The following is a 56852-nucleotide window of genomic DNA, read 5'->3' on the forward strand; positions in this document are numbered from 1 at the left end:
AGTGGTACTCGAGGGTCTCCTTCGAGTACTCGGGTGCCAGTGCGTCGAGGGCGTACGGCAGGGGTGGGAGCACATGTTCCATGGTTTTTTTCTCGTGGGTTGGTTGTGGGGAATCGATGATTCTAGAAAGGAAACGTGGCGCTCACGTCGGACGCGTTCCCGTCGCGCCGCGTGACGCGACGGTCAGATCGACGGAGCCATCGGACAGGCGGGCAACGACGGCATCGCCGGGTGCGAGCGCCTTCGCGCTGACGACGGCGCGGCCGTCGGCGTCGGTGATCCAGGCATAGCCGCGCTGCAGCACGAGCGCCGGATCGAGCAGCCTCAGCCGCAGCGCGACGCGCTCCAGGCGCTCGCGGCGCTGCACCAGCGCACGGTCGAACTTCGCGGGGAAATCGTCGGCCAGCCTCTGGGCCGCTTGCGATTGCCGCTGCGTCCTCGACAGCACCGCATAGTGCAGGCGCTGTGCGTGATGCGCGAGCCGCAGCTGTTGCCGCGCCACCAGCGTCGAGGGACGGCCCAGCCGGCCGGCGGCCTGGTCGAGCCGCTGGCCCAGCGCATCGAGCCGCGCGCCGATGGCGTCGTCGAGGCGCTCCTCGAGCAGCGCGAGGGCATCGAGCCACAGCGCCCGCGGCGCGCTCACCAGCTCCGCCGCGGCGGTGGGCGTGGGAGCGCGCAGGTCGGCGCAGAAATCGGCGATGGTGAAGTCGGTCTCGTGGCCCACGCCGCTGATGAGCGGCACCGGGCTCTGCACGATGGTGCGCGCCAGGCTCTCGTCGTTGAAGGCCCACAGGTCCTCGATCGAGCCGCCGCCGCGCACCAGCAGGATGACGTCGACCGCGGGCTGCAGCGCATAGAGCGACTGCAGCGCGCGCACCAGTTCGCCGGGCGCACCGGCGCCCTGCACCGCGGCGGGCGCCACCGTCACGGGAATATGGGGCACGCGCCGGCGCAGCGCGGTCACCACGTCGTGGAGCGCCGCGGCGCCCAGCGAGGTGACCACGCCGATGGCGCGCGGCATCACCGGCAGCGCGCGCTTGCGCGCCGGGTCGAACAGGCCCTCGGCCTCGAGGCGCGCCTTGCGCTGGAGGAACTGCTCGAACAGGGCGCCCTGCCCGGCCCGGCGCAGGCTCTCGACGACGAGTTGCAGGTCGCCGCGCGGCTCGTAGACCGCGAGGCGACCGCGCACCTCGACCTGGTCGCCGTCGCGCGGCGAGAAATCGAGCAGGCCGGCCGCGCGGCGGAACATGGCGCAGCGCAGCTGGCCCGACTCGTCCTTGAGCGAGAAGTAACAATGTCCACTCGACGCGCGCGAGAAACCGGAGATTTCGCCGCGCACGGAAACCGGATTGAAGCGGGCATCGAGCGCATCGGCGACCGCGCGGCACAACGCGCCGACGGCCCATACGCGGGGCCCGGCGGGCGGATTCGGGTCACGCAAGTTCACAGAACCGCCGAATCGTGATTTGGCACTCTTCCACAACGGGTGCCGCGGGCGGGGCGCCGCGCCCCCGGGGTCGGACAATTGCACGGTTTCTCGTGCAAGTTGTTGATTTCATTAAAAAAAGCGGTGCCCAAAATTCAATCGATCTAATGGAAAGCCCAGTTGGCGCGGCTCGCGGCGACTTGCGCAGCAGGTTAATCACAAAGTTATCCACAGAATCTGTGCGTCTTGGCCGACACGCAAACAAGCGCCGTGGCGATGGTGGGCTCGGTGGATAATCGCCGCGCATTGACAGCCTACGGGGCCGGAGGATTCCTTGTTTTCCATCATAGTTGCTGCAGGTTGGCCCATCTGGCCGCTGCTCGCTTGCTCGGTGATCGCACTCGCGCTTGTTATAGAACGTTTCACAAGTCTCAAGACGGTGAAAGTGCTGCCGCCCAAGCTGCTCGAAGAAACCATCACGGTGTCGCACAACGCGGTGCCGGGGCCCGACGTGGTGACCAAGCTGGAAAACAACTCGATGCTCGGCCAAGTGCTGGCCGCCGGCCTGCGAGCGCTGAACGCCAATCCGCGCTGCACCGAGGACGACCTGCGCGCCGCCATGGAGGCCTCGGGCCGCACCGTGGCGCACCGGCTGGAGCGCTACCTGCCCGCCCTCGCCACCATCGCCTCGGCCGCCCCGCTGCTCGGGCTGCTGGGCACGGTGATCGGCATGATCGAGATCTTCGGCTCGCAGTCGCCCACCAGCGGCGCGGTGGGCTCGGGCAATCCGGCGCAGCTCGCGCACGGCATCTCGATCGCGCTCTACAACACCGCCTTCGGCCTGATCGTCGCGATCCCGACACTGATCTTCTGGCGCTATTTCCGCAGCCGCGTCGACGAGTACCTGCTGAACCTGGAACTCTCGGGCGAGCGCTTCGCGCGCCATCTCAACGCGCTGCGCAAATGAGCGCGCCCACCGCCGCCATGGCCGCCGCCGGGAGCGCCCGATGAGCCGCGGCCGCATGCAGTTTCGCCACGGCGCTCGCGACGAGCCCGAGATCAACCTGATCCCGTTCATCGACGTGCTGCTGGTGGTGCTGATCTTCCTGATGCTGTCGACCACCTACAGCAAGTTCACCGAGATGCAGCTGCGGCTGCCGACGGCGGACGTGGACGCGCAGCGTGACTATCCCAAGGAAGTGATCGTCGGCGTCTCGGCCGATGGGCGCTACTCGATCAACAAGACGCAGTTGCCCGACCGCGCCGTGGACACCGTGGCGGCGGCGCTCGCCGCGGCCGCCACCGGCGGCAAGGACAGCGTGGTGATCATCAGCGCCGATGCCAGCAGCCCGCACCAGGCCGTGGTCACGGTGATGGAAGCGGCGCGCCGCGCGGGCCTGATGCAGATCACCTTCGCCGCCCAGTCGACGGCGCAAGCCGGGCACTGAGTTGCCGTCGCAGGGGCGCAACGGCACCGACACCGGCGCAACCGCCTCGCGGCTTCGGCACGCCTGGCTGCGGCGCGGACCTCTCGCGCTGCTGCTGTGGCCCTTGTCCCTGCTCTTTCGCACCCTGGTGGCGCTGCGCGCGCTGCTCTATCGCCTCGGTTGGCTGCGGGCCGAACGCATGCCGGTGCCGGTGGTGATCGTCGGCAACGTGATCGCGGGTGGCGCAGGCAAGACGCCGGTGGTGATGGCCGTGGCGCGGCATCTTCGTGCGCGGGGTTGGCGGGTGGGCGTGGTGTCGCGCGGCTACGGCCGGCATACGGACGACTGCCGCGAAGTCTTGCCCGACAGCGATCCGCGCGAGGTCGGCGACGAGCCGGCGCTGATCCGGCGCAGCACGGGCGTGCCGGTGTTCGTGGCGCGCCGCCGCGCCGAGGCGGCGCGCGCGCTGCTCGCGGCCCATCCCGCCACGCAGGTCATCGTCTGCGACGACGGCCTGCAGCACCTGGCGCTGGCGCGCGACATCGAGATCTGCGTGTTCGACGACCGCGGCATCGGCAATGGCTGGCTGCTGCCGGCCGGCCCCTTGCGCGAACCCTGGCCGCGCGATTGCGACCTGGTGCTGCACAGCGGCGAGCACCCAGCCTTCGCCGGCGGCTTCACCGCCACGCGCCAGCTGGCGACCTACGCGGTGGCGAACGACGGCACCCGGACGCCGCTGGCCTCGCTGGCTGCGCGCCCCATCACGGCGCTGGCGGCGATCGCGCGGCCCGAGGCCTTCTTCGAGATGCTGCGCGCGCAAGGCATCGAACCCGAACGAACCATCGCCCTGCCCGATCACCACGATTTCGTCGACTGGCAGGACGACCTGCCGGCCGACCACCTGCTGCTGTGCACCGAGAAGGACGCGGTCAAGCTCTGGCGCAAGAAGCCCGATGCGCTGGCCGTGCCGCTGCTGTTCGAACCCTCCGACGCCTTCCTCGCGGCACTCGACGCAAAGCTATCATCGACCGATGGACACCAAGCTGCTTGAACTGCTCGTCTGCCCCGTCACCAAGGGCCCCCTGACCTGGAATCCCGAAAAGCAGGAACTCTGTTCGCGCAGCGCGCGCCTGGCCTATCCGGTGCGCGACGGCATCCCGGTGCTGCTCGAAAACGAGGCCCGCACCCTGTCCGACGACGAGCTCGGGCTGTGAGCTTCACGGTTCTGGTGCCGGCCCGGCTGGCGTCGACGCGGCTGCCCGACAAGCCGCTGGCCGACATCGCCGGCGTGCCGATGGTGGCGCGCGTGGCGCAGCGCGCGGCGCAATCCGGCGCGGCGCGCGTGGTGGTGGCGGCGGACCATGCCTCGATCCTCGCGGCCTGCCAGGCCCATGGGGTGGAGGCGATCCTCACGCGCCAGGACCATCCGAGCGGCAGCGACCGCCTCGCCGAGGCCTGCGAGCAGCTCGGTCTCGACGGCGACGCGGTGGTGGTCAACGTGCAGGGCGACGAGCCGCTGATCGACCCGGCGCTGATCGACGCCGTGGCCGCGGCGCTGCTCTCGCGGCCCGATGCCGCGATGAGCACCGCGGTGCATGCCATCGATTCGGTGGCCGACTACCTCAATCCCAACGTCGTGAAGGCCGTGCTCGACGCGCAGGGCAACGCGCTCTATTTCAGCCGTGCGCCGATCCCGTGGTGGCGCGACGGCGCCGCGCCCGGCGTGCCGCCTGCGCGGCTGCCCTCGCCGGCGCCGCTGCGCCACATCGGCATCTACGGCTACCGCGCGGGCTTCGTGCGCCAATTTCCCTCGCTGCCGCCCTCGCCGCTCGAAGGCATCGAGGCGCTCGAGCAGTTGCGCGCGTTGTGGCATGGGCACCGCATCGCGGTGCATGTGAGCGACGCGGCGCCGGGGCCGGGCGTGGATACGCCGGAAGACCTGGCGCGGGTGCGGGCGCTGTTCGCCGCTACGACTTGAGCATCACCTGCCACAGCCGACCGGCCGGATCGGTCACGCGGACGTCGTAGAACCTCGGGTGCTCCCAGGTTTCGAACGGCAGTCCGATCCGCTCGAGGGTCTCGAAGAAGGCATCGGGGTCGGCCTGGCTCGACACCGAGACGAAGATCTCGGTGCTCGCGGAAGGCTTGGACGGCGCCTCGGTGAAGTAGAACTCGAAGCCTTGATGGCCGGGCGCCACGTAGGAACGCCCGTCCTGGCTCGCAAACCCCAGCAAGGCCAGGAAGCGCTCCATGCGGGGCTTGTCGTTCGATCCGAGGATCACGGAAATCATGGCGTCGGCGCTTTCGGTGTCAGTCGCATTGCAGCTTCTTGTACTTCATTCGCGGCCGGCAGTTGCACTTGGCCCGCATCTCGTCGATGGTTCTGAACACGCCGTCCGAATCCTTGACCTTCTTGACCACCGTCGCCTTGTGCCCGAGCTTGGAGAGTTCCTCGAGCTCCGCGGCGTAATAGGGACTGTTGGAACCCTGCACGCCGATGGTCTGGAAGGTGTAGCCCTCGGCGGCGCGGTCGCGGATCCACTGCCGGTTGAAATCCACCGCCTCGCACATCCGGCGCCGCCACTCCTCGGGATCGGTCACGCCCTTGAGATTGGGGAAATTGTCGGGCCAGTCGTTCTTGATGGTCCGGGCGCCGAGCCTCGACGCAACGGCCTCGACGGCATCCTGCCCTTCGCCCAGCAGGATGACGCCCGCCAGGCCGTACGGGTCGATCCAGCCGATGGGGTTGGGCGCATAGGCAAAGAAGTTCTCGCCGCCGGCCAGTCCGATCGGGTCCTCGCTCACGAAGCGCCCGACATCGGGGTCGTAGTAGCGGAAGCGGCTGTAGTGCAGCCCGCTTTCGGCGTCGAAGTACTGGCCCTGGAACCGCAGGTTCTGCTCGACGGGCTGCGTCCCGGCGCGCGGCGCGCTTGAAGGCACCTCCACCTTGAGCGTGTTGCCCCAGGCCTTGTAGCTCGCGCTCCAGACGATCTCGCCATCCTCGCTGCTGAGCTCGCGTGGCGTGCCGAGGTGGTCGGTGTGGTAGTAGCGGATGCGCCAGGCATCGAGATCCACCACCGAGGCGCCGACGGCGGCCTCGTCCCGCGCCGGCGCGGCGGATGCTGCCTCGCCCTCGCCCCGGCTGCGCGCCTGGATCTGGCGTGCGGTGGCCAGCATCCGGTCGACGAAGGCGGTGCGGGACCGGCGAGGCTGCCAGTCCTGCTCTTCGTCGTCCTCTCGCGCCTCGCCCGCCGGCTCGCCCCGGAACACTTCGGCCTGGACCTGCGCGACCGGCACGAAGCCAAGCCCCTGGTAGAGATACAGCGTCTGCAGCGCGCCGCGCTGCTCGCTCAGCAGCCGGTTGCCGTCCCATTCGAACAGCGTGCGTCCGAGCCGATCGCTTTTCTCGATGCGGCGCCCGAATGCGTCGTAGCGGTAGCGCGTGGTCTGCGTCGTGGTGCTGCCGCCCTGGCCCTGCCGCACCACGGTGACGCTCTGGAGCTGGTGCTCCACGTCCCACTCGAACTGCATGCGCGTGTGCCGGCCGATCCTCTTCTCGACCAGGTTGCCGTGGCTGTCGTAGTGGTAGCGCTTGTCCTCGAACACCTCGACGCGGTTGTCCTTGATCGCCCCCGCCGAAGGGGCGGCACCGCCGCCGGCGTCCGCGCCGGGCAGCAGGTTGTGGGCCGGATCGAACGCGAACTGCTCCTGCGACATCGGCTGCAATGCCGACAGCAGCCGGCCGATGCGGTCGTAGCCATAGCGCGCGCGGCCATGCCGGCGATCGACCAGTTCGAGCAGGTTGCCGCCAGGGTCGTAGACATACTGGCGCGCCAGCACGAAGCGCTCGTCCCATCCCGGCACGGCATCGGTGCCGGCACCGGGATCGACCCGCGCCTCGTCCGGCCGCGGGCGCGCGGTGGCCTGGGCCAGCAGGCGGCCGACCGGGTCGTAGCGATAGCGGCTCTCCAGCGCGCCCTGGCTGCGCGCGACCTCCCGATGCAGCGCATCGCGCTCGATGTCGCAGACCACCCGGCCGTCGAGGTTGATCTGGTGCAGATGGCCCGAACCGTAGTGGAGCCAGCGGATCTCGCGCCCGTCGGGCAGCACGGTGGCCAGCCGGTTGCCGAGCGCGTCGTAGCGATGGCGCTGCGTCGTGCGCAGCCCCTGGCCGACGCGGGTCTCCTCGAGCAACTGGCCCATGGCGTCGTAGCCCAGCGAGATCCGGCCGCCGTTGTCGTTGGCGGCCTCGACCAGCCGGCCCGCGGCATCGTGGCGATAGTGCGTGGACTTGTGCTGCGCGACGCGCCGCCCCCGCGCGTCGAGCACGTGGCCGGCCACGAGCTTGTGCACCAGCCGCCCGCCCGCGTCGCGCTCGTAGCGGGTCACGATCGCCTGGCCGGCGGCGCTCGCCGCGGCAGCCGTCACCTCGTCCGTCAGGCCGAAGCCCCAGGGATCCTCGAAGGTCGGCGCGGTGCGCCTCGGCGGCAGGGCCTGCGGCGTGCCCGGCTGGCGCGATTGCTCGCGCGCCAGCCGCTGGTCGAGCCGCTGGCGCAGGGTCAGGCAGCCGAGCTCGATCTTCGCGAGCAGCAAGCCCGCGGGATCCCGCACGTAGCGCGTGTGGCGACCGTCGAAGCCGGTCTCCTCGACCAGCCGGCCCAGCGCGTCGTAGCCGAAGTCGTAGCGCACGGCGTTCTCGTTGTAGAGCGCCACCAGGCGGCGGGCGCCGTCGTACTCGTAGCGCAGTTCGCCGCCGGCCGCATTGCGCCGCACCAGCGGCAGTCCATCGAGCGCGAGCAGGTATTCGGTGCGGGCACCCAGCGGACTCACATGCGCCGTGAGGCGGCCCGCCGCGTCGTACTCGAAGCGTTCGACCGTGCCGTCGGCGCCGACGAGCGAGCGCAGCCGTCCGAGCTCGTCGCGCTGGTAGCGGGTGGTGTGGCCCAGCGCATCGGTCACGCTCTCGAGCCGGCCCCACTCGTCGTAGCCGTAGCCCGTGGGCTGCCCCGAGCAATCGACCTGCCGCACGACCTGTCCCGCCGCGTTGTAGCTCAGGTGGCGCGTCTTGCCGAGCGCGTCGACGATGGCGACCGGCAGGCCGCGGTCGTCGTACCGGTAGCGCGTGGGCTGCCCCAGCGCGTCGATCACCTCGACCAGGTTGCCGCGCGCGTCGTAGCGGTACCCGGTGGTGGCGCCGAGCGCATCGGCCAGGCTCGCGGGCTGGCCCGTCGCCGTGTCGTAGCGCACGGTGGTCACCACGAACTCGGTGTCGGTGGCCCCCGGAACCTGCACGCGCACCGGCCGGCCGCGTTCGTCATAACCGTAGCGCGTGGTCCGCCCGGCCGGATCGGTCAGCGCGAGCAGGCGGCCGAAGGCATCGAGCTGCCGCACGGTGCGCCCGCCCATCGCGTCGACCGTGGCGGTCCATTCGCGGTCGGCGTTGAATTCGTAGACCTCGACACGGCCCAGCTGGTCGGTCACGCGGGTCGCTCGCGCCAGGTACTCGAAGTCGTAGCGCTCGCCGTTCGAGATCTCGCTGCAACGCACCCGGCCGTGCGGCGCCTCCACGTCGTAGGCGTAGGAGGCGCGCAGGCCGCCGGGCTCGGTGTGCGCCACCAGCACGTGGTTGCGGTACTCGAATTCGCGCCGCATGCCGCCGAGCCGGTCGGTCACGCGGACCAGGTCGCCCGCGCGGTCGTACTCGTAGCCCACCAGCGGCGTGCGACGCCCGCCGTCGGCCGACAGCAGCTCGACCTTGCGCAGCCGCAGCGGCTCGCGCGCGCCGGGCACGACGTGCTCGAAGCCGAGCAGCAGCACCCGCCCCGCGCTGTCGACGACGCGCTCGGGCAGCGCCGAGGGGCCGTGTTCGATGTCGATCCGGTTGTCGTTGCGGTCCACGATCGACGCCAGCAGGTAGCGGGCGCTCCGCCCCGCGCCGCCGGGGAAGCGCCGGAAGACGAAGCGCTGCTCGCCATCCAGGCCTTCCAGCTGCAGCCGCTGCGCATCGAGCGCCCTGAGCGTGAAGCGTTCGAACTCGTTGTAGTGGCTGGCACCGGGCTTGAGCGCGGGAAAGACGATGTCGCGGCCGGATTCGTCGACCAGCACGAGCTTCGCGCGCCCCTGGATGCGACGCTCCTCGACGACGAGGCCCAGCGGCAGGGTCCAGCCCTGCCCCAGCCAGCCGACGCGCGCATTGCGCGAGACGTAGGTCCGCTGCCACGGCAGCGGCAGCGGTGCTGGCAGGTCGAAGTCGAGCTCGAGCCCGCCGCCCAGCACCTTGCAGCCGAGCACCGGGTTCACGGGCTTGCCCACCACCGGGCACATCGGGCAGACATCGGGCTTGCGATCCCCCGGCGTGCTCGAATCCTCCCCGTCCGCCAGCCTGCGCGGATGCGGCTCGCCGCCCTCGTGCGGCCGCTCCTTGTGCTTCTTCTTGAACTCCTTGAGCTTGCGGATCGCCGCCGCGATGTCGTCGCCCTTGGTGATGCCGGCCTTGGCCATCAGTTGCGCGGCCTTGGTCGCGCCGCCCGCCGCCGCGCCAACGCCGGCCGTCGCCAGCGAGACGGCCACGGCCTCCGCGGTCTGGCCGAGGATCACGCCCACGGCCTCGCAGCCCTTGCCCTGCTTGACCATCTCCTCGACCTGCGCGGCGATCTCGCAGAGCTGGTCCTGCAGCATGTCGGCCGCGAAGTCGAGCAGGTCGTCCATGGTGATGGAGCCGTCGCGCAGGCCGTTGATCACGCCCACCACCTGCTTGCCCGCCTCCACCGCCTGGGCACCGAACTTCTGCAGCCCGTCGACCGCGCTGCTCATCGAGCCCAGCGGATCGGAGAAGAAGGCCTTGATGCCGCCCCACACGCTGCCGAGCATGTCGCCCACCGCGGCCACGTCGCCGGTGATGGTGTTCCAGGCGCCCGAGAGCACGTCCTTGCCGCAGCCCGCGGGGTCCGCGAACATGCGGTCCTTGCTGGCCACGCCGAGGGCGGCCATGTTGGTCTTCATCTGCTCCCAGCAGGCCTTGTCGGCGATCGCCTGCTCGGGGTTGATGCTGGTGTAGACCTTGGCCGGCGCATTCCCCTTGTTGATGGTGCCCATGTGGCCGTTGAACACGGCCAGGCCGCCGTCGATGTGCAGCGTCTGCGACCACTCCTTGGGCTCGAACTCGTCCATGTACGTGCCCGACATGACGCCCTTGCCCTTGCCGGCCTCGCCGCCGCGGCTGACCGGCACGCGCGAGCGGTCGAGGAAGTACTCGTTGGTGCGGCCGTCGGAACGGCTGGCGGTCTGCACCGATTCGTCGAAGTACGAGATCGTCCAGTAGGGAACCGGCACGCCCTTGTCGGGCTTGAGCGGCGTGTACTTCCAGTCGGGCGCCTTGGCCAGCGCGAAGTGTTCGTGGCGTTTCTCCGCCTGCTCGGGCGCGGCCATGCGTTCAGCGCTCCATGATGCTGAGGCTGGCCTGCGACCAGTCCTGCGCGCCGGTGGTCAGCCGCCAGACCAGCGCCAGCGTGCCCAGGTCGAGGTCGATGTGGACGGTCGACAGGTCCATGTCCAGCGGCACCACGATGCCGTCGTGGTCCGCCATCAGCGCGGTGGCCTTGAGCGCCGGCAGGCGAAAGCCGCGCACGGCCTCGAACAGGCCCTCGAGCTCCACGTCCTCGTCGCCGCGCAGATAGCCGTTGGTCTGCTGGTCGTCGGGCGCGCAGTTGAAGTAGCGCAGGTCGAAGTCGCGCGGCAGGTGCGGCGCGACCTGCGTGCGCCAGGCCTCGTCGGTGGTGCCGATGCGCGAGACGCGTGGCTGCCAGTCGCCGGGCACGGGCGCGAAGTTGAGGGTGCGGTAGTGGCGCCCAGGGGCGGCGGCCAGCGTCTCGTCGGGCGACAGCAGCTGCGGCGCCGGCCATTCGCGGTCGCGCTCCCAGCGCTCGCCGCGTTCGCCCCGGTGCCGGCCGCCGAAGCCGACGCCGACCGGGTTGGCGAGCCAGGCATCGCGCGGCTCGTCGTCGCCGCTCGGATGCTCGCCGCCGAAGGCATGCTCGTAGAGCAGCGGCACGCCGCGCACCGGCGCGGGATGCGACAGCTCCCAGCCCCCCATGGCGCGGTAGCGCCAGTGGCGCGGCCCGGTGAGCTGCAGCGACTTGCGCAGCGCGCCCACCTGCACGTGCGCGAGCCAGCCATGGGCCGGTTCGCCGCCCGGCGCCCTGGCCTCGCCGGTCACCAGCACGTCGGTGCGTTCGCGAAACGGGATCAGGTCGCTGGGCTGCAGCAGGCTCGACGCACCCGGCTCTCCCGCGTAGCGGTCGGCCATGTTCAGCGGCGGCTGCTCCTCGAGCGGCGACAGGCCCTGGGCCGTGATCGCGAAGGTCGCCTTGGCGGCGAGGCTGTGGTATTCCTTTTCGTCGTACAGCTCGGTGTCGAATCCAAAGGCGGGGTACGGGGTCTCGTTGATCAGGGCGATGGCCATCGTCAGTTCATGTGGATGTGCTGGCCGTCCATGTCGACGACGGTGGCGCCGTTGACCTGGATGCGGTCGCCGCGGATGGCGATGGTTCCGTCCGACTTGAGCGTGATCGACGAGGCACCGCACACCAGCGTGAGCTCGTCGCCGGCCTGGTGCACCATGGTGCTGCCGGCGTTCACGCTGACCGTCTTGCCCGAGCTCAGCGAATAGCTGGTGCCAACCGTGGTCGCGTAGCGGGTGCCGACGTTATGCGTGTGCAGGAAGCCCACGTTGCTCATCCACATCGCGCCCACGTTGAGGTTGTAGGCGGCGCCGATGTTGGTCATCTGCGCGATGCCCACGTTCTTCAGGCTGGTCAGGCCGATGGTCTCCTGCTTGTTGGAGCCCACCGTGAGGTTCTGGTTGACGCCGATCTTCACCTTCTCGTTGTTGCCCACCGTCTCCGTGCGGTTGACGCCGATCTTGATGGTCTCGTTGAGGCCGACGTCCTCCTTGCGGTTCTCGCCGATCGAGATCGTCTCGTTCTGGTCCACGCGCTCGCCGCGGTTCTTGTGGATGGTGATGCGCTCGTTGCCGTCGACGGTCTCGGTGCGGTCGTTGTGCACCGTGATGGTCTCGTCGTGGTCCACGGTCTCGGTACGGTCGTGGCCCACGTGCACCGTCTCGTCGTGATCGATGGTCTTGGCGCGGTCGTGGCCCACCCAATGGGTCTCGTCGTGCTCGACCTCGATGTCCTGGTTGCGCTCGGCATGCAGCCACACCTGCTCGGCGCCCTTCTTGTCCTCGAAGCGCAAGGCATTGGCGTTGGCGTCGGTCGCGCCCTCGGAGCTGCGCGTGAGCAGCCCGCTCTGCGTGGCATTGGCCGGCAGCTCCCACGGCGGCATGTTGTCGGCGTTGTAGACCCGGCCCGTGACGATCGGCCGGTCGGGATCGCCGTTCTCGAAATCGACGATCACCTCCTGGCCGATGCGCGGGATCTGGATGCCGCCGAAGTTGGTGCCGGCCCAGGGCGAGGAGACGCGGACCCAGCACGAGCTGTTCTCGTCCTTGGTGCAGTAGCGGTTCCAGTGGAAGCTCAGCTTCACGCGGCCGTACCGGTCGGTCCAGAGCTCGCGCCCGGCCGGGCCGGTGACGATCGCGGTCTGCGGTCCCGTGGTGCGCGGGCGCGGCACCGTGGGCGCGTCGGCGCGGTAGACCTTGCTGGTCGGGATCACCTCGAAGTCGACGCGGCACTCGAAGCCCTGCTGGTCGCTCGCGTCGCCCACGTCCTGCAGGTGCAGCCGCGCGTCGGTCACGAGGTACTGCCGGTTGGCCTCGTCCTGCGGATGGCGCTCGAGTTCGAGCAGGCAGCCCGGCACCACGGCGCGCAGGTTGCCCGAGCCGCTGGCACGCTCGCCGCCGACGCCGGCCTCCTGCATGCGCACGCGCGCCAGCTGCTCGCCCTCCGACTCGACCACGTAGTCGCCGGGCCAGCCGTAGCGCTCGCGGTCGCTCTGCGCGGTCTTGCGCGGCATCGCGCTGACCTGCTGCAGCCGCGCCTTCGGCCGCTGGAAATCGAAGTCGTCGGTGACCCAGCGCCCGCTCTGCAGGCATTCGGCGGCCTGGAAGCTGTCGCAATGCTCCTCGGCGATGGTCTCGTCGGCACCGCGGAACGGCACCTTGCGGTAGGCGGCGTTGGCGTAGGGCTGGTGCGAGGACATGTCGTCCACGATCACCAGCTTGTGCGAATCCTCGGCGTGCTCGAAGTAGTAGTACAGGCCCCACTCGTGCAGCAGCCGCGCCACGAAGTCGTGGTCGCTCTCGCCGTACTGCACCTGGAACTCGCGCGGCGGATAGCTCTGCGTGGCGCGCAGCTCGAACGCGAAGCCGTAGCTGCCGAGCACCTCCTGCACGATCTCGAGCACGCTCTTGTTCTGGAAGATGCGGTAGTCGCTGGTGCGCACCGCCAGCGTCAGCCAGGGCTCGATCACCGCCTCGTAGAGCGCGCGGCGGTTCTCCAGGCGCAGGAAGCGCATGCGCGTCACCAGCCCGGAAATGTGCCGCTTGCTGCCACCCGCGCCTGGGCGGCCGTCCAGCACGATGTGGGCCGTGAGCGTTTCGCCCACCATCGGCTTGATGTCGACGTTGGCCGCCTGGCGCGGGCTGTGGCCCGGGGTTTCGGGGGTCGCGAGCACCAGGCTGTAGCGGAAGAGCCGGCTCAACCCCTCCTCGCCGTCGATGGACACCGGCTGGAGGGCCGGCCGCCCCCCGAGCATGGGCATGGCCGCACAGCTGGCGTCGAGGATGCAGCCGGCCTGCGAGGAAGCAATGGGCATGAAGTTGGATGTGTCCCGTGATGCGATGAGGCGCCGGATCGTGGACACGATGGCGTCATCTTTGTTTCTTCTTTTAACTTTCCGGATCAGTCTACGAAGAGCCGCCTTTGGGGGTCAAGAAGTCCTAAGTACTGCTTTCCCGCCATCGGCGCCCTCGATGTCCGGCGAAATTGTTCACGGGGCCGCGTGCTATCCTCGACGCAATTCCGTCCGCCGCACTCTGTCTTTGTCGAGGAGTGCGTGCGCGACGCGACACAAATCCAAGAACCCTCCGAGGACACCATGAGACTGATTTTGTTGGGCGCGCCCGGGGCGGGCAAAGGCACGCAGGCGGCCTTCATCTGCCAGAAGTACGGCATTCCGCAGATCTCCACCGGCGACATGCTGCGTGCCGCCGTCAAGGCCGGCACGCCGCTGGGCCTGCAGGCCAAGGCCGTGATGGATGCGGGCGCGCTGGTCAGCGACGACCTCATCATCAATCTCGTGAAGGAACGCATCGCCCAGCCCGACTGCGCCGAAGGCTTCCTGTTCGACGGCTTCCCGCGCACCATTCCGCAGGCCGACGCGATGAAGGCCGCGGGCGTCAAGCTCGACTACGTGCTCGAGATCGACGTGCCCTTCGGCGACATCATCGAACGCATGAGCGGCCGCCGCTCGCACCCGGCCTCGGGACGCACCTATCACCTCAAGTTCAACCCGCCCAAGGTCGAAGGCAAGGACGACCTGACCGGCGAGGAACTGATCCAGCGCAAGGACGACGAGGAAGAGACCGTGCGCAAGCGGCTCGACGTCTACAGCCAGCAGACGCGTCCGCTGGTCGACTACTACTCGGCCTGGGCCAAGGCCGATCCGGCCGCCGCGCCGAAGTACCGCGCCATCCAGGGCGTGGGCACGGTCGAAGAGATCACGCAGCGCGCCCTGGCCGCACTCAGCAGCTGAGCCCCGGCTCGAATCGCGAGCCGCGCGCGGGCCCCGGGTCCCGCGACGCGGCTTTTTCTTTGCCCCCCGTTTTCAGATCAGCGCGAGCGTCAGCGCGATGCGCGCCTTGACCGGCGTCAGCGTGCCCGCGTCGCGCAGCTTGTCGCCCGGCTTCGCCAGGATGCGCCCCTGCGTGCAGCGGGTGGCGCGCAGCACCGCGATGCCGGCCTCCTGCGCCTCGAGTGCGGCCGCCTCGAGCGCATGGTGCAGCGTGCCGTTGCCGGTGGTCGCCAGCACGAGGCCGCGCAGCGGCGAGATGGCGGCGTCGTCGGCGCGCAAGGCACGGATCACCGCACCGCTCGCGCCCGCGTGGCTCGTCACGATCTCCACGCGCGGCCATGCAGCCTCGTCCTCGGGAAGACGGTCAAGGACCGCGCCTGCTTCCGAAGCCGGCCAGTCGCGCACGCGCCGCACCTCGCCCTCCTCCACGTAGCCCACCGGCCCCGCGTCGCCCGCGTCGAAGGCATCGAGCCGGTAGGTGTGCACCTTCTGCACGTCGAAGGCACCGAGCACCGTGCCCGCGCAGACCGCGGTCACGCCCTGCGCATCCGGCGTCGCGGCCACGGCGATCGCGTCGCGCACGTTCTGCGGACCGTCGGGCGACAGCGCGGAGGCCGGGCGCATGGCGCAGGTCAGCACGATGGGCTTGCGCGGCGCCAGCACCGATTGGAGGAAGAAGGCGGTTTCCTCGAGCGTGTCGGTGCCGTGGGTGATCACCACGCCGGCCACGTCGGGCTGCGCCAGCCAGTGGGCGCAGCGCAGCGCCAGTGCGCGCCAGATCGCGAAGGACATGTCCTTGCTGTCGACCTGCGCCACCTGCTCCGCCGCCAGCGTCACGCCAGCGGGCGCCTCGATGCCGCCAAGCAGGTCGGCCACGCCCACCTCGCCGGCGGTGTAGCCGATGTTGTCGCCGCTGTTCGCCGCGCGGCCCGAGATGGTGCCGCCGGTGCCGAGCACCACCACGCGCCGCGGATTCGAGGGGGAAGAAGTCGCCATCGCTTGCCAACTTTGAAAAACTGGTTAAAAATACAGGTACTGGATGTTCAGCCAGTGCCGCAAGGAACCACCATGCAGTTCGCCGTGAAGCTTACCGCCCGCCAGCAGCAGATCCTCGATCTGATCCAGAGCGCCATCGCCCGCACCGGGGCGCCGCCCACCCGTGCCGAAATCGCGAGCGAGCTGGGCTTTCGCTCCGCCAACGCGGCCGAGGAACACCTGCAGGCGCTGGCCCGCAAGGGCGTCATCGAACTCGTGAGCGGCACCTCGCGCGGCATCCGCCTGAAGGGCGATGCGCTGCGCTCGCTGGCCGAGTCGCGCAACAGCCAGTTCTCGCTCTCGCTGCCCGGCATGGCTCAGCTCGCGCTGCCGCTCATCGGCCGCGTCGCCGCCGGTTCGCCGATCCTCGCGCAGGAGCACGTCGACCAGACCTACTACGTCGAGAACACGCTGTTCCAGCGCCAGCCCGACTACCTGCTCAAGGTGCGCGGCATGTCGATGCGCGACGCCGGCATCATGGACGGCGACCTGCTCGCCGTGCAGGCCACCAAGGAGGCGCGCAACGGCCAGATCGTGGTGGCGCGCCTCGGCGACGAGGTGACCGTCAAGCGCCTCAAGCGCAACAAGCAGGTGATCGAGCTGCACGCCGAGAACCCCGACTACCCGACCATCGTGGTCCAACCCGGCGAACCCTTCGAAATCGAAGGCCTCGCGGTCGGCCTGATCCGAAACACCATGCTGATGTAGCCCCGCCGAGCCGGCCCGGCGGTCTGCATCGCCGAGCCGCTTCGCGGATCCGCATCTCGCATACCCCATCCGGTCGCCGCAGGTGGCGGGCGTATGGCGCTTGGTCGCCATCACCCTGCTGCGCCCGATGACAACGAATCCTGCCTGTGTTCAACCTCAAACCTTCTTGGAGTTCACATGGGAATCGCCCTCCTCACCTTCGTCGATCTTTGGATGCCGCTGCAATCGCTCGCGAACCGCTGGCTGCCCGCCCGCCCCGCGCGCCGCAACGATGAGAGCCTGTGCGCCAGCGAGCTGCGCTACGTGTCGGTACGGCCGTCGCGCGCGGCTCGTGGCGATGGCGCCCCGAACGCATTCCCGGCCACGCCCGTGGCGCAGGCGCCCTCGCGTCCGCTGCGGGTGGTTCGTCTCGTCGATCGCCAGCAGGGCGGCGCGCGCAACAGCAACCGGGTGGTGATCTCGGGCCGGATGGCCGACGTGTGCGCCGAGCTCGATCGCCTCGCCGCGCTCGAAGCGCTCGAAGCACCCGCCGGGGCGGCCCGCCCCGCGCACCTGCACTGAAAGCGTCCTTCGGCGCGTCTCGCGCGCCGCCTCGGGGCCGGGTCCATGGGCAACCTCGCCCTTTGCCCGGCCTTCGAGCCGCTTCTCCGGCCTTCGCCCCGTTTTCGCCCCTCGAGGGCGGCAGGGCCGTATCCAAACGTTCTACGGCGCGCCGATTCCATGCTGCGAGGCACAATGGCATGCCATGAATATTGTGATCCTCGACGATTACCAGGATGCGGTGCGCAAGCTGCACTGTGCTTCGAAGCTCGATGCCTACGCAGCCAAGGTCTACACCAACACCGTCAAGGGCATCGGCCAACTCTCGGTGCGCCTCAAGGACGCCGACGTGATCGTCCTGATCCGCGAGCGCTCCCAGATCTCGCGCCAGCTGATCGAGAAACTCCCCAAGCTCAAGCTGATCTCGCAGACGGGCCGTATCAGCAGCCACATCGACGTGGCCGCCTGCACCGAGCGCGGCGTGGCCGTGGCCGAGGGTTCGGGCTCGCCGCAGGCGCCGGCCGAACTGACCTGGGCGCTGATCATGTCGGCCATGCGCCGGCTGCCGCAGTACATCAGCAACCTCAAGCATGGCGCCTGGCAGCAGTCGGGGCTCAAGTCGGCCTCGATGCCGCCCAATTTCGGCCTCGGCTCGGTGCTCAAGGGCAAGACGCTCTGCGTCTGGGGCTATGGCCGCATCGGCCAGCTCGTCGCGCGCTATGGGCAGGCCTTCGGCATGCAGGTGGTGATCTGGGGCCGCGAGGCGAGCTGCACCAAGGCACGCTCCGACGGCTTCCAGGTGGCGCAGAGCCGCCAGGAGTTCTTCGCGATGGCCGACGTGCTGTCGGTGCACCTGCGGCTTAACGACGAGACCACCGGCCTGATCACGCTCGAGGACCTCTCGCGCATGAAGCCGACCTCGCTGTTCGTCAACACCTCGCGCGCCGAGCTGGTCGAGTCCGATGCGCTGCTCGCGGCGCTCAACCGCGGCCGTCCCGGGCTGGCGGCGATCGACGTGTTCGAGAGCGAGCCGCCGCTGCAGGGCCATGCGCTGCTGCGCCTCGAGAACTGCATCTGCACGCCGCACATCGGCTACGTGGAGCAGGAGAGCTACGAGATGTACTTCGGCCAGGCCTTCGACAACGTCGTGAGCTTCATCAAGGGCAACCCCACCAACATCGTCAACCCCGGCGCACTGCAGGTCCGGCGGTGAAGCCGTGAGCCAGCCGGCGCCGAGGGGCGCACTCTGGGCGCTGCTCGCCGGCAACTTCGTGATCGGCACCGGGGTGATGGTGGTGCCGGGCACGCTCAACGAGATCAGCGTCTCGCTCGATGTCAGCGCCGCCACCGCGGGCCAGCTGATCACGGCCGCGGCCTTCGTCACCTGCCTCGGCGCGCCGCTGCTCGCGGCCGCGGTGGCCGGCTGGGACCGGCGCCGGCTGCTGGCCCTCACGATGCTGTGGTACGCCGCCTGGCACGCGGTGTCGGTCTTCATGCCGAGCTTCGGCGCCCTGCTGCCGGTGCGCATGCTGGCGGTGATCGCTCCGGCCATCTTCACGCCCCAGGCGGCCGCCTGCGCCGGCATGCTGGTGCCGCCCGAACAGCGCGGGCGCGCGGTCACCTTCGTCTTCCTCGGCTGGTCGATGGCCTCGGTGCTGGGCCTGCCCATCGGCGCGCTGATCGGCGGCCATTTCGGCTGGCGCGCGGCCTTCCTCGCGATCTCGGCGCTCAGCATCGTGAGCGCGGTCTCGGTGTGGCTCACGCTGCCCAACGGCATCCGGCCAGCGGCGCTCACGGCCGCGGCCTGGGCGCGCGTGCTGCGCAGCCCGGTGCTGATGGGCATCGTCTCGATCACCGCGCTGCAGGGCGCGGGCCAGTTCGTGCTGTTCAGCTACTTCGGCCCGATCCTCAAGCAGCGCTTCGGCGCCGACGCCACCGCGCTGAGCCTGATGTGGGGCTGGTTCGGCGCCTGCGGCCTGCTGGGCAACATGGTCGTGAGCCGCGTCATCGACCGCGCGGGCGCGGGCCGCATGGTGCTCGCGACCACGGGACTGATCGCGCTGAGCCTGGCGCTCTGGCCGCTGGCGGACAGCCTGTTCTGGATCGCGGTGGTGGTCTCGCCCTGGGGCCTGGGCTGCTTCTCGACCAACTCGGCGCAGCAGGCGCGGCTGGTGGGCCTCGCGCCCGCGCTGGCGCCGGGCTCGGTGGCGCTCAACAGCTCGGGCATCTACATCGGCCAGGCCTTCGGCGCCGCGCTCGGCGGCTGGCTGCTGGCGCGCGACGCCATGCACTGGATGAGCTGGGTCGGGCTCGCGCTGCTGCTGGTCGCCATCGTGCTCAGCGCGAGCATCGACCGCAGCCGCCGGCCGGCCTGAACGGCGCGGCGAAACCCCGTCGCACCGGCGCCCGCAGGCCTCCCCGAGAAACACCGGGGAAACCCTTCTCCCGCCAGACTGCAAAATCGCTGCTGCAGCGGACGGCGTGCGCACGCGCGCGGACGGCTCGCCCGATACCTCTCAACCTTTGAAAAACCCCAGCCACACATGACAGTGAACTACACCCGGATCGGCGTCGTCGGCGCCGGTGCCATGGGGCGCGGCATCGCCCAGATCGCGGCCCAGGCCGGCAGCGAGGTGCTGCTGCTCGACAGCTTCGAGGGCGCCGCGGCACGCGGGCGCGATGCCATCGTCGCCCAATGGAACAAGCTGCACGAGAAGGGCCGCATCGACGAGGCCACGCGCGATGCCCAGATCGCGCGCGTGAAGATCGCCGATTCGGCGCAGGCGCTGGCCGGCTGCGATCTCGTGATCGAGGCCGTGGTCGAGAACCTCGAGGTCAAGCGCAAGCTGTTCGCCGAGCTCGAAGCCATCGTCGCGCCCGATGCGACGCTGGCCACCAACACTTCCTCGCTCTCGGTGACCGCGATCGCGGCCGGCCTCAAGCACCCCGAGCGCTTCGCGGGCTTCCATTTCTTCAACCCGGTGCCGCTGATGAAGGTGGTCGAGGTCGTGGCCGGCTTCAAGACCGCGCCCGAGGTCTGCACCCGGCTCGCGGGCTATGCCGCGCAGATGGGCCACAGCGCGGTGCAGGCGCAGGACACGCCCGGCTTCATCGTCAACCACGCCGGCCGCGGCTACGGCACCGAGGCACTGCGCATCGTGGGCGAAGGCGTGACCGACTTCGTGACCGTCGACCGCATCCTGCGCGAGCAGGCGGGCTTTCGCCTCGGCCCCTTCGAGCTGCTGGACCTGACCGCGCTCGACGTCTCGCACCCGGTGATGGAGTCGATCTACCGCCAGTACTACGACGAGCCGCGCTACCGCCCGAGCGTGATCACCGCGCAGCGCCTCGCGGCCGGCGCGCTGGGGCGCAAGACCGGCGAAGGCTTCTACCGCTACGAGGACGGCGCGATGCAGCAAGCGCCCGAGGCACCGGCGCCGAAGCTCGACACCCTGCCCGCCGTGTGGGTCTCGCCACGCGCCGCGCGCCGCGCCGAGCTGCTGCGCCTGGTCAACACGCTGGGCGCGCAGATCGACAGCGGCGCCACGGCCTCGCCGCAATCGCTGATCCTGGTCGCGCCGCTGGGCTTCGATGTCACCACCGTCGCGGCCGTCGACCGCCTCGATGCCACGCGCACGGTCGGCATCGACATGCTGATCGACGACGCGGCCAGCAAGCGCCGCGTGCTCGCCACCAACCCCGCCACGCGGCGCGACATGCGCGACGCAGCCCACGCCCTCTTCGCGCGCGACGGCAAGGCGGTGAGCGTGATCCGCGACAGCGGCGGCTTCGTCACGCAGCGCGTGATCGGCACCATCGTCAACATCGCGGCCGACATGTGCCAGCAGCGCGTGTGCACGCCAAGCGACCTCGAGACCGCGGTGCAGCTGGGCCTCGGCTATCCGCGCGGCCCGCTGGCCATGGGCAACCTCTACGGACCGACCAACATGCTCGAGGTGCTGTTCAACATGCAGACCGTCTACGGCGATCCGCGCTACCGCCCGAGCCCGTGGCTGCGCCGCCGCGGCGCGCTGGGCCTGAGCCTGCTGCACGAGGAAGAGTGAGCCGCGACATGACCGCCGAACTCAAGAGCACGAGCGAAGGTCGCACCATGGTGCTGACGATCGCCAACCCCAGCCAGCGCAACGCGCTCGGTCCCGAGATCTATGCCGCCGGCATCGAGGCGCTCAACGGCGCCGAGAACAGCAGCGAGATCCGCAGCGTGGTCATCGTGGGCGAAGGCCCGTGGTTCTGCGCCGGCGGTTCGCTGCAGCGGCTGCAGGCCAACCGGCAGCGCGAGCGCTCGGTACAGGCCGAGAGCATCGAGGGGCTGCACAACTGGATCGATTCGATCCGCACCTTTCCCAAGCCGGTGATCGCGGCCGTCGAGGGGCCGGCCGCGGGCGCGGGCTTCTCGCTCGCGCTGGCCTGCGACTTCGTGGTGGCCGCGCGCGACGCGGTGTTCGCCGCCTCGTACAGCAACGTCGCGCTGTCGCCCGACGGCGGACTGAGCTGGCATCTCGCGCAGATGCTGCCGCGCCAGCTCGCGAGCGAATGGCTGATGAACGGCGAACGCATCGGCGCCGAGCGCCTGCATGCGCTGGGCCTGGTGAACACGCTGAGCGATCCGGGCCAGGCCCTGGCCGGTGCGCTCGCGCTGGCCGCCAAGCTCAACGAACGCGCGCCCAACTCGCTCGCGAGCATCAAGGAACTGCTGAGCGAGGGCCGCGGTGCCACGCTCTCGTCGCAGTTGAGCCAGGAGCGCGACCACTTCGTGCGCAACCTGCACCACGCCAATGCCGGCATCGGCATCGCCGCCTTCCTCGAGAAGAAGAAGCCCCAGTACGAGTGAGTACGCGTGACGGGCAGCGGCGCTTCGCGTCGCTCCCGTGACAACCCTACGCCTTTCAGTCGCCGACAGGACAGACCATGGACGACCCCATTCTTACCATCGAAGAACGTGAAGCGATCAACAGTGGTCGCTGGTTCTCTTCCCTCTCCCCTTCGCTCAGGCACGACATCCTCCGATGCGCATTCGTCAGACGGTACAAGGACGGCGACCTGATCGCCGCACGCGGCGATCCGCCCGAGCACTGGATCGCCTGTGCCAGGGGCGCGGTACGCGTGAGCTCCACGGCCGTCTCGGGCAAGCAGGTGACGCTGACCTACGTGGAGCCGGGCATCTGGTTCGGCGACGTGGCGATGTTCGACGGGGACCGGCGCACGCACGATGCCTATGCGCATGGCGACAGCACCATCCTGTGCGTGGCGCGCGCCGACTTCCAGAAGATCCTGGCCGCGCACGTCGAGCTCTACGAGGCGCTGATGCGCCTGCAGGCACGGCGCATCCGCACGCTGTTCGGGCTGGTGGAAGACCTCAACACCTTGCCGCTGCGCGCGCGGCTCGCCAAGCAGCTCATCCACCTGGTGCGCAGCTACGGCGTGCCCAACCTGGACGACGGCAGCCAGATGCGCATCGGCCTGCAGCTCGCGCAGGAAGAACTCGCGCAGCTGCTGGGCGCCTCGCGCCAGCGCGTGAATCAGGAACTCAAGACCATGGAACGCGAGGACATCATCCGCATCGAGCCGGCCGGACTGGTGGTGCTCGATCGCGCGGCGCTGATGCGCGTCTCAGAATCGGATCGATAGCATGAGCCAGGATTTTTCGAACTTTGTCGGCACCCGCGCGGTGTCGCAGCAGCACGCCTTCGACGTCGACGCGCTGTCGGCCTGGCTCGAGAAGAACCTCGAGGGCTTCAAGGGCCCGCTCACGGTCGAGATGTTCAAGGGCGGCCAGTCCAACCCGACCTACAAGCTGGTCACGCCCACGCAGAGCTACGTGATGCGCGCCAAGCCCGGCCCGGTCGCCAAGCTGCTGCCCTCCGCGCATGCGGTGGAGCGCGAGTTCAAGGTGATGAGCGGCCTGGCCGGCACCGACGTGCCCGTGCCGCGCATGCACTGCCTGTGCGAGGACGAGGCCGTGATCGGCCGCGCCTTCTACGTGATGGAGTTCATGCAGGGCCGCGTGCTCTGGGACCAGTCGCTGCCGAACATGAGCAATGCCGAGCGCAGCGCCATCTACGACGAGATGAACCGCGTGATCGCGGCACTGCACACGGTGAAGTACGCCGAGCGCGGCCTCGCCGACTACGGCAAGCCCGGCAACTACTTCGAGCGCCAGATCGGCCGCTGGAGCAAGCAGTACGTGGCCTCGATCACGCAGCCCATTCCCGAGATGGACAAGCTCATGGAATGGCTGCCGGCGCACATGCCCGCGAGCGCGCGCGACGAGAACATGACCTCGATCGTGCACGGCGACTTTCGGCTCGACAACCTGATGTTCCACGCCACCGAGCCGCGCGCGATCGCGGTGCTCGACTGGGAGCTGTCGACGCTGGGCCATCCGCTGGCCGACTTCAGCTACCACTGCATGTCCTGGCACATCTCCGGCGCGACCTTCCGCGGCATCGCGGGCCTCGACCACGCGAGCCTGGGCATCCCGACCGAGAGCGAATACATCCGCAAGTACTGCGAGCGCACCGGCCTCACCACGCCCGAGGCGCTGGCGCCCGACTGGAATTTCTACCAGGCCTACAACCTGTTCCGCATGGCCGCGATCCTGCAAGGCATTGCCAAGCGGGTCGAGGCCGGCACCGCATCGAGCGAGCAAGCCGTGGCCTCGGGCCGCGGTGCCCGTCCCATGGCCGAAATGGCCTGGCAATTCGCGCAGCGAGCATGAGCCTCCCGGCCTTTCACGTCGCCCTCCGGCATGTGATCCGCCGCCCCTCGCGGGGGAGGCCCGGCCCGCTCGTGCGCTCACGAAACGCACAACGCACCCTGTGCGCACACGGCCGTACCGGCGGCTAGGCACCACCCGAGCCGCCCGCCCTTCACCCCCAACGGAGACCCCCATGGATTTCGAATACTCGGCCAAGACCAAAGACCTCCAGAAACGCGTCAGCGCGTTCATGGACGAGCACATCTATCCCGCCGAAGCCGAATACGCCGCCGAGCTCGCGGCCAACACGGCGGCCGGCAAGCGCTGGACCGCGCTCAAGACGGTCGAGAAGCTCAAGGACAAGGCCAAGGCCCAGGGCCTGTGGAACCTGTTCCTGCCGGTCGACAGCGCGGCCGCCTCGGGCTATGACGGCGCCGGCCTCACCAACCAGGAATACGCGCCGCTGGCCGAGATCATGGGCCGTGTGCCATGGGCTTCGGAAGCCTTCAACTGCTCGGCGCCCGACACCGGCAACATGGAGACCATCGCGCGCTACGGCTCCGAGGCCATCAAGGCACGCTGGCTCAAGCCGCTGCTCGAAGGCCAGATCCGCTCGGCCTTCGCGATGACCGAGCCCGACGTGGCCTCGAGCGACGCGACCAACATCTCGACGCGCATCACGCGCGAAGGCGACGAGTACGTCATCAACGGCCACAAGTGGTGGATCTCGGGCGCCGCCGATCCGCGCTGCGCCGTGTTCATCACCATGGGCAAGAGCGATCCCGAGGCGCCCAAGCACTCGCAGCAGAGCATGGTGATCGTGCCGGCCGATGCCAAGGGCATCCGCATCGTGCGCCCGCTCAACGTGATGGGCTACGACGATGCGCCGCACGGCCACGTCGAGATGTACTTCGAGAACGTGCGCGTGCCGGTCGACAACATCCTGCTCGGCGAAGGCCGCGGCTTCGAGATCGCCCAGGGCCGCCTCGGCCCCGGACGCATCCACCACTGCATGCGCCTGATCGGCCTGGCCGAGCGCGCGCTCGAGCTGATGTGCCGCCGCGCCTCGTCGCGCGTGGCCTTCGGCAAGACCGTGGCTTCGCAGACCGTGACGCAGGAACGCATCGCCGAGGCGCGCTGCAAGATCGACATGGCCCGCCTGCTCACGCTCAAGGCCGCCTGGCTCATGGACGTGGCCGGCAACAAGGTCGCGAAGAACGAGATCGCGATGATCAAGGTGGTGGCGCCTTCGATGGCCTGCCAGGTGATCGACTGGGCCATGCAGGTGCATGGCGGCGGCGGCATGTGCGACGACTTCCCGCTCGCCTACGCCTACGCCGGCGCGCGCACGCTGCGCTTCGCCGACGGTCCGGACGAAGTGCACCGCAACGCGATCGCCAAGTGGGAGCTGGGCAAGTACGCACCGGGCAAGGCCGAGGCCGAGATGCCGGTCACGCGCTTCTGAGCGAGCGCTTCCCCAAAAGCAAAGGGCGCGATCTTCGCGCCCTTTTCTTCTTCCGCCGGCGATGAAGGCTCAGAGCTTCTTCTGCATGAACATCGCGCTGCCGAAGGCCGGGTCGAGCTGGTAGTCGGCGAAACCTTCGCGCTCGTAGGCCTTGCGCGCGGACACGTTGCCCGACAGCACCTCGAGCGTGAGCTTGCAGGCACCGCGTGCGCGGGCCTCCTGCTCCACGCGCTCGAGCATGCGCTGCGCGAGCCGCTGGCCGCGGTGGCTGGGCGCCACGACCACGTCGTGCACGTTCACCAGCGGACGGCAGGCGAAGGTCGAGAAACCTTCCACGCAGTTGATCAGTCCGACCGGTTGGCCGTTGTCGTAGGCAAGCACGCTGAAGGCCTGCGGCCGGGCCGCGAGCGCGGCCGGCAGTTCGGCACGCACCTGCGCGCTCAGGGGCGTGCCACCACCGGCCGGATCGCGCGCATAGCCATCGAGCAGTTCGACCAGCGCCGCGGCCTGCGCGGCATCGCGGTAGTCGGCGAGTACGACCTCGATCGTCACTTCGCGCCTTCCACCGTGGCCACAAGGCGCCGGGCGCTGGCCTCGGCCACCTGGGCGTCGCGTGCCTCGACCATCACGCGCAGCAGCGGCTCGGTGCCGCTGGCACGGATCAGCACGCGACCGGCGTCGCCGAGCTCGGCCTCGATGCGCTTCGTTTCGCTGGCCAGGGCCGCGTTGTCCTTCCAGTTCTGGCCGGGCGCCAGGCGCACGTTGATCAGCGTCTGCGGGAACAGCACCACGCCTTCGAGCAGCTGCGCCACGCTCTTGCCGCTGCGCACGCAGGCCTGCAGCACCTGCAGCGCGCTCACGATGCCGTCGCCGGTGGTGTGGCAGTCGAGCGCCAGCAGGTGGCCCGAGCCCTCGCCGCCCAGCAGCCAGCCGTGCTTCTCGAGTTCCTCGAGCACGTAGCGGTCGCCGACCTTGGCACGCACGAACTCGATGCCCTGTCCACGCAGCGCCACCTCGACCGCCTTGTTGGTCATCAGCGTACCGACCACGCCGGCCGGCTTGCTGCCGCGTGCGATGCGCTCGGCCACCATCAGGTAGAGCAGCTCGTCGCCGTTGAAGAGGCGGCCGCTGGCGTCCACCAGCTGCAGCCGGTCGGCGTCGCCGTCGAGCGCGATGCCGTAGTCGGCCTTCTGGGCCGTCACGGCGGCGATCAGGGCCTCGGGGTGCGTGGCACCGAAGCCGTCGTTGATGTTGAGGCCGTCGGGCGTGCAGCCGATGCTCTGCACCTCGGCGCCCAGCTCGTGGAACACGTCGGGCGCCACCTGGTAGGCCGCGCCATGAGCCGCGTCGACCACCAGCTTCAGGCCGCGCAGGGTGAGGTCGTTGGAGAAGGTGCTCTTGCAGAACTCGATGTAGCGGCCGGCCGCGTCGTTGAGGCGGCGCGCCTTGCCCAGGCCGGCCGACTCGGCCCAGACCGGGTCTTCCTCGAGCGCGGCTTCCACCGCGAGCTCCCACTCGTCGCTGAGCTTGGTGCCCTGCGCGCTGAAGAACTTGATGCCGTTGTCGGGATAGGCGTTGTGGCTCGCGCTGATCACCACGCCGAGGCTGGCGCGCTGCGCGCGCGTGAGGTAGGCCACGCCCGGCGTCGGCAACGGACCGAGCAGCACCACGTCGACGCCGGCCGAGTTGAAGCCCGATTCGAGCGCCGACTCGAGCATGTAGCCCGAGATGCGGGTGTCCTTGCCGATCAGCACGGTGGGCCGGGCCTCGGTCTTCTTGAGCACGCGCCCCACCGCATGCGCGAGGCGCAGCACGAAATCGGCGGTGATCGGCGAACGGCCGACGGTGCCACGGATGCCATCGGTGCCGAAGTACTTGCGAGTCATGTTCTTGTCTTTTCTTTGGATGTTCGAAGGAATATTGTTGGAGAAAGCTGGCCCGGCTGCCGTGGCGATCCGATGGCTATGCGGCGGCCTTCATCGCGCGCCAGACCGCGAGCGCTGCGACCGTGTCGCGCACATCGTGCACGCGCACGATGGCAGCGCCATGATCGACCGCGAGCACGGCGGCCGCCACGCTGGGCACCCCGCGCTGCGCGGCCTGCTCGATGCCGGTGACGGCGCCGATCGAGGATTTGCGCGACCAGCCCAGCAGCAGCGGATGGCCCGCGCCGAGCAGCTCGCGCTGCCGCGCCAGCAGCGCGAAATTCTGCGCCACGGTCTTGCCGAAGCCGATGCCGGGGTCGAGCGTGATGCGTTCGGGCGCGACGCCGAGCGCGCCCAGCGCGTCGAGCTGCGCGCGCCAGAAGTCCAGCACCCGCGGCACGACCTCGCCGTCCATCGGCGTGGCCTGCATGGTCTGGGGATTGCGGTGCATGTGCATCAGGCAGATGCCGCACGAGGGATGCGCGGCGACCACCTCGCGCGCGCCCGGCTGGCGCAGCGCCCAGATGTCGTTGACGATGTCCGCGCCGAGGTCGAGCACCGCGCGCATGACCTCGGGCTTGTAGGTGTCGATGGAGAGCGGGACGTTCAGGCGCACCGCTTCGCGCACCACCGGCAGCACGCGCGCCAGTTCGGCCTCGAGCGGCACGGCGGGACTGCCGGGCCGGGTGGATTCGCCGCCGATGTCGAGGATGTCGGCCCCCTCCTCCAGCAACTGCTCGCAGTGGCGCAGCGCGGCCGCGGTGGAGGCATGGGCGCCGCCGTCGGAGAAGGAGTCGGGCGTGACGTTCACGATGCCCATCACGCGCGGCTGCGTGAGGTCGATCGTGAAGCGGGAGGTCTGCCAGGAAGACATGGGGAGCGTCGTCATGCGGCGGTGACGGCCCGAACATGGAAAACGGGGCCTGAGGCCCCGTTGCTGTTTGATGCCAGACGCACTTCTCAGGCGGCGGTCGGCGAAGGTTCTGGATTCACGGCCGGCGTGCCGCCGTTGCCGCCACCGTTGCTGCCCGAGGGGGGCGTGCGCGGCGTCCAGTCCTTGGGCGGGCGCGGCTCCTTGCCGGCCATGATGTCGTCGAGCTGCTCGGAGTCGATGGTTTCCCATTCGAGCAAGGCCTTGGCCATGGCGTGCATCTTGTCGCTGTTCTCTTCGATCAGGCGACGCGCCAGCGCGTACTGGTCGTCGATGATGCGGCGCACTTCGGAGTCGACCTTTTCCATGGTCTGCTCGCTCATGTTGGTGGTCTTGGTGACCGAGCGGCCCAGGAACACTTCGCCTTCGTTCTCGGCATAGACCATCGGGCCGAGCGCATCGCTCATGCCGTACTTCATGACCATGTCGCGCGCCAGGTTGGTGGCACGTTCGAAGTCGTTGCTCGCGCCGGTGGTCATCTGGTGCATGAACACTTCCTCGGCGATGCGGCCGCCGAACAGCATGCTGATCTGGTTCAGCATGTACTCGCGGTCGTAGCTGTAGCGGTCCTGCGCCGGCAAACTCATGGTCACGCCGAGAGCACGGCCGCGCGGAATGATCGTGACCTTGTGGACCGGGTCGCACTTGGGCAGCAGCTTGCCGATGAGGGCGTGGCCGGACTCGTGGTAGGCCGTGTTGCGGCGCTCTTCCTCGGGCATGACCATGCTCTTGCGCTCGGGGCCCATGAAGATCTTGTCCTTGGCCTTCTCGAAGTCCTGCATCTCGACCACGCGCGCATTGCGGCGGGCAGCCATCAGGGCGGCTTCGTTGCAGAGGTTGGCCAGATCGGCACCCGACATGCCGGGCGTGCCGCGCGCGATCACGCTCGGGTTCACGTCCTGGCCCAGCGGGACCTTGCGCATGTGCACGCCGAGGATCTGTTCGCGGCCGCGGATGTCGGGCAGCGTGACATAGACCTGGCGGTCGAAACGGCCCGGACGCAGCAGCGCGGCGTCGAGGATGTCGGGACGGTTGGTCGCAGCCACGACGATCACGCCGAGGTTGGTCTCGAAGCCGTCCATCTCGACCAGCATCTGGTTGAGGGTCTGCTCGCGCTCGTCGTTGCCGCCGCCGAGGCCGGCACCGCGCTGGCGGCCCACCGCGTCGATTTCGTCGATGAAGATGATGCAGGGGGCGTTCTTCTTGGCGTTCTCGAACATGTCGCGCACGCGGGCCGCGCCCACGCCGACGAACATTTCGACGAAGTCGGAACCCGAGATCGAGAAGAACGGGACCTTGGCTTCGCCGGCGATCGACTTGGCCAGCAGCGTCTTGCCGGTGCCGGGCGGGCCGACCAGCAGCAGGCCGCGCGGAATGCGGCCGCCGAGCTTCTGGAAGCGTTGCGGGTCCTTGAGGAAGTCGACGACTTCGCGCACCTCTTCCTTGGCCTCGTCGCAGCCCGCGACGTCGGCGAAGGTGACGGTGTTGTTGTTCTCGTCCATCATGCGCGCCTTGCTCTTGCCGAAGCTGAAGGCACCGCCCTTGCCGCCGCCCTGCATCTGTCGCATGAAGTAGACCCACACGCCGATCAGCAGCAGCATCGGGCCCCAGCTGACCAGCAGGGTCATGAGCAGGGAGCCCTCCTCGCGCGGCTTGACGTCGAACTTGACGTTGTTGGCGATCAGGTCGCCGACCAGGCCGCGGTCGAGGTAGGTGGCCGTCGTGCGGATCTTGCGGTCGTCGTTGGTGATCGCGACGATCTCGCTGCCGCCCTGGCCTTCCTGGATCGTGGCGCTCTTGATGCGGTTGCCGCGGACTTCCTCGAGGAAGTCCGAATAACCGATATTGCCTGCGCCGGCGGCGCCGCGGGTGTCGAACTGCTTGAACACAGTGAACAACACCATCGCGATGACAAGCCAGACGGCAACTTTGGAAAACCACTGATTGTTCAAACGAAGCTCCAGTCGAAAGCGCGTGACGGGAAGATGAAAATACGCGCTTGGGTACGCAGTTGCGCCCCATTTTAGGCTTTTCAAGCTGCGAAAAGCTCGGATTTCCCTAAAGCAGCCATAGCCTGACAAGGGTTTGGGCGGTTTTCGGTATCAACGCGTATCAGACGCCGGTTTTCAGGCCGATCCCGACCATGAAGGTCTCGGCCGAGCGGTCGCGCGAGGCCTTGGGCTTGAACGGCTTCACGATGCGGAAATGGGCCTTGAAGAGCTTCACGAGCTGGTCGTAGCCGCTGCCGTGGAACAGCTTGGCCACCAATGCCCCCTCGGGCTTGAGGTGGTGCTGCGAGAAATCGATGGCCAGCTCGATCAGGTGGGCGATCCGCGCCGCGTCGGCCGACTCGATGCCCGAGAGGTTGGGCGCCATGTCCGAGACCACCACGTCGGCCTTGCGGCCGCCCAGCGCCTCGGTGAGCTGGGCCAGCACGCTGTCCTCGCGGAAGTCGCCCTGCAGGAAGTTCACGTCCTCGATCGGCTCCATCGGCAGGATGTCGATCGCGACGATGGTGCCCTCGAGCGCGCCGGTGGCGGCCCCGCCCGGCGACATGCGCCGGCGCACGTACTGGCTCCAGGCGCCGGGCGCCGACCCGAGGTCGACCACCAGCTGGCCGGGCTTGATGAGGCCCAGCGCCTCGTCGATTTCCTTGAGCTTGTAGGCCGCGCGGGCGCGGTAGCCCTCCTTCGTGGCCAGTTTCACGTAGGGATCGTTGACGTGGTCGTGCAACCACGCCTTGTTGACTTTCTTGGGCTTCGCCTTGGTGCTCATGGATTGGCCTGGGTGCCGGGACCCGGTTTCTTCGGGGGCCGGCGGGTCGGCTCGTGGAGGTGCTGTTCTACGTCCGATAATACGGGGATGCCCGCCATTCAACTTACCCCTGCCGAGCGCAAGGTGCACCGCGCCGAAGCTCACCACCTGGATCCGATCGTCATGGTCGGTGGCGACGGGCTCACCCCTGCCGTGAAGAAGGAGGCCGATGCGGCCCTCAAGGCCCACGGCCTCATCAAGGTGCGCGTCTTCTCCGACGACCGCGCCGCGCGCGAAGCGATGCTGCAGGAGCTGGCCGACGAGCTCGATGCCGCCCCGATCCAGCACATCGGCAAGCTGCTGGTGCTGTGGCGTCCCAAGCCCGTGAAGGAACGCGTCGTCGACGAGGACCGCATGCCCGGCCCGCGCGACGTCAAGATCGTCAAGTACAGCAAGCGCGGCGGCCAGCGCCCCGAGATCAAGACCCTGCGCGTGCTCGGCAACCAGCGCCTCACGCCCGGCGGCACGATCAAGCGCGCCAAGGCCAAGCGGCCGCTGTCGGCCAAGAAGCGCAACCAGGCGGACTGAGCTTGGCGCCAGCACAGGGCGCCACGCGCCATATCCTCTGCATGAAATGGGGCACCAAGTACGGCCCCGAGTACGTCAATCGGCTCTATGCCATGGTGCGCCGCCACCTGAGCGGCGATTTCCGCTTCGTCTGCCTGACCGACGACGGCCAGGGCGTGCGGCCCGAAGTCACCTGCCTGCCGATCCCGCCGCTGAACCTGCACCTGGCGCCGGGCCAGCGCGACGGCGCCTGGAAGAAGCTGACGACCTTCGAGGCCGACCTGCACGGCCTGCGCGGCACCGCCCTCTTCCTCGATCTCGACGTGGTGATCGTCGGCAGCCTCGATGCCTTCTTCGAACACCCGGGCGACTTCCTGATCATCCGCGACTACGACCGCTTCTGGCGGCGCGGCCGCATCACCGGCAACTCCTCGGTCTACCGCTTCGAGCTCGGCGCGCATGCCGACGTCCTCGGCTACTTCCGCGATCATCTCGACGAGGTGCAGGCGCGGTACCGCAACGAACAGACCTACCTGTCCGACGTGCTGCACAGGCAGGGCAAGCTGGCCTACTGGCCCGACGGCTGGTGCCCGAGCTTCAAGTACCACGGCATCCCCGCCTGGCCCTCCAACTACTGGAAGGCGCCGTTCGTGCCGCGGGACGCGCGGATCATGGTGTTCCACGGCGAGGTCAACCCGCCCGATGCGCTGGCCGGCCGGCGCAACCGACGCTTTCGCTACATCCGCCCGGCGCACTGGGTCGCCGAGCACTGGACCGAGTAAGGTCCTTCCGGGCCTCAGCGCGGCCGCTGGCCGCCGCTCATGCGCCAGAGCAGCACGCTGGCACACAGCCACTGCACCAGGTACATCCCGCTGCCCACCGAGTGCCAGAGCTTGAGGTTCTCGCGCGCCACGATGCGCGGCGCCACGGCGTACTGCTGCAGCAGCGCGAGCAGCATGGCGGCCAGCACCAGGAACAGGGCCGTCAGCACCGGCGGCGTCATGCCGTCGTCGGCCTTGGCGCGGAAATGGATCAGCAGGATGAGCCCGCACAGCAGCGCGATCCAGCTCTGGGCCTCGAACAATTGCGCCGCGAAGTTGCCCGCCACCGAGGGATTGCCGAGCCGCGCGAACAGCATCGGCACGACGAGAAAGCCGATGGTCGTGAGGCTGCCCCACCAGAGGGCGGCCAGCATCAGCGCGACACGGTCCTTCATCGCAGCGCCGTTCAGAGGTAGCTGACCGCCACGATCTCGTAGCGCTTGAGGCCGCCGGGCGTCTGCACCTCGACGCTATCGCCCTCTTCCTTGCCGATCAGCGCGCGCGCGATCGGGCTCGACACGTTGATCAGGCCTTGCTTCAGGTCGGCCTCGTCCTCGCCCACGATCTGGTACTTGACCGGATCGCCGCTGTCCTCTTCCTCGAGTTCGACCGTGGAGGCGAAGACCACCTTGCCGCCGGCATCGAGCTCGGTCGGGTCGATCACCTGCGCGGCCGACAGCTTGCCCTCGATCTCGATGATGCGGCCCTCGATGAAGCCCTGGCGATCCTTGGCGACCTCGTACTCGGCGTTTTCGCTGATGTCGCCCTGGGCCCGTGCCTCGGCGATCGCATTGATGATCGCGGGCCGCTCCACCGTCTTGAGGCGGCGCAGTTCGTCGCGCAGCTTCTCCGCGCCGCGCTTGGTGATGGGGATGGTTGTCGCCATATATCGTTCTCCATAAAGCGAAACCGCCGAACGCTGCCGTTCGGCGGTCGATGGGGGAAGGCTCTCAAACGAGAGGTCGTCCGGTCAGCCGGCTCAGGATGGCGAGCGGGCTCGAAGCGGGATTGTATTGCTTCGCCGCGTCCAGGTGCAGGGTCTGTTCGAGCATGTACTGCCCGGCCATCACAGCGTGCGAGGTCTGGTCGGAGAAGCACACCCAGACCGAGCCGGGCGGGAACTCGGCGTTCTCCTGCGGCGAGGTCTTCTGGTAGTCGAGGTCCGACTTCATGCCGTCGTGCAGCTGCAGCATCAGGTGGTCGTACTCGCTGCGGAAGGACTTGGTCACGTGCAGCGCCTGCAGCAGCCTGGCCTGCCAGCGCGCATAGGGCTTGGCGCGCGGCAGGAAGCGGCGCGCGATGTCCTCGAAGGGCTCGCCCACGCGCCACACGCGCGGCGCGCCATCGGGATTGACGTTGGTGAACACGCGCAGGATGCGCTCGCCGTAGTTGGGCCGCGAGGGAAAGGCGTCGACGTGCAGCCGCCGGTCGTCGGCACGCCACGACTGCACGCGCGTCTCGACCTGCGCCGGGCGGTAGCTGGTGGGCGCGAGCCGCAGCGCGGGCACGTAGTGCGGCAGCAGCCCATGGATGAGCTGCTGCGCCTGCGCGCGAAAACGCCCGACCATGCCGGCCGCGAGTTGCTGCACCGCCTCGTCGCCCACGGCGCCCTTGAGCCTGCCGTTGGCGTCGAGGCTGATGTTGCGCACGTCGGGCGACAGCAGCGCGGGCGTGAGCAGCGCACGCTCCTGCGGCAGCAGCTCGAAGCCCAGCCGCGGGAAGTACAGCACCTTGCCGGCCTCGAGCTCGGCGATCCACGCCTCGTTGGGCGTGGCCGCGCTCCAGTCGTTCAGCGCCAGTTCGACGAGCTGCGTTTCCATCGCGAGGCTCAGGCCGCGGCCAGCTGCGCGTGCATCTCCTGCACCGAGATCACGTCGAGGTCGTCCATGTAGCGCATGCCCTCGACCGCGGCTTCGGCGCCGAAGATCGTGGTGAAGGTGGTCACGCGCGCCAGCAGCGCCGAGGTGCGGATCTGGCGCGAGTCGGTGATCGCGTTGCGGCGCTCCTCGACCGTGTTGATGACCAGCGCGATCTCGTTGTTCTTGATCATGTCCACGATGTGCGGGCGGCCTTCGGTCACCTTGTTCACCGTCGCGCACTCGATGCCCGCGGCGTTGATGGCCGCGGCCGTGCCCTTGGTCGCGATCAGCACGAAGCCCAGCTGCGCCAGGCCGCGCGCGACCTCGACCGCGCGCGTCTTGTCGTTGTTCTTCACCGAGATGAAGGCCTTGCCCGACTTCGGCAGGTGCGTGCCGGCGCCGAGCTGCGACTTCACGAAGGCCTCGCCGAAGGTCTTGCCCACGCCCATCACCTCGCCGGTCGACTTCATCTCGGGGCCGAGGATGGTGTCCACGCCCGGGAACTTGACGAACGGGAACACGGCTTCCTTCACGCTGAAGTACGGCGGCGTCACTTCCTTCGTCACGCCCTGCGACGCGAGCGACTGGCCCGCCATGCAGCGGGCCGCCACCTTCGCGAGCTGGATGCCGGTGGCCTTGCTCACGTAGGGCACGGTGCGCGAGGCGCGCGGATTGACCTCGAGCACGTAGATCGTGTCCTTGCCATCCTTCTGCTGGATCGCGAACTGCACGTTCATCAGGCCGACCACGTTCAGCGCCTTGGCCATCGCGGCGCTCTGGCGCTTGAGCTCGGCCACGGTCTCGGCCGACAGGCTGTACGGCGGCAGCGAGCAGGCGGAGTCGCCCGAGTGCACGCCGGCCTGCTCGATGTGCTCCATCACGCCACCGATCAGGGTCTGGCCCTCGGCGTCGCGCAGGCAGTCGACGTCGCATTCGACGGCGTCGTTGAGGAAGCGGTCGAGCAGCACCGGCGAATCGTTGCTGACCTTGACCGCCTCGCGCATGTAGCGCTCGAGGTCGCGCTGCTCGTGCACGATCTCCATCGCGCGGCCGCCGAGCACGTAGCTCGGGCGCACCACCAGCGGATAGCCGAGTGCCGCGGCCTTCTCGAGGGCCTCGGCTTCGGTGCGCGCGGTGGCGTTCGGCGGCTGCAGCAGCTGCAGTTCGTGCAGCAGCTTCTGGAAGCGCTCGCGGTCTTCGGCCGCGTCGATCATGTCGGGCGAGGTGCCGATGATCGGCACGCCGTTGGCCTCGAGGTCGAGCGCGAGCTTCAGCGGCGTCTGGCCGCCGTACTGCACGATCACGCCGACCGGCTTTTCCTTGTCGACGATCTCGAGCACGTCCTCGAGCGTCAGCGGCTCGAAGTACAGGCGGTCCGAGGTGTCGTAGTCGGTCGACACGGTTTCGGGATTGCAGTTGACCATGATGGTCTCGTAGCCGTCCTCCCGCATCGCGAGCGCGGCATGCACGCAGCAGTAGTCGAACTCGATGCCCTGGCCGATGCGGTTGGGACCGCCGCCGAGCACCATGATCTTCTTCTTGTCCGAGGGGTCGGCCTCGCACTCGTCCTCGTAGGTCGAGTACATGTAGGCGGTGTCGGTCGAGAACTCGGCCGCGCAGGTGTCCACGCGCTTGTAGACCGGGCGAACGCCGAGCTCGCGGCGCTTCTCGCGGATCGCGGTGTCGGTGGTGCGCAGCTGCTTGGCCAGGCGACGATCGGAGAAGCCCTTCTTCTTCAGCGCCAGCAGCGTGTCGCGGTCGATGTCGGCCAGCGACTTGGTCTCGAGCTCGAGCTCGATCTTCACGATCTCCTCGATCTGCACCAGGAACCACGGGTCGATCTTGGTCAGCGCGAACACCTCGTCCACGCTCAGGCCCTGGGCGAAGGCATCGCCCACGTACCAGATGCGCTCGGGGCCGGGCTCGCCGAGTTCCTTCTCGAGCACTTCGCGGTCCTGCGTCTTCTCGTTCATGCCGTCGACGCCGACCTCGAGGCCGCGCAGCGCCTTCTGGAACGATTCCTGGAAGGTACGGCCCATGGCCATCACCTCGCCCACCGACTTCATCTGGGTGGTGAGGCGCGAATCGGCCTGCGGGAACTTCTCGAACGCGAAGCGCGGAATCTTGGTGACCACGTAGTCGATCGAGGGCTCGAACGAGGCCGGCGTGGCGCCGCCGGTGATCTCGTTGCGCAGCTCGTCGAGCGTGTAGCCCACGGCCAGCTTGGCCGCGACCTTGGCGATCGGGAAGCCGGTGGCCTTGGAGGCCAGCGCCGACGAACGCGACACGCGCGGGTTCATCTCGATCACGACCATGCGGCCGTCCTTCGGGTTGATCGAGAACTGCACGTTCGAGCCGCCGGTGTCGACGCCGATCTCGCGCAGCACGGCCAGCGAGGCGTTGCGCAGGATCTGGTATTCCTTGTCCGACAGCGTCTGCGCGGGCGCCACGGTGATCGAGTCGCCGGTGTGCACGCCCATCGGGTCGAGGTTCTCGATCGAGCAGACGATGATGCAGTTGTCGGCCTTGTCGCGCACGACCTCCATCTCGTATTCCTTCCAGCCGAGCAGCGATTCCTCGATCAGCAGCTCGTTGGTCGGCGAGGCCTCGAGGCCGCGCTTGCAGATGGTCTCGAACTCCTCCGAGTTGTAGGCGATGCCGCCGCCGGTGCCGCCGAGCGTGAAGCTCGGGCGGATCACGGTCGGGAAGCCCACGCTCTTCTGCACCGCCCAGGCCTCGTCCATCGAGTGCGCGATGCCCGAGCGCGCCGAGCCCAGGCCGATCTTGGTCATCGCGTCCTTGAACTTCAGGCGGTCCTCGGCCTTGTCGATGGCCTCGGGCGTGGCGCCGATCAGCTCGACCGGCTTGCCGGTGGCCGCGCCCTGGTACTTGTCGAGCACGCCGTTGCGCCAGAGGTCGAGCGCGCAGTTCAGCGCGGTCTGGCCGCCCATGGTCGGCAGGATCGCGTCGGGACGCTCCTTGGCGATGATCTTCTCGACCGTCTGCCAGGTGATCGGCTCGATGTAGGTGACGTCGGCCGTGGCCGGGTCGGTCATGATCGTCGCGGGATTGCTGTTGATCAGGATGACCTTGTAGCCCTCCTCGCGCAGCGCCTTGCAGGCCTGCACGCCGGAGTAGTCGAACTCGCAGGCCTGGCCGATGATGATCGGGCCGGCGCCGATGATGAGGATCGATTTGAGGTCTGTGCGCTTAGGCATTCTCTTTCTCCGTCTTTTCCGTCTTGTTCTTTTCCATGAGTGCCGTGAAGCGATCGAACAGGTAGCCGATGTCGTGCGGGCCGGGCGAGGCTTCGGGGTGGCCCTGGAAGCAGAACGCGGGCTTGTCGGTGCGCGCCAGGCCCTGCAGCGTGTTGTCGAACAGGCTCACGTGGGTGGGACGCAGGTTCGCCGGCAGCGACTTCTCGTCGACCGCGAAACCGTGGTTCTGGCTCGTGATGCTGACGCGGCCGCTGTCGAGGTCCTTGACCGGGTGGTTCGCGCCATGGTGGCCGAACTTCATCTTGAAGGTCTTCGCGCCCGAGGCCAGCGCCATGATCTGATGGCCCAGGCAGATGCCGAAGGTCGGGATGCCGGTCTCGATCAGTTCCTTGACGGCGCTGATCGCGTAGTCGCAGGGCTCCGGGTCGCCGGGGCCGTTGGCCAGGAAGATGCCGTCGGGCTTGAGCTTGAGCACGTCGGCCGCGGGCGTCTGGGCCGGCACCACGGTGATGCGCGCGCCGCGCTGGGCGATCATGCGCAGGATGTTCTTCTTGACGCCGTAGTCGAAGGCCACGACGTGGAAGCGCGGCGTGATCTGCACGCCATAGCCCGACCCCAGCTTCCACTCGGTCTCGGTCCACTCGTAGGTCTGCTTGACCGACACGACCTTCGCCAGGTCGAGGCCGGCCATGCTCGGCGCGGCCTTGGCGGCGGCGATCGCCTTGTCGATCAGCGCCTGGGTGACCGCTTCCCCTTCGGCCAGTCCCAGGATGCAGCCGTTCTGCGCGCCATGCGTGCGCAGGTGGCGGGTCAGCTTGCGGGTGTCGATGTTGGCGATGGCGACGGTCTTGCCCTCCACCAGGTACTGCGACAGCGTCGCGGTATGGCGGAAGTTGGAGGCGATCTGCGGCAGGTCACGGATGATGAGGCCCGCGGCATGGATCTTGTCGGCCTCGATGTCCTCGGGATTGACGCCGTAGTTGCCGATGTGCGGATACGTGAGCGTCACGATCTGCTGGCAGTAGCTCGGGTCGGTGAGGATTTCCTGGTAGCCGGTCATCGCGGTGTTGAACACCACTTCGCCGACGGTGGAGCCTGTGGCTCCGATCGAGTTGCCTTGAAAGACCGTGCCGTCTGCGAGCGCCAGGATGGCGGGCGGGAAACTTCCCTTGAGAGACAAAAGCACTGGGTTCTCCGGATGGTTACGGTCGCCCGGCGTCCCGGGCTTCGAAGCCTTGGGACTGCTGCTTAAGGGGAAGATGGCGTGGAATGCGGCCGGGCGACGCTGATTTGCGAGTAAGCCCCCGATTGTAGCCCGGCGGCCGCGGCCTCTCGCCTCGCGGGGCATGAAGATTCGCTAGCGCGTACACCAGCCATGCGTCAATGGCATGAACCCGGCGGGCAACTGAGAATGTTTCTTATCCTTTGAGGGCCGACGCGCCACTGGCATGCAGGCAGATGGCGGCGGCCGCGGCCACGTTGAGCGATTCCTCGCCGCCGGGCTGCGCGATGCGGATGTGGTGCGTGGCCAGCGCCTCGAGCGCGGCCGACACACCCTGCCCTTCGTGGCCCAGCAGCCAGGCACAGGGATGCGGCAGCTTCGCCGCGTGCAGCCAGTCGCCGCGGTGCGAGCTGGTGGCGACCAGCGGCACCGCCAGTGCCGCGAGCGCCTCGGCATCGACACCCTCGATCAGCCGCAGGCCGAAATGGGCGCCCATGCCCGCGCGCAGCACCTTGGGCGACCAGAGCGCCGCCGTGCCCTTGAGCGCGATCACCTGCTGGAAGCCGAAGGCGGCGGCGCTGCGCAGCACCGAGCCGACATTGCCGGCGTCCTGCAACCGGTCGAGGACCACGGTGGGCGCCTCGGGCAGCACTGCGGGCCGCTCGGGCAGCTCGAGCAGGAAGCCCATCGGCGCCGGCGATTCCAGCCCGCTCGCCGCCTTCAGCAGTTCGTCGTCGACGACCACGGTCTTGGCGGCATCGCGCGACCATTCGGCGGGCGCCTGCGGCCAGAACGACAGCGAGAACACGGCCACCGACGGCGTCACGCCACGCGCCAGCGCGGCGCGGCACAGGTGGTCACCCTCGAGCCAGATGCGGCCCAGCTTGCGGTAGGCGCCCGGGTCCTGCGCCAGCTTGCGCAGGTCCTTGAGCAATGGGTTGTCGCGCGAGCTGATGCGGCTCGGGCCGGCGGGCGTGGTCATCGGATCAGGGCGCCGGACGAAGTTCGATCGCCACGACCTGGGTCTGCACCGACACAGCGGGCAGCGGCGATTCGACCTGGACGACCGGCACGGCAGGCGCCATGCGCGCCAGCGCGGCCGCCACCGGGCTGAACGAGCGCCGGTGGTGCACGCAGGCGCCGTGCTGCAGCAAGGCCTCGAGATGCTCGGGCGTGCCGTAGCCCTTGTGGCCCGCGAAGCCGTAGTGCGGAAACTCCTGGTGCAGCTGCTCGCAGAGCCGGTCGCGGTGCACCTTGGCCAGGATCGATGCGGCCGAGATCGCCTTCACCCGTGCATCGCCTTTGACGATGGCCTCGGCCAGCACGTCGAGCTGGGGCAGCCGGTTGCCGTCCACCAGCACCTTGGCCGGCTTCAGGCGCAGGCCCTCGACCGCGCGGCGCATCGCCAGCATGGTCGCCTGCAGGATATTGTGGGTGTCGATCTCCTCCACGCTGGCCTGCGCGATCGAGCAGCACAGCGCCTTGGCCATGATCTGGTCGTGCAGGCGCTCGCGCTGCAGCGCGGTCAGGGTCTTGGAGTCGGCCAGGCCGCGGATCGGGCGCTCGTCGTCGAGGATCACGGCCGCGGCCACCACCGGCCCGGCCAGCGGACCGCGTCCCGCTTCGTCCACGCCCGCCAGCAGGCCGGGCGCGTCCCAGGCCAGGGGCGCCTGCTCAGCCTTCAAGAACTTTCTGGATCGCATCGGCGCACAGTGTCGGCGTATCGCGCTGCAGTTGCACGTGGAGTTCGGCAAAACGCGCCTCGAGCGCGAGCACCCGCTCGGGCGCGTCGAGCCATTCGAGCGTGGCCTGGGCCAGCGCCTCGGGCGACGCGGCTTCCTGCAGCAATTCGGGCACCACGAAGTCGCGGCACAGGATGTTGGGCAGCCCGACCCACGGCTGGAGCTGCTTGCGCTGCATCATCCGCCACGAGAGGCTGTTCATGTTGTAGGCGATGACCATCGGCCGCTTGAACAGCGCAGCCTCGAGCGTGGCGGTGCCGCTGGCGATCAGCGTGACGTCGCAGGCGGACAGCGCGGCATGCGACTGGCCGTCGAGCAGCGTCACCGCGTCGCCCAGGCCGCTGGCCTTCAGCAGCGCCTCGACCTCGGCGCGCAGGCCCGGCAGGATCGGCGCCACGAAGCGCAGTGCGGGCCGCGCCTTGCGCATCAGCGCGGCGGCTTCGAAGAAACGGGCCGCCAGGTAGCGGACTTCGGAGCGCCGGCTGCCCGGCAGCAGCGCCACCACCTGCGCGTCGGGCGCGAGGCCCAGCGAGGCGCGCACCGCCGCGCGGTCGACCGTCATGGGAATCACGTTGGCCAGCGGATGCCCGACGTAGCTCGCCTGCACGCCCTGCGAGGCCAGCAGCTCGGGCTCGAACGGGAAGATGCACAGCACGTGGTCGGCCGCGGCGCGGATCTTCTCGATGCGCTCGGGCCGCCAGGCCCAGATCGACGGGCAGACGAAGTGCACCGTCTTCATGCCGCGGCCGCGCAGGCCGGCCTCGAGGTCGAGGTTGAAATCGGGCGCGTCGACGCCGATGAAGAGCTCGGGCCATTCGCGCAGCAGCCGCGCCTTGAGCTGGCGCCGGATGCCCGCGATCTCGGCGTAGTGGCGCAACACTTCGATGTAGCCGCGCACCGCGAGCTTTTCCTGCGGCCACCAGCTCTCGAAACCGTGCGCCAGCATGCGCGGGCCGCCGATGCCGGCGGTTTGCAGATCGGGCCAGCGCGCGGTGAGGCCGTCGAGCAGCAACCCGGCCAGCAGGTCGCCGGATGCTTCGCCGGCGACCAGCGCGAAGCGTCGCTGCCCGTTGGATGTCATCGCTGGACGCTCAGCGCGCGATGCCGCGCGTGGAAGTGGCGAGGAAGCCGTCCATCAACGCCACGTCGGCCGCGGCATCGGGCGTTTCGGCAGCCAGCGCGGCGATGCCGGCGCGCGCCTCCTCGAGCGTCTTGCCCTGGCGGTACAGCAGCTTGTGCATGTCGCGGATGGCCGCGATGCGCCCAGCCGAGAAATCGCGCCGGCGCAGGCCGACCAGGTTCACGCCGCGCACCGCGAGCGGGGTGCCGTCGACCACCATGTAGGGTGGCACGTCCATCGCGACATGGGTGCCGAAGCCGATCATCGCGTGCGCGCCGATACGCATCCGCTGGAGGATGCCCACCAGCCCGCCGACGGTGACCCAGTCGCCGATATGCACATGGCCGGCCAGCGTGGTGTTGTTGGCCATGGTGATCTGGTTGCCGAGCTGGCAGTCGTGCGCGATGTGCACGTAGGCCATGATCCAGTTGTCGTCGCCGATACGGGTGACGCCCGCATCCTGCACAGTGCCGACATTGAAGGTGCAGAACTCGCGCACCGTGTTGCGGTCGCCGATCGTGAGCTCGGTCGGCTCGCCCGCGTGCTTCTTGTCCTGCGGTACCGCACCCAGCGAGGAGAACTGGAAGATGCGGTTGTCGCGGCCGAGGGTCGTGTGACCCTCGATCACGCAATGCGAGCCGATGACCGTTCCCGCACCGATACGCACATGCGGACCGATCACGGTATAGGGACCGACCGCGACCGACGGATCGAGTTCGGCCTTGGGATCGACGATGGCCGTCGGATGAACCTGCGTCATGCGCCGATCGTCAGGCGTTGATCTGGCGCATCGCGCACATCAGCGAGGCCTCGCAGGCCAGCTCGCTGCCCACCAGCGCCCGACCCTTGAACTTCGAGATGCCGGCCTTCATGCGCTCGATCTCGACCTCCAGCGTGAGCTGGTCGCCCGGCTCCACGGGCCGCTTGAAGCGCGCGCCGTCGATCGCGGCGAAGTAATAGACGGTGTTGTCGTCGGGCACGATGTCGAGCGAACGGAACGACAGCAGCGCCGCGGCCTGCGCCATGGCTTCGAGCATCAGCACGCCGGGCATCACCGGGCGGTGCGGGAAGTGGCCGTTGAAGAACGGCTCGTTCATGGTCACGTTCTTGAGCGCCGTGATGCGCTTGCCCTTCTCCATGTCCAGCACGCGGTCGACCAGCAGAAAAGGATAGCGGTGCGGCAGCAGCTTGAGGATTTGATGGATGTCGAGCGTCGTCGTCATGGTGGTCTTCTGTTCCTGCATCGTCGTCATTGTTGGGGGGGAGCCTTCTCCAGCGCCTTCAGTCGTTCGCGCAGGCTGTGCAACTGCTTGAGCGTTGCAGCGTTCTTTTCCCAGGTCGCATTGTCATCGATGGGGAACATGCCGGTGTACTGGCCGGCCTTGCGGATGGAGCGTGTCACCACGGTGGCGGCGGACACGTGGACGTTGTCGGCCACGCTCAGGTGGCCCAGCACGATGGCGCCGCCGCCGAAGGTGCAGTTGGCGCCGATGGTCGCGCTGCCGGCCACGCCGACACAACCCGCCATCGCGGTGTTGCGGCCGATGCGCACGTTGTGGCCGATCTGGATCAGGTTGTCGAGCTTCACGCCGTCCTCGAGCACGGTGTCGTCGAGCGCGCCGCGGTCGATGCAGGTGTTGGCGCCGATCTCGACGTCATTGCCGACGCGCACCGCACCGAGCTGCTCGATCTTGACCCAGCCCTCCTTGCTCGGCGCGAGACCGAAGCCGTCGGCACCGATGACCACGCCCGGATGCAGCAGGCAGCGCTCGCCGATCGTGCAGTCCTCGCTCACGGTGACGCGCGACTTCAGCACCGTGCCGGCGCCGATGCGCGCGCCGCGCTCGACCACGCACAGCGCGCCGATGCGGGCCGTGGAGTCGACCTGCGCTTCGGGATGGACCACGGCCGAGGGATGGATGCGCTCGGCCTCGGGCCGTGCATGGCTCGACTTCCACAGCTGCGTGAGCCGCGCGAAATAGAGGTAGGGATCGGCCGCGACGATGTAGGCCCCGCGCGCGGCTGCGGCCTCGCTCATCGCGGGCGACACGATCACGCAGGCGGCCCTGGAGGCCGCGAGCTCCTGCTGGTATTTGGGATGGCTCAGGAAGCTGAGCGCATCGGGCTGTGCATTCTGGAGCGGGGACAGCCGCTCGATGGACAGCGTCGCATCGCCATGAAGCTCGCCCCCGAGGGCGTCAACGATGGCTCCTAGCTGCAGCGCCACGCCGGTACGCGGCGTTACTTGCCGCCCGTGGGCGAGGAAGCGGGCGACGGCGTGCTCAGCGAGGCGTTGAGCGCCTTGATCACCTTGTCGGTGATGTCGTGCTTCGGGTTGATGTAGATCGCTTCCTGCAGGATGGCGTCGTACTTCTCGGCTTCGGCAACCTGCTTGACCACGCGGTTCGCACGGTCGTAGACCTGTTGCAGCTCTTCGTTCTTGCGGGCGTTGAGGTCCTCCTGGAACTCGCGGCGACGGCGCTGGAAGTCTCGATCCTGCTCGATCAGCGTGCGCTGGCGCGCGTTGCGCTGGCTTTCGGGCAGCGTGGCGGCTTCGCGCTCGAACTTCTCGGAGGCGGCCTTGAGGGCATCGCCCTGCGCCGTCAGGTCCTTCTCGCGCTTGAGGAACTCGGCCTCGAGCTTGGCCTGCGCCGCCTTCGCGGGCTGCGCTTCGCGCAGCACGCGGTCGGGATTGACGAAGCCGATACGAAATGTTTCCTGCGCCTGCGCCCATGCAGGCGCCGCGACCCATGCCATCGCGGGAATCAGCAACGCGCCTGCCGCGGCGCGAATCAAATGCGTCATTAGAAAGAGGTTCCGATCTGGAATTGCAGGCGCTGGATTCTATCCTTCGGGATCAGGATGACGCCCGTGTTCGGGTCCTGCACTTCCTTCTGCTGGCGCACCGGCACGGCGTAGGCGATGCGCAGCGGGCCGAGCGGCGAGATCCAGCTGATGCCGAGGCCGACCGAGGCACGGATCTTCTTCGAGGCCTTCCATTGCTCGTCGGTGAGGCCGGCCGAGCGCGAGCCGAAGACGTTGCCGGCGTCGAAGAAGCCGTACAGGCGCAGCGTGCGGTCGTTGCCGGCGCCGGGGAACGGCGTGCTGAGCTCGGCGTTGAAGATCGCCTTCTTGGTACCGCCGAGCGCCGCGCCTTCGGTCTGGCCGAGCAGCGGCACGTCGCGCGGACCGAGCGAGTTCTGTTCGAAGCCGCGCACCGAGCCCAGGCCGCCGGCGTAGAAGTTCTTGAAGATCGGGTAGACCTTGCCGCCGAACGCCTTGCCGTAGCCGACTTCGGAGTTGATCGCGAAGGTGTACTGCTTGTTGATCGGGAAAAACTGCTGGTACTGGTAGTTGGTCTTGATGTACCGCATGTCGCCGCCGACGCCGATCTCGAGGTTGGCGCGCTGCAGGCGGCCCTTGGTCGGGACCAGGGCGCTGTCGCGGTCGTCGCGCGCCCAGCCCACGGTCAGCGGGATGCCCCAGACGCTGTCGTTCGCGCAACCGTCGATCACGTCGAAAGTGATGCCCGGCACGAGACTCGGGACCGGACGCGTCGTGCAGCCGAAGTAGCTGCGGTAGGCGTTCGGGGTCAGGAACGCGTAGGTGTTCTTGGACTTGAAGGCGTAGCGCTCCACACCGATGCCGAAGAACACGGTGTCGAGTTCGCTGAACGGCACGCCGAAGCGGATCGAGGCGCCCTGGTTGACCAGCTGGTAATCGCCGTCGACCGCCGTGTTGTAGGGGCGGGTCGTGTTGTGATAGACGCTGATCGTGCGCGAGATGCCGTCCTTGGTGAAGTACGGATCGGTGGTGGTCACCGAGATCGTGCGGTTCGACTTGCTGGTGTTGACCTGCAGGCCCAGGTAGTTGCCCGAGCCGAACACGTTTTCCTGCTGGATGCCGAAAGTCAGCGAGACGCGCTCCGCGCTCGAGTAGCCGGCGCCCAGCTGCAGCGAACCGGTGGGCTTCTCGGCCACGGTGATCAGCAGGTCGACCTGGTCGGGCGAGCCCGGCAGCTCCTGGGTCTCGACGTTCACTTCGGTGAAGTAGCCCAGGCGGTCCACGCGGTCTCGCGAGAGCTTGATCTTGTCGCCGTCGTACCAGGAAGCCTCGTACTGGCGGAATTCGCGGCGGATCACTTCGTCGCGCGTGCGGGTGTTGCCACCGACGTTCACGCGGCGCACGTAGACGCGGCGCGAGGGCTCGGCCTGCAGCACCAGCGTCACGCGGTTGTTGACCCGGTCGATCTCGGGCTTGGCCTGCACGCGCGCGAAGGCGTAGCCGAAGGTGCCGAAGTAGTCGGTGAAGGCCTTGGTGGTCGCGTTGACCTGCTCGCCGTTGTAGGGTTCGCCCGGCTTGATCGTGACCAGCGTCTTGAACTCGTCGTCGCGGCCGAGGAAGTTGCCGTCGAGCTTGACGCCCGCGACCACGAACTTCTCGCCTTCGGTGATGTTGACCGTGACCGACAGGTCCTGGCGGTCCGGCGAGATCGCGACCTGGGTCGAGTCGACGCGGAATTCGAGGTAGCCGCGCGTGATGTAGTAGCTCTTCAGCGTCTCGAGGTCGGCATTGAGCTTGGCGCGCGAGTACTGGTTCGACTTGGTGTACCAGCTGAGCCAGCCGCCGCTGTCCTGGTCGAACAGGTCGAGCAGCGTGCTCTCGCTGAAGTCCTTGTTGCCGACGATGTGCACTTCGCGGATGCGCGCCGAGTCGCCCTCGGTGACCGTGAAGGTCAGGTTCACGCGGTTGCGCTCGATCGGCGTGACGGTGGTCACGACCTGTGCGTTGTAGAGGCTGCGGCTCACGTACTGGCGCTTGAGCTCCTGCTCGGCGCGGTCGGCCAGGGCCTTGTCGTAGGGCCGGCCTTCGGTCAGGCCGACTTCGCGCAGCGCCTTCTGCAGCGCGGCCTTGTCGAATTCCTTGGTGCCGACGAAGTCGACGTCGGCGATGGTCGGGCGCTCCTCGACGATCACCACCAGCACATTGCCGTTGACGTCGATGCGCACGTCCTTGAACAACCCCAGATCGAACAGCGCGCGGATCGCGGCGGAACCGCGGTCGTCGCTGTAGGTGTCGCCCACGCGCAGCGGCAACGACGCGAAGATCGTTCCGGGCTCCACGCGTTGCAGGCCTTCCACGCGGATGTCGCGCACGGTGAAAGGCTCGACGGCCCAGGCTGCCGTGGCCGCCAACGTGCTGGCCACCAGTGCGGCAACGCTACGCAGGCGAAAGCGACTGAAGTTTTTGTTCATCTGTGAATTGATCCGGCGCGGAAAGGGCCGGCAAGATAGTTAACCAAAGAGCCGCGATGTGTCGTTGAACAAGGCAATCGACATCATGACCAGGAGCAGGGCAACGCCACCGCGCTGAAGCCAGTCCATCCAGACGTCGGAGACGCTTTTACCGGTCAGGCCCTCCCAAAGATAATACATCAGGTGCCCCCCATCGAGGACCGGCAGCGGGAGCAGATTGAGCACGCCCAGGCTCACGCTGATGAGTGCGAGGAACACCAGGTACTGCGTGAGCCCCAGGCTGGCGGACTTGCCGGCGTAGTCGGCGATGGTGATCGGGCCGCTGAGATTCTTGATCGAGGCTTGGCCGATGACCATCTTGGCCATCATGCGCACGGTCAGCGCCGACACCTCCCAGGTACGGACCACGCCGCGCCAGACGCCGTCGACCGGTCCCTGCCGCACGGTCACCATCTCGGGCGGCGCGCCCACGTAGGCACCGATGCGGCCGACCTTCAGGCCGCCCTCGTCGCGCACCTCGGGCACGACCTCGAGGGTCTGGGCACGGCCTTCGCGCTCGATCCGCCACGGCTGCGCCTGCGCCTTGCCGTCCTTGACCGAGGCACGGATCGCCTCGCGCAGCTGCTGGCCATCGACGATGGCGGTGTCGCCGATGGCGCGCACCAGGTCGCCGCGGCGCAGGCCCGAGCGCTCGCCGGCGCCGCCGGCCATCACCTCGCCGATCTCGGGGCGGGTCATGGGCGCGAGCACGCCGATCTTGCGGAACATCTGGGCATCGGCATCCTTGGCCTCGATGCGGCTCAGCGGCAGCACCAGCGTGCGGGCCGGCTGGCCGCCCTGCCCCGCCACCTCGAGCGTCAGGTCGTGGCCGTCGAGCGCGCCGCGGGTCATGCGCCAGCGCAGGTCCTCGAAGGACTGGACCTCGCTCAGATCGTCGCCCTCGAAGCCGGCACGGGCGATGTGCTCGCCGCCGCGCAGCCCGGCCTGCTCGGCCAGCGAGGCCGCCACCGGCCGCGCCAGGGTCGCCACCGGCTCCTGCACGCCGATCCAGTTCACGGCCGTGTAGAGGGCCACCGCCATCAGCAGGTTGGCGATCGGGCCGGCCGCGACGATGGCCGCGCGCGAGCGCAGCGGCTGGGTGTTGAAGGCGCGGTGGCGCTCCTCGGGCGCCACTGGCGCCTCGCGCTCGTCGAGCATCTGGACGTAGCCGCCGAAAGGGAACAGGCCGACGGCGAACTCGGTGTCCTGCCCCGGATGCTGGCGCCGCGGCTTCCAGGTATAGACGGGCTTGCTGATGCGCCAGAGGAAACGGCCGAGCAGCGAGGGGCTGTCCGGGCTACCGAAGGGCAGCGTGGCCACGCCGAAGCGCTTGACCTTGACGCCGCAGGCCACCGCGACCCGGTAGTGCCCGAACTCGTGCACGGTGATCAGCAGGCCGAGCGCGACGATGAACGCGACGAGGGTGAGCATCCGGAACCTTGCTTCTGGGAATCGGCGACGCGGGTGGGCGTCAGGCGGAAAGGCGCAGCGCCGCGGCATTCGCGGCGGCGCGGGCGCTGGCGTCGATGGCCAGCAGATCGGCCAGCGACGCCGGCTTGGAGGGCGCAACTGCCTCCAAAGTTTCCATGTTGACCGCATGAATGCGGTCGAAGCGCAGCCGGCGCGCCAGGAAGGCCTCGACCGCGACCTCGTTGGCGGCATTGAGCACGGCCGTGGTGCCCGGCACCGCGCGCAGCGCCTGCCAGGCCAGGTCCAGGCCCGGGAAGAGCGCCGCGTCGGGCGCGGCGAAGCTCAGGTCGGCCAGCTGGCGGAAGTCCAGCCGCGTGGCCCCGCTCTCGATGCGCTCGGGCCAGGCCAGGCCGACGGCGATCGGCACCCGCATGTCGGGCGTGCCGAGCTGGGCCAGCACCGAGGCGTCGGTGAACTGCACCATCGAATGGACCACGCTCTGCGGATGGATGACCACCTCGATCTGCTCGGGCGCCACGCCGAACAGGTGCCGCGCCTCGATCACTTCGAGGGCCTTGTTCATCATGGTGGCCGAGTCGACCGAGATCTTGCGCCCCATCACCCAGTTGGGATGGGCGCAGGCCTGCTCGGGCGTGACGGAGCCCAGGGTGTCGGGCGCGCGGGTGCGGAACGGACCGCCCGATGCGGTGAGGATGATCTTGTCGATGCGCCGCGCCCAGGTGGACGGGTCCTCGGGCAGCGACTGGAAGATGGCCGAGTGCTCGCTGTCGATCGGCAGCAGCGTCGCCCCGCCCTCGCGCACCGTGCGCATGAACAGGTCGCCGCCGACCACCAGCGCCTCCTTGTTGGCCAGCAGCAGGCGCTTGCCGGCGCGCGCGGCCGCCAGGCAGGGACCCAGGCCGGCGGCGCCGACGATGGCGGCCATGACGGCATCGACCTCGTCGTGCGACGCTATCTCTTCGATAGCGCCCGCACCAGACAGAACCCGGGTGGGCAGATGGTTCTGCTGCAGCTTTTCGGCCAGCGCGGCCGCATGGGCCTCGCTCGCCATGACCGCGAAGCGTGGGGAGAAGCGCGCGCACTGCGCGAGCATCTCGTCGACCTTGGTGGCGGCCGAGAGCGCGAAGACCTCGAAGCGCTCGGGATGGCGCGCGATGACGTCGAGCGTGTTGGCGCCGACCGACCCGGTCGAGCCGAGCACCGTCACGCGTTGTCTGGGGAAAGTGTTCACAGAAAAGCCAGCATCATTGCAATGGGCAGCGTGGGCAAGAGGGCATCCACCCGATCGAGCACCCCGCCATGGCCGGGCAGCAGCCGGCTGCTGTCCTTGGCGCCCGCGCTGCGCTTGATCAGCGATTCGACCAGGTCGCCGACCACACTCATCGCCGCCATGAAGACCACGCCGAGCAGCAGCAGCCACCAGCCGCGCGTCGCCAGCCGGCTGTAGAGGCTGGCCACCGTGGCCTGTGCCGAGGCATCGGCCCAGACCCAGGCCAGCGCCAGCACCACCACGCCCGCCATGCCGCCCCAGACGCCTTCCCAGCTCTTGCCGGGACTGATGGCGGGCGCGAGCTTGCGGCGCGTGAACTTGAGACCGAAGGCGCGGCCGGCGAAATAGGCGAAGACGTCGGCGACCCAGACCAGCACCAGGATCGACAGCAGGAAGTTGATGCCGATCAGGCGCGCCTGCACCGCGGCCAGCCAGGCCACCCACAGCGCGAGCAGCCCGCCCACCAGCCTGATGCCGCGCGGCACCTTGGGCCAGCCCGGAACGGCGGCACGCAGCAGCGCCGCGCCACCGAGCACCCAAGCGGCGCTGGCGACGATCCACAGCGGCAGCAGCGGCTGGGCCAGCAGCCCGAGCCACCACGAGAACGCGCACAGCGCCACCATCTCGAGGCCCAGGAACACGGACACGCGCTGGCCGTAGCCGTTGAGGCGCCCCCACTCCCAGGCCGCGGCGCCGATCAGCACCAGCATCACGCAGCCGAAGGGGACGTAGGAAGGATAGAAAAGCGCCGGCAGCAGGATCGCCAACAGGACGATCGCCGTGAGGATGCGTTGCTTGAGCATGCAGCGGGGTCGTCCGGAAAAGAGGGATCAGGCGGTCTGGCGCGATCGGGCGTCGGTCGTGACCTGCGCCGAGGTCTTGCCGAAGCGGCGCTCGCGGTTCTGGAATGCGGCGATGCCCTCGTCGAGCGCGGCCTCGTCGAATTCGGGCCAGAGCTTGTCGCTGAAGAACAGCTCGGCGTAGGCGCTCTGCCAGAGCAGGAAGTTCGACAGCCGCTGCTCGCCGCCGGTGCGGATGAACAGGTCGGGGTCGGGCACATGGGCCAGCGCCATCGCGCGGTCGAGATTGAGTTCGGTCAGCGGCTCGCCGCGCGCGGCCAGCTTGGCGGCGGCCTGGGCGATGTCCCAGCGGCCACCGTAGTTGAAGCACACGTTGAGCACCAGGCGGTCGTTGGCCGCCGTGGCGTTCTCGGCGTCGACCAGCCCCTTCACCATCTTCGGCGACAGGCCGCCGCGCTCGCCGACGAAGCGCAGTTGAACGCCGTCGCGGCCGAGCTTGGGCACCTCGCGCGCCAGCGCGCCGACCATCAGGTCCATGAGGCCCGAGACTTCCTCGGGCGGACGGTTCCAGTTCTCCGAGGAGAAGGCGAACACGGTGAGCACCCGCACGCCGCGATCGACGCAGGCCTTGACGCAGCGCCGCAGCGACTCCACGCCCTGCTTGTGCCCCGCCACGCGGGGCAGGAAGCGCCGCGTGGCCCAGCGGCCATTGCCATCCATGACGATGGCGATGTGGTGCGGAATGGTCTGCGGCTTGGAGGCGGCCATGGGCAGCCTCAAACGGCCATGATCTCCGCTTCCTTGGCCGTGATCAGGCGATCGATTTCCGCGATGTGGCGGTCGGTCACTTTCTGGATCTCGGCTTCGGCGCGCTTCTGGTCGTCTTCCGAAGCCAGCTTTTCCTTGACCAGCTTCTTGACCGCCTCGTTGGCGTCGCGGCGCAGGTTGCGCGTCGCGATCTTGGCGCTCTCGCCTTCGTTGCGCACCAGCTTGGTCATCTCGCGGCGGCGCTCCTCGCTCATCGCCGGCAGCGGCACGCGGATCAGCTCGCCCATCGAGGCCGGGTTGAGACCCAGGTCGCTTTCGCGGATGGCCTTCTCGATCTTGGCGCCCATGCCCTTTTCCCAGGGTTGCACGCTCAGCGTGCGCGAGTCGAGCACCGACACGTTGGCCACCTGGCTCAGCGGCACCTGCGAGCCGTAGTACTCGACATGGATCGAGTCGAGCAGCGCGGCATTGGCACGGCCGGTGCGGATCTTGGTGAGGTTGTTCTGGAAGGCAGCGATCGACTGGTTCATCTTCGCGTCGGTCGTGCTGCGGATATCGGCAATGGTCATTCTCAAATACTCCTAGGCATGCACCAGCGTGCCCTCGTCCTCGCCCATGACGACGCGCTTGAGCGCGCCGTTCTTGAAGATCGAGAACACCTTGATCGGCAGCTTCTGGTCGCGGCACAGCGCGAAGGCCGCCGCGTCCATGATGCCGAGATTCTGCGCGATGGCCTGGTCGAAGGTCAGGCTGGCGTAGCGCGTCGCGTCGGGATGGGTCTTCGGGTCGGCGCTGTAGACGCCGTCGACCTTGGTCGCCTTGAGCACCAGCTCGGCGCCGATCTCGGCGCCGCGCAGCGCGGCGGCGGTGTCGGTGGTGAAGAAGGGGTTGCCGGTGCCGGCAGCGAACACCACGACCTTGCCTTCCTCGAGGTACTGCAGCGCCTTGGGCCGCACGTAGGGCTCGACCACCTGCTCGATGGCGATGGCGGACATCACGCGCGCCACCAGCCCCTGCTTGTTCATGGCATCGGCCAGCGCCAGCGAGTTCATCACCGTGGCCAGCATGCCCATGTAGTCGGCCGTGGCGCGGTCCATGCCGACCGAGCCACCCGCGACGCCGCGGAAGATGTTGCCGCCGCCGATCACGACCGCCACCTCGACACCCATGTTCACGACCTCGGCCACTTCCGCGACCATGCGCACGATGGTGGCGCGGTTGATGCCGAAGGCATCGTCGCCCATCAGTGCCTCTCCCGACAGCTTCAACAAGATTCGCTTGTGGGCTGGGCGGGGATCAGACATGGGCAATTTCCTTTGAGAGTGAGCGGGGGCGAGTGTAGGGCTTGGCGGTGAAAAGGCGACAGCATGCACCGGCACGCTGTCGCCTTCTGGCGGGAACGGTCTCAGGCAGCGGCCTTGGCGGCGGCGACCTGGGCCGCGACTTCGGCGGCGAAGTCGTCGACCTTCTTCTCGATGCCTTCGCCGACCACGTACAGGGTGAAGCCCTTGACGGTGGTGTTGACGGCCTTGAGCATCTGTTCGACGGTCTGCTTGTCGTTCTTCACGAAGGGCTGGTTGTGCAGCGAGACTTCCTTGAGGAACTTCTGCACGCCGCCCTCGATGCGCTTGGCAACGATGTCGGCGGGCTGCGGCTTCTTGCCTTCGGCTTCGGCGGTCTTGCGGTCTTCTTCCGCCTTGCCCGCTGCCACGGCGCGTTCCTTCTCGATCAGCTCGGCCGGGACGTCCGAGGCGGCGACCGACACGGGCTTCATGGCGGCGATGTGCATCGCAACGTCCTTGGCGGCGGTGTCGTCACCCTCGAACTCGACCATCACGCCGATGCGCGTGCCATGCAGGTACGAAGCCAGCTTGCCGTTGCCGGCGAAGCGCTTGAAGCGGCGGAAGCTCATGTTCTCGCCGATCTTGCCGACCAGGCCCTTGCGCACGTCCTCGAGCGTGGGGCCGAAGCCGTCCTGCTCGTAGGCCAGCGCGCCCAGCGCGGCGATATCGGCCGGGTTGTTCTGCGCGACCAGCTTGGCGGCGGCATTGGCCAGGGCCAGGAAGCTGTCGTTCTTGGTGACGAAGTCGGTTTCGCAGTTGATCTCGATCATCGCGCCGGCGGCGTCGTCGACATAGGCGGCCACCACGCCTTCGGCGGTGATGCGGCTCGATGCCTTGCCGGCCTTGTTGCCGAGCTTGATGCGCAGCAGCTCTTCGGCCTTTTCCATGTTGCCGTCGGCCTCGGTCAGAGCCTTCTTGCACTCCATCATCGGCGCGTCGGTCTTGGCGCGCAGTTCGCCGACCATGCTTGCGGTGATTGCAACCATTGTTTCTCTCCGTATTCAGAAAATCAGATTAAAAAAAAGGGGCAACGAAGCCCCTTCTTCAGGCGCGGGGACGCGCAGCTCAGGCCGAAGCGCTTTCTTCGACTTCGACGAATTCGTCGCTACCTTCGGCGATGGCCTTGACCACGTCGCTGGTCGCGCTGTTGCGGCCTTCGATGATCGCGTCGGCGATGCCGCGGGCGTACAGCGTGACGGCCTTCGACGAGTCGTCGTTGCCGGGGATCACGTAGTCGATGCCTTCGGGCGAGTGGTTGGAGTCCACCACGCCGATCAGCGGAATGCCGAGCTTCTTGGCTTCGGCCACGGCGATCTTGTGGAAGCCCACGTCGATCACGAAGATGGCGTCGGGCAGCGCGGTCATGTCCTGGATGCCGCCGATGTCCTTCTCGAGCTTCTCGATTTCACGGGTGAAGGTGAGCTGCTCTTTCTTGCTCAGGCTGTCGAGGCCGGCTTCCTGCTGGGCCTTCATGTCCTTCAGACGCTTGATCGAGGTCTTGACGGTCTTGAAGTTGGTCAGCATGCCGCCGAGCCAACGGGTGTCGACGAAGGGCACGCCGGCGCGGCGGGCTTCGGTGGCGACGATTTCGCGCGCCTGGCGCTTCGTGCCGACCATCAGGATCGTGCCGCGGTTGGCCGTGAGCTGCTTGGCGTACTTGGCCGCCTCCTGGAACATCGGGAGCGACTTTTCCAGGTTGATGATGTGGATCTTGTTGCGATGACCGAAGATGAACGGGGCCATCTTGGGGTTCCAGAAGCGGGTTTGGTGGCCGAAATGGACACCGGCTTCCAGCATTTCGCGCATGGTGACGGACATTGAAATTACTCCGAAGGTTGGGTCTAAAATCCAGCCCGTTTTTGCACTCCGCCGGACGCTGCAAACCGGCCTGGCCGGCCACGCTGCATCAGCGAAGTCGCAACACCTTGATTGGGCTGGTTTGCGAATGTGTTTCCTCTGCGTGGCGCTCGTCCCTTACAGGCAAAGTACCGCGTGAGCGAAACCCAAAGAGTATAGCACGCGCCTCAGACACCCCCCTGCCCCGCCCGCCTTGCCAGCCCCTGAAGCTCCTTCGTCCCGTCATCCGTCGCGAACCGCGCGGCGGACACGCACGCTCGATGCCCCGTCCCGCACCCGGGAAACGCCCTGCGAGGCCAATGCTCTGGCATGCTGCACCGCACGACGAGACGGCACTGCTGCTTCAAAAACAATAGCTGCAGGCCCTCGTCAGATGGGCGTCAGCTCTCTTTTTTATTCTGAATCTCAATGAAAATCGCGATCGTGGGCGCCGGCATCATCGGTGTCACCACCGCCTGGGAGTTGGCGTCCGACGGCCATGAAGTGGCCGTTTTCGAACGCCGGGGCGCCGCCGCCGAGGAGGCCAGCTTCGCCAATGCCGGCCTGGTGGCGCCCGGCTATGTCACGCCCTGGGCGGCGCCCGGCATGCGCCTGAAGGTGCTGCGCTCGCTGCTGTCGTCGCACGGCGCCATCAAGCTGCGCTGGCCGCTGTCCTCGCGCGACCTGGGCTGGATGTCGCGCTGGCAGAAGGCCTGCAAGCTCGAAACCTACCTCGCGAACCGAGCGCGCATGCAGCGCCTGGCCTTCTACAGCCGCACCCGGCTGCACGAGGTGAGTGAAGCGCGCGAACTCAGCTACGAACGCAGCGACGGCTACCTGGTGCTGCTGCGTTCCAAGCGCGAGCGCAAGCTGGTCCAGCCCGGCCTCGAGGTGCTGCGCGGCGCGGGCAGCGTGTTCCGCGAAGTCGATGCCGACGAGGCCCGGCTGATCGAGCCCGCCCTCAATCCCGACACCGCGCTGGCCGGCGCGATCTACCTGCCCGAGGACGAGGTCGCCAATTGCCGCCAGTTCGCACTGTTGCTCAAGTGGGAGGCCGAGGCACTCGGCGCGCAGTTCCATTTCAACTGCGACATCGCGCCGCTGAGCCGGGCCGCGCCCACTTCGGTGTCGCTGGCCAGCGGCTCCGATGCGCTGCGCTTCGATGCGGTGGTGGTCTGCGCCGGGCTCGGCTCGGCCTCGCTGCTGCGCCCGCTCGGCCTGCGGATCCCGATGGCGCCGGTCTACGGGCACTCGGTGAGCGCACCGGTGCGCGAGCCGCTCAATGCGCCGCGCAGCGCGATCATGGACGAGCGCTACAAGGTCGCGATCTCGCGCCTCGGCCAGCGCGTGCGCGTGGCCGGCAGCGCCGAGATCGGCGGCTCGGCCGACACGCTGAGCCAACCCGCGATCCTCACGCTCTACAAGGTGCTGCAGGACTGGTTCCCGGGCGCGGCGACCTTGCAGTCGGGTGTGCAGCAGTGGAAAGGCGCACGGCCGATGCTGCCCGACGGGCCGCCGGTGCTCGGCGCGAGCGGCATTCCGGGCGTGTGGCTCAACCTGGGCCATGGCTCCAGCGGCTGGGCCCTGTCGTGCGGCAGCGCGCGCGTGGTGGCCGACCTGATCGCCGGGCAGGACCCGGGTGTGGACCTCGAAGGCCTGGGCGTCGAGCGGCTCGGAAGCTGAGGCTCAGGCCTCGTCCTTCGGGCCCCACTGGCGCGGATAGGCGGCCGGCTTCTCCACCGGCAGGGGCGGCGGCTCCGGCGGCCGCAGGCGCCGGGCCAACCCCGACAGCAACGCGGGCCCGACCAGCACGCACACGGCCAGGCACAGCAGGTCAGCGGCCATCAGCAGCCAACGCCACGCGCCCGCGGAACCGTCGACCAGGGGATCGAGCCAGCGGATCAGCCCGAAGCCCCAGCCCACGCTCGCGGACCAGGCCAGGTCGCGCAGCGGCACCCAGCGCAGCGATTCGGCCAGCAGGAACACGCCCCAGACGGCGGCCAGCCATCCCAGCGCCCAGCCCAGGCCCTCGTCCAGCACCATGCCCGTGACGACGAAGGCCGCGAACCACGCGAACAGCAGCGCGATCAGCCAGCCGAGGAGTCCGAGGCGTTTCATCGCGCGATCATAGGCAGGGGCAGAATCGCCCGATGCATCGCATCACCGCCGCCACCGCCGCCGACCTGTTCGACCTCGCCGCCACGCGCCGCATCGAGCAGGCCGGCGCGGCCGCCCTGCCCGCCCACGCGCTGATGCGGCGCGCCGGACTGGCGGTGGCACGGCTCGCGATGGCGATCGCGCCGCACGCCCGCACGGTCTGGGTGGCCTGCGGGCCGGGCAACAACGGCGGCGACGGCTTCGAGGCGGCCGCGCAGTTGCGGCAGCGCGGGTTCGAGGCCATCGTCAGCTTCGCGGGCGACGAGACCCGACTGCCCGCGGACGCGAAGGCCTCGCTGCAGCGGGCTCGCGATGCCGGCGTGGTCTTCGCCTCGGAGCCGCCCGCGCACTACGAACTCGCGATCGACGCCTTGCTCGGCATCGGGGTCGGCCGGCCGCCCCAAGGCACGATGGCCGACTGGCTGCGCCGCATGCATGGCGAGCCGCATCCGGTGCTCGCGGTCGACGTGCCGTCAGGACTGAATGCCGACACCGGCACGCACTCGCTTGGCGAGTTGCCCGGGCAGAGCGCGGCATCGCGACGCATCTGCCTGAGCCTGCTGACCCTGAATCCCGGCCTCTTCACGGCCCAGGGCCGCGACGCGGCCGGCGAGATCTGGTTCGACGACCTCGGCTGCGGCGCGACAAGCGAACCGCCCGTGGCACGCCTGCCGGGCGCCCCGTCGCTCGCGCCGCGCGCCCATGCCTCCCACAAGGGCAGCTA

At 68.6% G+C, this 56852-nt stretch carries 52 protein-coding genes and 1 pseudogene (1 of these 53 running past the window's edge); 19 read left to right on the plus strand and 34 right to left on the minus strand.

What is annotated here, in order from left to right; all coding sequences use genetic code 11:
• Both ACODT0_RS34445 and xseA read right to left on the minus strand, forming a co-directional pair.
• Positions 1 to 82 (minus strand): annotated as a pseudogene (locus ACODT0_RS34445) (superoxide dismutase [Fe]); the annotation flags it as partial.
• A gap of 60 nt (positions 83 to 142) precedes the next feature.
• Positions 143 to 1447 carry an exodeoxyribonuclease VII large subunit gene (xseA, locus tag ACODT0_RS34450; protein WP_057596381.1) on the minus strand — a complete coding sequence of 435 codons (1305 nt, stop codon included), beginning with the start codon at positions 1445 to 1447 and terminating at the stop codon, positions 143 to 145.
• A gap of 313 nt (positions 1448 to 1760) precedes the next feature.
• On the opposite strand from xseA, the gene ACODT0_RS34455 reads away from it, so the two are divergent.
• From ACODT0_RS34455 to kdsB, 5 genes are read left to right on the plus strand one after another with little or no spacing between them, the layout of a single operon-like run.
• Entirely contained in the window at positions 1761 to 2393 is a 633-nt protein-coding gene (locus tag ACODT0_RS34455; protein WP_057596380.1) for a MotA/TolQ/ExbB proton channel family protein, read from the plus strand.
• A 55-nt stretch (positions 2394 to 2448) separates the two neighbouring features.
• Positions 2449 to 2874, plus strand: a complete 426-nt coding sequence (locus tag ACODT0_RS34460; protein ID WP_409976473.1) for an ExbD/TolR family protein — start codon at positions 2449 to 2451, stop codon at positions 2872 to 2874.
• Between the two features lies 1 nt (position 2875).
• Positions 2876 to 3904: a tetraacyldisaccharide 4'-kinase gene (lpxK, locus tag ACODT0_RS34465; protein WP_489043314.1), complete on the plus strand. Its 1029-nt coding sequence runs from the start codon at positions 2876 to 2878 to the stop codon at positions 3902 to 3904.
• Entirely contained in the window at positions 3885 to 4067 is a 183-nt protein-coding gene (locus tag ACODT0_RS34470) for a Trm112 family protein (RefSeq protein ID WP_057596378.1), read from the plus strand. The genes lpxK and ACODT0_RS34470 overlap by 20 nt, the downstream gene beginning before the upstream one ends.
• On the plus strand, positions 4064 to 4831 hold the full coding sequence (kdsB, locus tag ACODT0_RS34475; RefSeq protein ID WP_489043315.1) for a 3-deoxy-manno-octulosonate cytidylyltransferase: 768 nt from the start codon (positions 4064 to 4066) through the stop codon (positions 4829 to 4831). The genes ACODT0_RS34470 and kdsB overlap by 4 nt, the downstream gene beginning before the upstream one ends.
• Here the strand turns inward: kdsB and ACODT0_RS34480 are convergent.
• Genes ACODT0_RS34480 through ACODT0_RS34495 form a run of 4 tightly spaced genes read right to left on the minus strand, consistent with a single transcriptional unit; the run spans position 4821 to position 13626 of the window.
• Positions 4821 to 5144, minus strand: a complete 324-nt coding sequence (locus ACODT0_RS34480; protein WP_479669953.1) for a hypothetical protein — start codon at positions 5142 to 5144, stop codon at positions 4821 to 4823. The two genes, kdsB and ACODT0_RS34480, sit on opposite strands and share 11 nt — an antisense overlap.
• Positions 5145 to 5163: 19 nt before the next feature.
• Positions 5164 to 10281 (minus strand): RHS repeat-associated core domain-containing protein, encoded by a 5118-nt coding sequence (locus ACODT0_RS34485; protein WP_489043316.1) that lies wholly within the window; start codon positions 10279 to 10281, stop codon positions 5164 to 5166.
• Positions 10282 to 10285: 4 nt separating this feature from the next.
• Positions 10286 to 11314, minus strand: coding sequence for a DUF2169 family type VI secretion system accessory protein (locus ACODT0_RS34490; protein WP_422096839.1), 1029 nt, complete (start codon positions 11312 to 11314; stop codon positions 10286 to 10288).
• A 2-nt stretch (positions 11315 to 11316) separates the two neighbouring features.
• Positions 11317 to 13626 (minus strand): type VI secretion system Vgr family protein, encoded by a 2310-nt coding sequence (locus ACODT0_RS34495; RefSeq protein ID WP_057596373.1) that lies wholly within the window; start codon positions 13624 to 13626, stop codon positions 11317 to 11319.
• A 282-nt stretch (positions 13627 to 13908) separates the two neighbouring features.
• Between ACODT0_RS34495 and adk the strand changes: the two genes are divergently transcribed.
• Positions 13909 to 14565 (plus strand): adenylate kinase, encoded by a 657-nt coding sequence (adk, locus tag ACODT0_RS34500; RefSeq protein ID WP_057596372.1) that lies wholly within the window; start codon positions 13909 to 13911, stop codon positions 14563 to 14565.
• Between the two features lie 72 nt (positions 14566 to 14637).
• Here the strand turns inward: adk and ACODT0_RS34505 are convergent, their stop codons facing one another.
• Entirely contained in the window at positions 14638 to 15600 is a 963-nt protein-coding gene (locus ACODT0_RS34505; protein ID WP_489043317.1) for an asparaginase, read from the minus strand.
• A 72-nt stretch (positions 15601 to 15672) separates the two neighbouring features.
• Between ACODT0_RS34505 and lexA the strand changes: the two genes are divergently transcribed.
• The 9 genes from lexA (at position 15673) to ACODT0_RS34550 (ending at position 25070) form a co-directional block, all read left to right on the plus strand.
• On the plus strand, positions 15673 to 16347 hold the full coding sequence (gene lexA, locus ACODT0_RS34510) for a transcriptional repressor LexA (protein WP_057596370.1): 675 nt from the start codon (positions 15673 to 15675) through the stop codon (positions 16345 to 16347).
• A gap of 177 nt (positions 16348 to 16524) precedes the next feature.
• Positions 16525 to 16908, plus strand: a complete 384-nt coding sequence (locus ACODT0_RS34515) for a hypothetical protein (RefSeq protein WP_057596369.1) — start codon at positions 16525 to 16527, stop codon at positions 16906 to 16908.
• A gap of 184 nt (positions 16909 to 17092) precedes the next feature.
• Positions 17093 to 18100 (plus strand): D-2-hydroxyacid dehydrogenase family protein, encoded by a 1008-nt coding sequence (locus ACODT0_RS34520; protein ID WP_261210695.1) that lies wholly within the window; start codon positions 17093 to 17095, stop codon positions 18098 to 18100.
• 4 nt (positions 18101 to 18104) lie between these two features.
• Positions 18105 to 19262, plus strand: coding sequence for an MFS transporter (locus ACODT0_RS34525; RefSeq protein WP_261210694.1), 1158 nt, complete (start codon positions 18105 to 18107; stop codon positions 19260 to 19262).
• A 168-nt stretch (positions 19263 to 19430) separates the two neighbouring features.
• Positions 19431 to 20951: a 3-hydroxyacyl-CoA dehydrogenase gene (locus ACODT0_RS34530; protein ID WP_489043318.1), complete on the plus strand. Its 1521-nt coding sequence runs from the start codon at positions 19431 to 19433 to the stop codon at positions 20949 to 20951.
• Between the two features lie 8 nt (positions 20952 to 20959).
• Positions 20960 to 21739, plus strand: coding sequence for an oxepin-CoA hydrolase, alternative type (locus ACODT0_RS34535; protein ID WP_057596382.1), 780 nt, complete (start codon positions 20960 to 20962; stop codon positions 21737 to 21739).
• Between the two features lie 77 nt (positions 21740 to 21816).
• Entirely contained in the window at positions 21817 to 22536 is a 720-nt protein-coding gene (locus ACODT0_RS34540; RefSeq protein ID WP_093342235.1) for a Crp/Fnr family transcriptional regulator, read from the plus strand.
• Between the two features lies 1 nt (position 22537).
• Complete coding sequence (locus ACODT0_RS34545; RefSeq protein ID WP_057596364.1) at positions 22538 to 23626, plus strand: phosphotransferase; 1089 nt, start codon at positions 22538 to 22540, stop codon at positions 23624 to 23626.
• A 172-nt stretch (positions 23627 to 23798) separates the two neighbouring features.
• Positions 23799 to 25070, plus strand: coding sequence for an acyl-CoA dehydrogenase family protein (locus ACODT0_RS34550; protein WP_057596363.1), 1272 nt, complete (start codon positions 23799 to 23801; stop codon positions 25068 to 25070).
• Positions 25071 to 25139: 69 nt separating this feature from the next.
• Here ACODT0_RS34550 and ACODT0_RS34555 read toward each other — a convergent pair whose 3' ends face one another.
• The 5 genes from ACODT0_RS34555 to ACODT0_RS34575 form a co-directional block, all read right to left on the minus strand.
• Positions 25140 to 25622, minus strand: a complete 483-nt coding sequence (locus ACODT0_RS34555; RefSeq protein ID WP_489043319.1) for a GNAT family N-acetyltransferase — start codon at positions 25620 to 25622, stop codon at positions 25140 to 25142.
• Positions 25619 to 26956, minus strand: a complete 1338-nt coding sequence (glmM, locus tag ACODT0_RS34560; RefSeq protein ID WP_057607449.1) for a phosphoglucosamine mutase — start codon at positions 26954 to 26956, stop codon at positions 25619 to 25621. Before glmM ends, ACODT0_RS34555 begins: the two co-directional genes overlap by 4 nt.
• A gap of 76 nt (positions 26957 to 27032) precedes the next feature.
• Positions 27033 to 27869: a dihydropteroate synthase gene (folP, locus tag ACODT0_RS34565; RefSeq protein WP_489043320.1), complete on the minus strand. Its 837-nt coding sequence runs from the start codon at positions 27867 to 27869 to the stop codon at positions 27033 to 27035.
• Between the two features lie 86 nt (positions 27870 to 27955).
• Positions 27956 to 29878, minus strand: coding sequence for an ATP-dependent zinc metalloprotease FtsH (ftsH, locus tag ACODT0_RS34570; RefSeq protein ID WP_057591678.1), 1923 nt, complete (start codon positions 29876 to 29878; stop codon positions 27956 to 27958).
• A 160-nt stretch (positions 29879 to 30038) separates the two neighbouring features.
• On the minus strand, positions 30039 to 30701 hold the full coding sequence (locus tag ACODT0_RS34575; protein ID WP_057591677.1) for an RlmE family RNA methyltransferase: 663 nt from the start codon (positions 30699 to 30701) through the stop codon (positions 30039 to 30041).
• 87 nt (positions 30702 to 30788) lie between these two features.
• Between ACODT0_RS34575 and ACODT0_RS34580 the strand changes: the two genes are divergently transcribed.
• Together ACODT0_RS34580 and ACODT0_RS34585 are read left to right on the plus strand one after the other, a co-directional pair.
• Complete coding sequence (locus ACODT0_RS34580; RefSeq protein WP_057591676.1) at positions 30789 to 31268, plus strand: YhbY family RNA-binding protein; 480 nt, start codon at positions 30789 to 30791, stop codon at positions 31266 to 31268.
• A gap of 41 nt (positions 31269 to 31309) precedes the next feature.
• Positions 31310 to 32029: a hypothetical protein gene (locus ACODT0_RS34585; RefSeq protein ID WP_057591675.1), complete on the plus strand. Its 720-nt coding sequence runs from the start codon at positions 31310 to 31312 to the stop codon at positions 32027 to 32029.
• Between the two features lie 14 nt (positions 32030 to 32043).
• Here the strand turns inward: ACODT0_RS34585 and ACODT0_RS34590 are convergent, their stop codons facing one another.
• The 21 genes from ACODT0_RS34590 to rpsB all read right to left on the minus strand — a co-directional run bounded on the left by ACODT0_RS34590 (position 32044) and on the right by rpsB (position 53953).
• Positions 32044 to 32463 carry a DUF4149 domain-containing protein gene (locus tag ACODT0_RS34590; protein ID WP_057591674.1) on the minus strand — a complete coding sequence of 140 codons (420 nt, stop codon included), beginning with the start codon at positions 32461 to 32463 and terminating at the stop codon, positions 32044 to 32046.
• A gap of 11 nt (positions 32464 to 32474) precedes the next feature.
• Positions 32475 to 32954: a transcription elongation factor GreA gene (gene greA / locus ACODT0_RS34595; protein WP_057591673.1), complete on the minus strand. Its 480-nt coding sequence runs from the start codon at positions 32952 to 32954 to the stop codon at positions 32475 to 32477.
• A gap of 64 nt (positions 32955 to 33018) precedes the next feature.
• Positions 33019 to 33888 carry a Kdo hydroxylase KdoO gene (gene kdoO, locus ACODT0_RS34600; RefSeq protein ID WP_489043321.1) on the minus strand — a complete coding sequence of 290 codons (870 nt, stop codon included), beginning with the start codon at positions 33886 to 33888 and terminating at the stop codon, positions 33019 to 33021.
• An 8-nt stretch (positions 33889 to 33896) separates the two neighbouring features.
• Complete coding sequence (carB, locus tag ACODT0_RS34605; RefSeq protein ID WP_057591671.1) at positions 33897 to 37145, minus strand: carbamoyl-phosphate synthase large subunit; 3249 nt, start codon at positions 37143 to 37145, stop codon at positions 33897 to 33899.
• The gene (gene carA / locus ACODT0_RS34610; RefSeq protein ID WP_057591670.1) at positions 37138 to 38331 is read right to left on the minus strand and encodes a glutamine-hydrolyzing carbamoyl-phosphate synthase small subunit; all 1194 of its coding nucleotides are present in this window, start codon (positions 38329 to 38331) and stop codon (positions 37138 to 37140) included. The genes carB and carA overlap by 8 nt, the downstream gene beginning before the upstream one ends.
• Before the next feature lie 232 nt (positions 38332 to 38563).
• Positions 38564 to 39349 carry a TrmH family RNA methyltransferase gene (locus ACODT0_RS34615; protein WP_057591669.1) on the minus strand — a complete coding sequence of 262 codons (786 nt, stop codon included), beginning with the start codon at positions 39347 to 39349 and terminating at the stop codon, positions 38564 to 38566.
• A gap of 4 nt (positions 39350 to 39353) precedes the next feature.
• The gene (gene rnhB / locus ACODT0_RS34620) at positions 39354 to 40070 is read right to left on the minus strand and encodes a ribonuclease HII (protein ID WP_261210687.1); all 717 of its coding nucleotides are present in this window, start codon (positions 40068 to 40070) and stop codon (positions 39354 to 39356) included.
• On the minus strand, positions 40042 to 41190 hold the full coding sequence (gene lpxB, locus ACODT0_RS34625; protein WP_261210686.1) for a lipid-A-disaccharide synthase: 1149 nt from the start codon (positions 41188 to 41190) through the stop codon (positions 40042 to 40044). The genes rnhB and lpxB overlap by 29 nt, the downstream gene beginning before the upstream one ends.
• A gap of 10 nt (positions 41191 to 41200) precedes the next feature.
• A complete protein-coding gene (gene lpxA, locus ACODT0_RS34630) occupies positions 41201 to 41989 on the minus strand; it encodes an acyl-ACP--UDP-N-acetylglucosamine O-acyltransferase (protein ID WP_057591668.1) in 789 nt (262 codons plus the stop codon).
• 10 nt (positions 41990 to 41999) lie between these two features.
• Complete coding sequence (gene fabZ, locus ACODT0_RS34635; RefSeq protein ID WP_172705594.1) at positions 42000 to 42482, minus strand: 3-hydroxyacyl-ACP dehydratase FabZ; 483 nt, start codon at positions 42480 to 42482, stop codon at positions 42000 to 42002.
• Positions 42479 to 43456 carry a UDP-3-O-(3-hydroxymyristoyl)glucosamine N-acyltransferase gene (gene lpxD / locus ACODT0_RS34640; protein ID WP_489043322.1) on the minus strand — a complete coding sequence of 326 codons (978 nt, stop codon included), beginning with the start codon at positions 43454 to 43456 and terminating at the stop codon, positions 42479 to 42481. Before lpxD ends, fabZ begins: the two co-directional genes overlap by 4 nt.
• Positions 43457 to 43470: 14 nt before the next feature.
• Positions 43471 to 44034, minus strand: coding sequence for an OmpH/Skp family outer membrane protein (locus ACODT0_RS34645; protein ID WP_057591666.1), 564 nt, complete (start codon positions 44032 to 44034; stop codon positions 43471 to 43473).
• Positions 44034 to 46484, minus strand: coding sequence for an outer membrane protein assembly factor BamA (gene bamA, locus ACODT0_RS34650; protein WP_057591665.1), 2451 nt, complete (start codon positions 46482 to 46484; stop codon positions 44034 to 44036). The genes ACODT0_RS34645 and bamA overlap by 1 nt, the downstream gene beginning before the upstream one ends.
• A gap of 39 nt (positions 46485 to 46523) precedes the next feature.
• Positions 46524 to 47954 carry an RIP metalloprotease RseP gene (gene rseP, locus ACODT0_RS34655; RefSeq protein ID WP_057591664.1) on the minus strand — a complete coding sequence of 477 codons (1431 nt, stop codon included), beginning with the start codon at positions 47952 to 47954 and terminating at the stop codon, positions 46524 to 46526.
• Between the two features lie 40 nt (positions 47955 to 47994).
• Positions 47995 to 49185, minus strand: coding sequence for a 1-deoxy-D-xylulose-5-phosphate reductoisomerase (gene ispC / locus ACODT0_RS34660; RefSeq protein WP_479669969.1), 1191 nt, complete (start codon positions 49183 to 49185; stop codon positions 47995 to 47997).
• Positions 49182 to 50027 (minus strand): phosphatidate cytidylyltransferase, encoded by an 846-nt coding sequence (locus ACODT0_RS34665; RefSeq protein ID WP_057591662.1) that lies wholly within the window; start codon positions 50025 to 50027, stop codon positions 49182 to 49184. Before ACODT0_RS34665 ends, ispC begins: the two co-directional genes overlap by 4 nt.
• 27 nt (positions 50028 to 50054) lie before the next feature.
• Positions 50055 to 50792 (minus strand): polyprenyl diphosphate synthase, encoded by a 738-nt coding sequence (gene uppS / locus ACODT0_RS34670; protein WP_057591661.1) that lies wholly within the window; start codon positions 50790 to 50792, stop codon positions 50055 to 50057.
• An 8-nt stretch (positions 50793 to 50800) separates the two neighbouring features.
• Complete coding sequence (frr, locus tag ACODT0_RS34675; protein ID WP_057591660.1) at positions 50801 to 51361, minus strand: ribosome recycling factor; 561 nt, start codon at positions 51359 to 51361, stop codon at positions 50801 to 50803.
• 12 nt (positions 51362 to 51373) lie between these two features.
• Positions 51374 to 52096 carry a UMP kinase gene (gene pyrH / locus ACODT0_RS34680; protein ID WP_057591659.1) on the minus strand — a complete coding sequence of 241 codons (723 nt, stop codon included), beginning with the start codon at positions 52094 to 52096 and terminating at the stop codon, positions 51374 to 51376.
• Between the two features lie 101 nt (positions 52097 to 52197).
• Entirely contained in the window at positions 52198 to 53121 is a 924-nt protein-coding gene (gene tsf, locus ACODT0_RS34685; protein ID WP_057591658.1) for a translation elongation factor Ts, read from the minus strand.
• A gap of 79 nt (positions 53122 to 53200) precedes the next feature.
• Entirely contained in the window at positions 53201 to 53953 is a 753-nt protein-coding gene (rpsB, locus tag ACODT0_RS34690) for a 30S ribosomal protein S2 (RefSeq protein WP_057591657.1), read from the minus strand.
• A 447-nt stretch (positions 53954 to 54400) separates the two neighbouring features.
• Between rpsB and ACODT0_RS34695 the strand changes: the two genes are divergently transcribed.
• On the plus strand, positions 54401 to 55654 hold the full coding sequence (locus ACODT0_RS34695; protein ID WP_489043323.1) for a D-amino acid dehydrogenase: 1254 nt from the start codon (positions 54401 to 54403) through the stop codon (positions 55652 to 55654).
• Positions 55655 to 55657: 3 nt separating this feature from the next.
• On the opposite strand, the gene ACODT0_RS34700 is transcribed toward ACODT0_RS34695, so the two are convergent.
• Positions 55658 to 56089, minus strand: coding sequence for a hypothetical protein (locus ACODT0_RS34700; protein WP_489043324.1), 432 nt, complete (start codon positions 56087 to 56089; stop codon positions 55658 to 55660).
• Positions 56090 to 56121: 32 nt separating this feature from the next.
• On the opposite strand from ACODT0_RS34700, the gene ACODT0_RS34705 reads away from it, so the two are divergent.
• Positions 56122 to 56852 carry the beginning of an NAD(P)H-hydrate dehydratase gene (locus ACODT0_RS34705; protein WP_489043325.1) on the plus strand. Its footprint extends 736 nt past the window's final position, so 731 of the gene's 1467 nt are visible here — the first part of the coding sequence; it begins with the start codon at positions 56122 to 56124; the stop codon falls past the right edge of the window.

Source organism: Variovorax sp. FG153 (genome assembly GCF_057809595.1).

Coding starts and splice junctions, on each gene's coding strand:
- rnhB (WP_261210687.1), bottom strand. CDS start 40,070: ATGCGATCCAGAAAGTTCTTGAAGGCTGAGCAGGCGCCCCTGGCCTGG.
- ACODT0_RS34550 (WP_057596363.1), top strand. CDS start 23,799: ATGGATTTCGAATACTCGGCCAAGACCAAAGACCTCCAGAAACGCGTC.
- ACODT0_RS34575 (WP_057591677.1), bottom strand. CDS start 30,701: ATGAGCACCAAGGCGAAGCCCAAGAAAGTCAACAAGGCGTGGTTGCAC.
- ACODT0_RS34505 (WP_489043317.1), bottom strand. CDS start 15,600: ATGGCGACTTCTTCCCCCTCGAATCCGCGGCGCGTGGTGGTGCTCGGC.
- ACODT0_RS34665 (WP_057591662.1), bottom strand. CDS start 50,027: ATGCTCAAGCAACGCATCCTCACGGCGATCGTCCTGTTGGCGATCCTG.
- fabZ (WP_172705594.1), bottom strand. CDS start 42,482: ATGACGACGATGCAGGAACAGAAGACCACCATGACGACGACGCTCGAC.
- frr (WP_057591660.1), bottom strand. CDS start 51,361: ATGACCATTGCCGATATCCGCAGCACGACCGACGCGAAGATGAACCAG.
- bamA (WP_057591665.1), bottom strand. CDS start 46,484: ATGAACAAAAACTTCAGTCGCTTTCGCCTGCGTAGCGTTGCCGCACTG.
- ACODT0_RS34460 (WP_409976473.1), top strand. CDS start 2,449: ATGCAGTTTCGCCACGGCGCTCGCGACGAGCCCGAGATCAACCTGATC.
- ACODT0_RS34540 (WP_093342235.1), top strand. CDS start 21,817: ATGGACGACCCCATTCTTACCATCGAAGAACGTGAAGCGATCAACAGT.
- ACODT0_RS34615 (WP_057591669.1), bottom strand. CDS start 39,349: ATGACCACGCCCGCCGGCCCGAGCCGCATCAGCTCGCGCGACAACCCA.
- ACODT0_RS34480 (WP_479669953.1), bottom strand. CDS start 5,144: ATGATTTCCGTGATCCTCGGATCGAACGACAAGCCCCGCATGGAGCGC.
- greA (WP_057591673.1), bottom strand. CDS start 32,954: ATGGCGACAACCATCCCCATCACCAAGCGCGGCGCGGAGAAGCTGCGC.
- ACODT0_RS34545 (WP_057596364.1), top strand. CDS start 22,538: ATGAGCCAGGATTTTTCGAACTTTGTCGGCACCCGCGCGGTGTCGCAG.
- glmM (WP_057607449.1), bottom strand. CDS start 26,956: ATGACTCGCAAGTACTTCGGCACCGATGGCATCCGTGGCACCGTCGGC.
- adk (WP_057596372.1), top strand. CDS start 13,909: ATGAGACTGATTTTGTTGGGCGCGCCCGGGGCGGGCAAAGGCACGCAG.
- ACODT0_RS34585 (WP_057591675.1), top strand. CDS start 31,310: ATGAAATGGGGCACCAAGTACGGCCCCGAGTACGTCAATCGGCTCTAT.
- lexA (WP_057596370.1), top strand. CDS start 15,673: ATGCAGTTCGCCGTGAAGCTTACCGCCCGCCAGCAGCAGATCCTCGAT.
- ACODT0_RS34520 (WP_261210695.1), top strand. CDS start 17,093: ATGAATATTGTGATCCTCGACGATTACCAGGATGCGGTGCGCAAGCTG.
- ACODT0_RS34485 (WP_489043316.1), bottom strand. CDS start 10,281: ATGGCCGCGCCCGAGCAGGCGGAGAAACGCCACGAACACTTCGCGCTG.
- uppS (WP_057591661.1), bottom strand. CDS start 50,792: ATGGCCGCCTCCAAGCCGCAGACCATTCCGCACCACATCGCCATCGTC.
- ACODT0_RS34515 (WP_057596369.1), top strand. CDS start 16,525: ATGGGAATCGCCCTCCTCACCTTCGTCGATCTTTGGATGCCGCTGCAA.
- pyrH (WP_057591659.1), bottom strand. CDS start 52,096: ATGTCTGATCCCCGCCCAGCCCACAAGCGAATCTTGTTGAAGCTGTCG.
- ACODT0_RS34535 (WP_057596382.1), top strand. CDS start 20,960: ATGACCGCCGAACTCAAGAGCACGAGCGAAGGTCGCACCATGGTGCTG.
- tsf (WP_057591658.1), bottom strand. CDS start 53,121: ATGGTTGCAATCACCGCAAGCATGGTCGGCGAACTGCGCGCCAAGACC.
- carB (WP_057591671.1), bottom strand. CDS start 37,145: ATGCCTAAGCGCACAGACCTCAAATCGATCCTCATCATCGGCGCCGGC.
- ACODT0_RS34490 (WP_422096839.1), bottom strand. CDS start 11,314: ATGGCCATCGCCCTGATCAACGAGACCCCGTACCCCGCCTTTGGATTC.
- ACODT0_RS34495 (WP_057596373.1), bottom strand. CDS start 13,626: ATGCCCATTGCTTCCTCGCAGGCCGGCTGCATCCTCGACGCCAGCTGT.
- kdoO (WP_489043321.1), bottom strand. CDS start 33,888: ATGGAAACGCAGCTCGTCGAACTGGCGCTGAACGACTGGAGCGCGGCC.
- lpxB (WP_261210686.1), bottom strand. CDS start 41,190: ATGACATCCAACGGGCAGCGACGCTTCGCGCTGGTCGCCGGCGAAGCA.
- ACODT0_RS34580 (WP_057591676.1), top strand. CDS start 30,789: ATGCCCGCCATTCAACTTACCCCTGCCGAGCGCAAGGTGCACCGCGCC.
- ACODT0_RS34695 (WP_489043323.1), top strand. CDS start 54,401: ATGAAAATCGCGATCGTGGGCGCCGGCATCATCGGTGTCACCACCGCC.
- ACODT0_RS34590 (WP_057591674.1), bottom strand. CDS start 32,463: ATGAAGGACCGTGTCGCGCTGATGCTGGCCGCCCTCTGGTGGGGCAGC.
- lpxA (WP_057591668.1), bottom strand. CDS start 41,989: ATGACGCAGGTTCATCCGACGGCCATCGTCGATCCCAAGGCCGAACTC.
- ACODT0_RS34645 (WP_057591666.1), bottom strand. CDS start 44,034: ATGACGCATTTGATTCGCGCCGCGGCAGGCGCGTTGCTGATTCCCGCG.
- folP (WP_489043320.1), bottom strand. CDS start 27,869: ATGTCTTCCTGGCAGACCTCCCGCTTCACGATCGACCTCACGCAGCCG.
- ACODT0_RS34470 (WP_057596378.1), top strand. CDS start 3,885: ATGGACACCAAGCTGCTTGAACTGCTCGTCTGCCCCGTCACCAAGGGC.
- rseP (WP_057591664.1), bottom strand. CDS start 47,954: ATGCTCACCCTCGTCGCGTTCATCGTCGCGCTCGGCCTGCTGATCACC.
- rpsB (WP_057591657.1), bottom strand. CDS start 53,953: ATGTCCGTCACCATGCGCGAAATGCTGGAAGCCGGTGTCCATTTCGGC.
- ACODT0_RS34700 (WP_489043324.1), bottom strand. CDS start 56,089: ATGAAACGCCTCGGACTCCTCGGCTGGCTGATCGCGCTGCTGTTCGCG.
- ACODT0_RS34530 (WP_489043318.1), top strand. CDS start 19,431: ATGACAGTGAACTACACCCGGATCGGCGTCGTCGGCGCCGGTGCCATG.